Origin of the sequence: Desulfosporosinus sp. SYSU MS00001 (assembly GCF_049943955.1) — a bacterium.
Classification (GTDB): Bacteria; Bacillota; Desulfitobacteriia; order Desulfitobacteriales; family Desulfitobacteriaceae; genus Desulfosporosinus.
The window spans coordinates 57,672-115,342 of record NZ_JBNFTW010000013.1; the positions used below are offsets into that span (position 1 = coordinate 57,672).

Genomic DNA, 57,671 nt, shown 5'->3' on the forward strand with positions numbered 1-57,671 from the left:
AAGCCGGAAGAGAATTTGTGGGCAAAAAAGGTGTTGTCAAAGATATTATGGTCCATAGACAAGTTCTCATGGATGTTCTCAGTCAAGCAGAAGTTTCAGGTTTCCGCATCCTGGGCCTTGATTACTCACCGATCCGTGGTCCGGAAGGAAATATTGAATATCTTTCTTGGTTAAAACTTGGGGCTTCGCAAGGAATCGATTGGAAGAACGAGCTGGAATTTGTTGTTGAACATGCTCAGAAAGAGACGGAATAGCGAAATGGAAAGAGTCGTGGGTTTATGGCTCAATAAGAGTAAACCGGAAGCAACCGTATTGGCTCAGGAGATAAAAGACTGGTTTCGGAAACGTTGCTGGGCTGTTTTATCACAATGGGAAGATATAATTAAACAAAAAACGGACTTTTTGATCTCTTTAGGTGGAGATGGTACCCTGCTGGAGGCAGCTCGGGAAGGTGCACCTCATGGAATTCCGGTTATGGGAGTCAATTTCGGTCGCCTTGGCTTTCTGTGTGAAATCGAGAAAATCGATGTATTTCAGGCTTTAGAAAAGATACTTAACCAGGACTATCAAATTCAGGAACGACTGATGTTAAGGGCTGTGGTTAAACGAAACGACGTTGAGGTATATTCACAGCTTGCTTTGAACGACGTGGTTTTTTCCCGTGAGAGTCCTGAAGGAATTATCACACTTCAAGCTAATTTATCAGGTGAACCCTCGGTTAGTTACCCTGCAGATGGTCTGATTGTGTCAACACCAACAGGCTCTACTGCCTATTCCCTGTCGGCAGGCGGCCCAATTCTCAGTCCTAACGTTCAAGCCGTTCTTCTGACACCTTTGGCAGCTCATACCTTGTCCGCCCGACCGATGCTTGTCTCAGATCAGGAAGAAATCGAAATTTCTTTGTCCAATGGGGAACAATGCCTTGTTAGTTTTGATGGAAGAACTAGTATTAAACTTCATTCGAGCGAATCGGTCATTATCCAAAAGGCTCCTATTCGGGCAAAACTTATTCGCTTAGGGAATCGAAGTTTTCCCCAAGTAGTTCGAGAGAAGTTAAGGGACCGTTGGCACGAGAAGACCTGAGGCGAGAGGTACGGTAAGATAACTTGGCTCAATATTCTTGAATTGTGCAATGAAACAGGAGGCAAATCGATGAAAGCTCGTCGCCAGATGAAAATTCAAGAAATTATTACTAAGGAGATTATTCGAACGCAGGAAGACCTTGCCGAAAAATTACATCAAGCAGGTTTTGAAGTAACTCAGGCAACCGTCTCTCGGGATATAAAGGAAATGGGTTTGACCAAAATTCCTACTGCCGATGATGATTATCGTTATGCGATTCCCACCGAGGTTCATCCGACGAATCTCCAAGACCGTCTCAAACGTTTATTGCGTGAAACGGTGATCTCTATTAATGATACAGAGAGCCTGATTGTGATTCGAACGATACCAGGAAATGCACATGCCCTTGCCGCAGTTATGGATAATATGAATTGGGAAGAGGTTATAGGAACTGTTGCAGGTGATGATACAATACTTCTCGTGATCAAACCCAAAGAAGTTGTACCAGTAGTTTTGAAACGACTGACGGACTTGCTCGGTTAGGAGGGAGATTATGCTCGAAGAACTGCATGTCGAAAATTTCGGCTTGATGGAAGACGTTCGTTTATCCTTCGAACAAGGTTTAACGGTATTTACCGGGGAAACTGGGGCCGGAAAATCTATGTTGATTGATGCTTTAGGAGTACTCTTGGGCGGACGTGCGAGTTCGGATCTTTTGAGACATGGTGAGAAACAGGCAAAAATTGAAGGGGTGTTCCGCGACTTAGCCAAGGATTGTCTTTTAAGACTGGAGGATGCCGGTTATCCGGCGGAAGATGGTCAACTGTTTCTGTACCGCGAAATCAATTCTTCGGGAAAGAATAGTTGTCGCATTCAAGGCCGGACGATCCCCCTTACGCTTTACCGCTCCCTTTGTGAAGGACTTGTAGATATCCATGGGCAAATCGAAAATCTATCCCTCTTTAACTCTGATAATCACCGTACACTTTTAGATGCCTTAGGCGGCCTTCAGGATGACGTCCGTCTTGTGAAAAATGCTGCAAAATCGTATCTGGCTATCCTGCGTGAAGAAAGGGAATTGTCTGTTTCTGAAGCAGATCGGGCCAACAGGGAAGAAATTCTGCGGTATCAAATCGAAGAAATAAATACCATTAATCCCCAGCCTGGTGAGGAAGAAGAACTGGTTCAAGAGAAGAAACGTTTGAATAATGCCGAACGTATTACGAGTCTGATCTCTGAAGTATATTCCTCGTTGTACGAAGGTTCTGCGGGAAAACCGGCCGCGATTGATTTATTGGCAAGCTCTTTGAAAGCCCTTCAGGAATTAAAGCGTTGGGATGAGGAACTAAATCTTTCAGAAGTGATGGAGAGCATCTATTATGCGGCGGAAGATTTGGCCCATCAAGTCCGCAGCTATAAAGACAACTTGGAATTTGAACCCGACAGGCTCGATCAGATTGAGGAGCGGCTTATTCAACTATCCAAACTAAGAAAGTATGGTGCGACCATTGATGAAATAGTAGCCAAACGAGAGGAGTTGCTTGATGAACTAGAGAAGATAACTCACTCTCATGAAAAGCTGGCACTAATTCAGGAGGAAAAGGAAAAAGCACGTCAGGCTTATGAAACCTTCGCCGGGAAGCTCAGTTCCAAGAGACGGGACATGGCAAAACAGATTGAAAAGGGTTTGACCTTAGAACTTTCCGATTTGGGTTTAGAAAGAAGTGTCTTCGAGGTACGCTTTACACCAATTGAAGACCCTACCTTAGAGGGAGCGGAAATTCTTGAATTCTATTTTTCCGCTAATCCGGGAGAACCTCCTAAACCACTGAGCAAAGTTGCTTCAGGGGGAGAAATGTCTCGCTTGATGCTGGCTCTGAAAAGTATGTTAGCCAAAGTAGAATCAGTGGGTACCTTTATCTTTGATGAAGTGGACAGCGGGGTTGGGGGAAGAACTATTCATAAAGTTGGTGAAAAGCTGGCTAAAATAGCTCAGGATAAACAAGTCTTTTGTATAACTCATGCAGCGCAGGTTGCTGCTTTCGCCGAAGTTCATTATGGTATTGTGAAAGAGGTAGACGGCGAAAGAACTCGTACGAGAGTTAACGTTTTATCGGAAACAGAACGACTTAAAGAATTGGCCCGCATGCTTGGAGGGGACGAGGAAGATATTACACGCCAGCATGCACAGGAATTGTTTGAACGTTGCCGAAAACAGCCTTAATTTGCCATTCATTTCAAGTAAACTAAGAAAAAAGCTAAGAAAAATGTTTAATAAAAAATTTTTAGAAACAGGCTACATAAAGTAGTCTGTTTTTTATTTGTTGTCTGAGTTACCAATGTTTAAAAATATGGTACGAAATTTACAGGATGAAACATGAGCAATTTGGATAATTTAAGATTAGAATTCACTTCAAATCATTAAAACACTCTAAAATGAGGAAAAAGGAAGAAAATTGGGGAGACTAGAGTGGAGGGTGATAAGAGAGTGAGAAAAACGAGGATTTTTGTTTTATTCGGTCTCATGTTCTGCACCTTCCTATGTCTGAATCCTGAGTTTCAACAGTTGGTGGAGTTTCCTGAGCAAAATCTTACTCTGAATTTACAAACAGAGCCACAGTTCCGAGGAATTTGGTCCAAAATCGTCAAAGAAGAAAAAGAAGTTGTTTCAAATCAAACGGTTTCAGTTTCTTCGGGTGGGTTAGATTCTAAGATATCGGAAAAAATTGAAGTCGTTTATAAACTCTTTGGGATTTTTCCGATACGATCCGGAGAAATAGAAGTTATGCCCCCTATGAAATTGATTCCAGGTGGTCAATCAATTGGTGTTTCCTTACAGACAAAAGGAGTTTTGGTAGTAGGACAAGCAGCCATTGAAGACAAAGGCGGTCAAAAAGTTTATCCTGCAAAAGAGGCGGGAATTGAAGTTGGCGATACTCTTCTAAAGATTAACAATCAGGAGGTTCGTACAGATCAGGATGTATCTGATGCCGTTAATTTAGCAGGACAACAAAACGGTGTAGCTCAAGTTATGTTTAAGCACCAAGGCCAAATTTTAGAGAAACTTATAAAACCTATTTTTTGTGTGGAAACTGGGCGTTATAGAGTCGGCTTATTTGTTCGGGACGAAGCAGCAGGTGTTGGAACACTTTCTTTTATTGATCCAGCAACAAACCAGTATGGAGCATTAGGACATGTAATTACGGACGCTGATACTAATCAAAAAATTGAAGTTTATAATGGTAAAATCATGGCTTCAACGATTTATTCAATTCAAAAAGGTAAACGCGGTCATCCTGGCGAAAAGATTGGTTCCTTTGTCACGAATTCTCCTTTTTCCGGTACAATTGAAAAAAATTCGTTGACTGGAATATTTGGCAAATTGCGAGGCCAAATCACGAATCCATATTATAAAGAGCCAATTTCTGTTGGTTGGGAATCTGAAGTAAAAGTAGGGCCGGCTAAAATTTATACTGTAATCCAAGGAGAAAAAGTTGAAGAATTCAGTATCAATATAGATCGTGTTATGCATAATCGTACCGATAGTAAAAACATGATTGTTCGAGTAACAGACCCACGACTTCTGGAAGCAACAGGCGGCATTATTCAAGGCATGAGCGGCAGCCCAATAATTCAAAATGGGAAAATCATCGGAGCGGTTACTCATGTTTTTGTAAATGATGCTCAGCGTGGTTACGGAGTGTTTATTCAGAACATGATCAATGAGGGTATCGATAATAAGGCAGCTGCATAATTCACACCGCTAGTAAAGAAGTGACCAGGAGTCACTTCTTTTTTTCTGGATTTACATAAATAAAGAAGGAGTCTGGAAAACAATTGTCGAAATTATAGTTACATAATTTATCGAGAATGAGGAGGATCCTGGGATGCAAAGGCCTATACGAGTCTTACTAGCAGATGACAACCGGGAATTTGTTGAAATTGTTAAAGAATTCATTGAACGGCAAGAAGATATGACTCTTGTTGGAGTAGCTTATCATGGAAATGAGGCCCTCGAATTAATTGCCCGTGAAGAACCCCATGTCGTACTTTTAGATATTATAATGCCTCATTTGGATGGTTTAGGAGTTTTAGAAAAACTTCAAGTTTTAACTCCCAGACCAAAAATCATTATCCTAACTGCCTTTGGCCAGGAATCTATGACTCAAAGAGCAGTTAATTTAGGAGCTAATTATTACATACTGAAGCCTTTTGATTTAGAAACCTTAGGAAAGCGCATTCGTCAACTACAAGATGATTTCCCGGATACGCTTAGTTCTGCCCAACTTGTAAATCCGACTTTAAATAATAAAGTTGTTAGTTCTCCCCAAATTTCTCCAAGTATCCTTCCGCCAACCTCCAAGAATCTTGAAGTGGAAGTAACCCGCATGATACATCAAATGGGAGTGCCAGCTCATGTTAAGGGTTATCAATATCTGAGAGATGCGATTGTGAGCGTGGTTCAAGAAGTTTCTTTACTTGGAGCTGTTACCAAAGAACTTTATCCGATGATTGCCGAAAAATACCAAACGACTCCCAGCCGTGTGGAAAGGGCAATCCGTCATGCCATTGAATTAGCTTGGGATCGGGGCAATGTGGATTTCATGAATCGCTTTTTTGGCTATACCATCAACATTGACCGCGGCAAGCCAACGAACTCCGAATTCGTAGCGATGGTTGCCGATAAGCTGCGCATGTCGATGATGTATTAAGTTTTTTAGGCGTACCAAGGGATACAGGGTTTAAAATAGAGAATTTATTGCGACAAACTTTTTAAAATAGTTATAGAAATGGTTTGTAAACCTACCAAACTATCAGAGTTTATCGCCATAAAATTATTTTTGTCCGCAAACATCTCTAGTTAATAACTTGGAGGTGTTTTTTGCATTGAAATATCTTAATGGATTTATCAGAGGATATCGTATATCCACGTACAATTAATAAATGGAGTTAGATACAACTCGTACCACTATAGAATGATTTAGGTTCTGAATTATTTAGTTATAATTTTAGAAACCATGTATATTGTTGATTTGAGAGGAATATTAAGGGGATGCGTTGAATATTTAACGTATTAGTAGAGAATAGGAGCTGCATCTTAATGAGGTTTTTTGATTGCAAAATATAAAAGAACATTATGAGTATTTAATAGAAAAAGAAGTAACTTATAATAATTATAATCGTACAGGGAAGTTATCGTTAATCTTTTTTTTGGGAAGCTTTGTTCTTGTACTTATAGACCAAATCAATAGGCTCAAGGGTCTCTGGGTAATTACAAATGGTTATAGGTACCTTTTTTATTCTCATGTTGTTTTTGGTTTAGCCTCACTCATTTATCTGTTGGTTTTCTATAAAATTAGAGCCCGTTCCCCCAATGAGGTAACATATAAACATGAATTTTATGGAATATCGTTTGCCGTTTTTATGCTTAGCCTTACCGTCGTGATATCAGGCTTTATTGACCAACAAATTCATGGAGAAATCACAGTTTACATCCTGGGATGTTTCACAATAGCTGTAATGTTTTATTATAGCCTAAAGGTGACCTCGATTTTGTATGGATTGTCCGTGGTAATGTTAATGGTATTCCTAACTATTAGTCAGAAGGACCTGACTATTCGTCAAGGAAACTACATAAACGCGTTGTTTTTAGTTATAATTTCATACTTTTTATCAACAGTTCTTTATAAATTTAAACGTTGTGAGTTAATGCATAATTATTATTTAGAGAACTTGGTCGCTGAGCGAACTAAAGAATTGCAAATGGCAAATGAATTACTTTCACAAGAAATTGTCGAACGCAAACGAGCTGAGATAGAGATGGTACGGATGGATAGGTTAAATTTAATTGGCCAAATGGCAGCCAGTATTAGTCATGAAGTTCGAAATCCGATGACGACAGTAAAAGGATTTTTGCAATTACTTAAATCTAAACAAGAGCTAAAAAATCAGGAATACTTTGATCTCATGATAGAGGAATTGGACCGCGCAAATTCTATCCTTACAGAATTCCTATCTATTAGTAAAACTAAGTCGACGACGTTGGGAATTTGTAATATTAATGATATCGTTAATTCTACCTTGCCATTAATTCAAGCCGATGCACAATATAACGATACGTTATTAACTTTAGAGCTGAATAATGTGCCATATTTACAACTTAACGCTCAGGAAATACGGCAACTTCTATTAAACCTTGTACGTAATGGATTTGAAGCAATGGAATCTGGAGGGGGATTGAAAATAACTACTTATTCAACCAACGGTGAAGTAGTACTGGCTGTATCGGATGAAGGTAAAGGAATCGAGAAGTCCTTAATTGAAAAGTTGGGTACACCATTCTTTACAACGAAAGAACAAGGCACTGGTTTGGGATTAGCGGTGTGTTACGGTATAGTATCACGAAATAACGGAAGGATAAGTGTTGAAACCAGTCCTAAAGGTACCACATTTTACGTGTGTTTTAAACTGAGTTAATGTAAATGAAAGAACTTTTATCCGATGGTTGCTGATAAGCTTCTTATGGCGATGAAGTATTAAGCTTTCAAGGTCTTATGAACATATTCCTATATACAATCTTAAATATAGTAAAGAACGTAACATAATAAGTTTAAATAAATAGCTTTTTAGTTATTCAATTGATTGTAAAAACATCTCTATGTTAAAGAACTAGGAGGTGTTTTTTATTTGCCATGTTTGCAATAACCTGCAAAGCAGGATTTTGCAGACCATTGGCGAATATTTGGAATAGTTATTAAGATACTGTTTTTTCTGATAAATGGTACGAAATTGCTAGTAGAAAGGATTTTGAAGGAGGTCGGGAATCGGATATGTTCAGACGTCGTGAGCTTGAGAAAATGGCTGTCGAAACGAAACAAGCAATTATAGGAATAAACCTATTAAATGAAATTGTTATCTGTAATTTCCAAGCAGCAAACTTTTTAGGTTATACCCCTGAAGAGATTATAGGTAAAGATTTATGGCAGATAATACCCGATGATCCTTTGCCTTCGATCAGAGATACTCAGAGGATGGAGTTTAATAGATTTAGCCGAATAGGAAGCAAAATGTTTATAGCTAGCCGGGCTCCTTTTAAAGACGAGCAGGGAAGAGTTACCGGTGCTGTTGCTTTTTTGCAAGACATGACCGAACATGAAATCCTCAAGGCCAAGGTTCATTCTTTGCTGGAACTTAAGATTCTTTTGACTGCAATTATTGATTCTACGCAGGATGCCATTTCAGTCGTTGATGAAAACGGCTTGGGATTTTTAATAAATCAAGCATATACTCGATTAACTGGATTTACCTCCGAAGAGATCGTTGGCAAACCTCCGACTGTTGATATTGCCGAGGGAGAAAGTATGCATCTTAAGGTTGCTAAAACTCGCCAGCCTGTCAAAGGAGTAATCATGAAAGTAGGTCCCAAGCGAAAAGAGGTAATTGTTAATGTTGCCCCCATTATGATATCGGGACAATTTCGGGGTACTGTGGGAGTCCTTCATGATATTTCCGAAATTCATAAACTCTCTGAAGAACTAGAAAGAGCAAAACGGATTATTCGGCACTTAGAAGCCAAGTATACCTTCAGCGATATTATCGGTGACAGCGAAGCTATTAGGGCAACGATTGCTCAGGCTGAACGTGCTGCAGCGACACCGGCCACCGTGCTGCTGCGGGGAGAGAGCGGAACTGGAAAAGAATTGTTTGCTCATGCGATTCATCGTTCTAGCGACCGGCAAAAAGGTCAATTTATTCGCGTTAACTGCGCAGCTTTAGCGGACAACTTACTTGAGAGTGAGTTATTCGGTTACGTCGAAGGAGCCTTTACCGGTGCCAAGCGAGGCGGGAAAATAGGGCTCTTTGAAGAAGCTAATGGAGGAACTATTTTTCTTGATGAAATTGGGGAAATTAGTCTTAATCTCCAAGCCAAGTTGCTGAGAGTTCTCCAGGAGCGTGAAATTGTAAGAGTTGGAGACAATCGGGCCTTTCATGTTGATGTCCGTGTTATTGCAGCGACTAATGCTAATCTTGAAGCTGAGCTTCGAACTGGGAGATTTCGCGAAGATTTATACTATCGTTTAAATGTTGTTCCCGTTATTATTCCTCCTTTACGACAGCGTAAGGACGACATTCCTTTATTAGTTCATCATTTGATTGCCAGCTTTAATCAGGAATATGGGCGATGTGTTGAGGGAATCGGTGATGATGCCCTGCAAATTTTGTTAAATTATCATTGGCCAGGTAATATTCGCGAATTGGAAAATATTTTAGGACGTGCAATTATTAATATGAGGATTAATGAGACTGTTATTGAATTGCAGCATTTGCCGGTTTTGCCGCTTCCAAATAGTAATATCATGGAAACTAAGCTGCTTGAGATTCAGGATATTACTGTCGGGGAAGAAGATATAGGATTCGAGGCTTTGCAGAGACAATGGGAACGGAATATACTTCTGGCGACGTTGCAAAGAACTGGGGGAAATAAAACAAAAGCTGCTAAACTGCTGCAAATGTCAATTCGAAACTTCTATTATAAGCTAGAAAGGCATGCTTTGATTTAGGATACTGCAAAATATTGCAAAATATAGTTGAAAAAACATGCTTGCATTTAGTTGCAAGCATGAATTTTTTTGCAGTAATTGGTACTTGTGTCTCGGAAATTAATATTCCTTAATCGCAAGCATTTGGGCAGCGTATTCCGCATCAATACTGGGTTTCTAAGGCACGCAATATTTGTTTAAAGATTTACAATATTAAAACATTTTTGGCACCTTTATTGCAGATCATTTAGTCGAGTGTTTTAATGCGGAATGTTATAAAGGGGGAAGGAACATTGGATATTTTTAGATATTTAGAAACGTATGATTATGAACAATTAATCGTCTGTCAGGATCGAACTTCGGGACTTAAAGCAATTATTTGTATTCATGATACAACCTTAGGCCCCGCACTTGGGGGAACAAGAATGTGGAACTATGCCAGTGAAGAGGAGGCAATCCTTGATGCTTTGAGACTCGCCCGAGGGATGACATACAAAAACGCTGCCGCAGGACTTAATCTTGGCGGCGGTAAAACCGTTATTCTTGGCGATTCTCGCACTCAAAAAAGTGAGGAACTCTTTCGCGCTTTTGGACGATATGTGCAATCATTAAACGGCAGATATATCACGGCAGAAGATGTGGGTACAACTGTTCGAGATATGGATTGGGTGCATCTTGAAACAAATTTCGTAACAGGGGTATCCGCTTCGGGAGCATCGGGTGATCCGTCCCCGATGACGGCACGGGGAGTATGGAGAGGAATGAAAGCTGCGGCGAAAGAGAAGTTCGGTAAGGATTCACTCCAGGGAAAAAAGGTAGCTATCCAAGGGCTGGGGCATGTTGGGTATTATTTGGCCAAGCATTTACAGGAAGAAGGGGCTAAACTCATAGTGACGGATATTCATGAGGATGCAATTAAACGAGTACTCAATGAAATGGAAGCGACCGTTGTAGGGCCTGACGAAATTTTTGGTGTCGAGGCTGATATATTTGCCCCTTGCGCTATGGGCGCTGTTGTTAATGATGAAACAATACCTCGTTTTAAGTTCGCAATTATTGCCGGGGCAGCAAACAACGTGCTTTTTGAAGAACGCCATGGCGATAAGCTTCACGACTTAGGGATTCTCTATGCGCCGGATTATGTCATTAATTCTGGTGGAGTTATCAATGTGGCCGATGAGTTAGAAGGATATAATCGTGCAAGGGCATTGCAAAAGGTGGACATGGTTTACGACAATGTAGAAAAGGTTTTACAAATAGCTAAGGAAATGAATATTCCAACCTATAAAGCCGCAGATCGTTTGGCCGAAGAAAGGATACGGCGTTTGGGACAAATTCGTTCCACCTATTTAAGATAAATAAAGGTTTAGTTTAGGCAATTCCCTCTATGAGAGGAAAAAGCACACTCGATTGAACGTTTAATTATGGAGATTACCAAGTCCCTTGAGGTTTCGTAAAGGAGGGAAACTATGCTTAAAGTTGAGTTTGATGAGGATCGTTGTAAGGGGTGCGAACTTTGTTTGGAGGCCTGTCCGAAACATATTGTGAGTATGGCGGGGCATCTGAACGCTATGGGTTTTCATCCTGCCACTGTACTTGATCAGGAAAAATGTATTTCCTGTGGGTTCTGCGCCAGAATGTGTCCGGATGTTGTAATCACGGTACGAAAGGAGGAAAAGGGAAATGGCTAAAGTTCTTATGAAGGGGAATGAAGCCTTGGGCGAAGCGGCGGTTCGTGCCGGATGCCGGTACTTTTTTGGCTATCCCATTACTCCGCAGAATGAAATTCCTCATTATTTAGCTAAGCGACTTCCTGAGGTAGGCGGGGTTTTTGTGCAAGCCGAATCTGAAATTGCGGCCATTAATATGGTTTATGGTGCCGCCGGGAGCGGGGCACGGGTTATGACCTCTTCTTCAGGACCGGGGATAAGTCTTAAACAAGAAGGAATATCCTACATTGCCGGAGCGGAACTTCCTTGCGTTATCGTAAATATGCAGCGGGGTGGACCGGGGCTAGGCGGTATTCAACCAGCTCAATCGGACTATTTTCAAGCTGTCAAAGGCGGTGGACATGGAGATTATCGCTCTCTTGTCTTAGCTCCGGCGACAATTCAAGAAATGGTGGATTTGATGGGAAAGGCTTTTGACTTAGCGGATGAATATCGCAATCCGGTAATGATTTTAGGAGATGGGATTCTCGGTCAAATGATGGAAGCTGTTGAATTGCCGCCTGAAGATCTAAGCTTTAAAATCCCTTCCAAGCCTTGGGCAACTACTGGAGCAGAGGGGAGAACCCCCAATATTATTAATTCGCTTTATCTGGATCCGTTAGAATTAGAGAAACATAATCTGCATCTCAGCAACAAATATGAAGAGATGCGTAAAGAATCTATGGGAGAAACTTATAAAACAGAGGATGCAGAACTAGTCCTTGTTGGTTATGGATCTGCTGCACGCGTGGCAAAAGCAGTTGTGGATCAAGGCAGAGCGCGGGGGTTAAACGTCGGATTGTTCCGACCGATTACGTTATTTCCGTTTCCTAAAGATGATTTGCAAAAGGCCTGCCGCCAAGCCCGACATGTTATAACTGTCGAGATGAGTTTGGGTCAGCTTATTGAGGATGTTCGCTATAACTTGGAATTTAAAGTACCTGTTCATTATTGTGGACGTGTTGGAGGCATGATTCCGACAACCCGTGATATTTTAGCAAAAATTGAAGCCTTAACGAACCTTCAAGGGGAGGTTGAAGAGGTATGATTACCGTTTTTGAGCGACCGAAGTCACTAACCTCTGCTAAGACTCATTATTGCCCAGGATGCACTCATGGGATTATTCATCGCCTTGTTGCCGAAGTTATTGACGAGCTTGGAGTACGTGAAAAAACCATTGGAGTTTCTCCTGTCGGATGCTCGGTTTTGGCGTACAACTACTTTAATCTGGATATGCAGCAAGCGGCACATGGCAGGGCTCCTGCTGTTGCTACAGGAATTAAACGGGTCAATCGTGATAAGATAGTTTTTACCTATCAGGGCGATGGCGATCTGGCTTCTATCGGGACGGCTGAAATAATCCATGCCGCTGCCCGAGGGGAAAACTTCACGACAATTTTTGTTAATAATGCAATTTATGGGATGACCGGGGGACAGATGGCCCCGACGACGTTGTTAGAACAGGTGAGCCAGACCTCTCCCCAAGGGAGAGATCCTTCGCTTCAGGGATATCCTATACGTATGTCGGAAATGCTTGCGACCATTGAGGGTGCTGCCTTCATTGCCCGGGTTTCCGTGCATAACCCGCATGAGGTCAGTAAAGCCAAAAAAACTATAAAACAAGCCTTCGAACTTCAGCAGGCAGGGCGGGGTTTTACCTTGGTGGAAGTTCTGTCAACCTGTCCGACCAACTGGGGTTTGACTCCAAGAGAGGCATTAAAATGGTTAGCCGACAAAATGATTCCTGTTTATCCTCTCGGTGTCAAAAAAACACTTGAGGGGGGAGAAATCTAATGCTGCAAGAAATTATCCTGGCGGGTTTCGGCGGGCAAGGAGTTATGTCGATGGGACAACTGCTGGCCTATGCCGGGCTTGAAGAAAACAAATATGTCAGCTGGATTCCTTCCTATGGGCCGGAAATGAGAGGAGGAACTGCAAATTGCTCGGTTACTATATCTGATAAAGAAGTCAGCTCTCCGATCATTACGGAACCGAATACCCTCATTGTTCTCAATCGTCCATCACTAGAAAAGTTTGAGGGAGATATTCAGCCCGGTGGATGGTTGCTTCTCAATTCTTCGCTGATTGACTTGGAACCACGACGACAAGACATTAATGTTTTCAAGATCCCTTCCGTCGACCTCGCCAGTGAAAAACTTAACAACTCTCGGGTAGCGAATATGATAATACTTGGGGCATATATTCAGTTAATAGGTGCTGTGAGCTTGGAATCAGTCGTTAATGCCCTGAAAAAAGTTCTACCGGAGTATCGGCATGATCTTCTTCCCCTTAACCGACGTGCCTTAGAATTGGGAATCGAGCTGGCTCAGATAGCTTTATAGAGAAAAGGAGATGCCGCTGCACAACGAACTATCCGTTCATTTTGCAACGGCATTAGCATTTGCAAAACCTTAAGCCGGGCGAGCCATTAGTCACTGACTATTACATCAATTTTACGTTGTGAATTTTAAGAGAGGGGGATGTATTAGTGTGTTGTTTTGTATTCGTCGCTCAGATGGCATAAAATAGTGTCAGATGTGCTGAAAGAAGGGTTAATTATGAACGATAAGCAAAAATTATCTGAAACACGTATCGCGGGAGAAGTGATCTTTGAGGGACGCATGCTTCGCTTAGAACGAGATAAAGTCGCTTTACCCAATGGAAGTGAGACGTATCGAGAGGTTGTTAGGCATCCCGGAGCTGTTGCCGTTATCGCCTTACAGGATCAAGAAATTCTTATGGTTCGTCAATATCGATATCCTATTGCTCGTGAAACGTTAGAAATACCCGCCGGAAAAATTGATCCCCAAGAATCTCCATTGAACTGCGCGATTCGCGAACTGCGTGAAGAAACCGGCTATAGGGGAACTATGGAATTAATGGGTACTTTTTATACAACGCCGGGTTTTACGGATGAGGTTATGCATATTTTTTTAGCTCGAGATTTGGTTTGGGATCCTTTGACAACAGATGATGATGAGTTTTTAACGGTGGAGAAAATTCCCTGGAGTGAAGCATTAAGACGTGCTTGCCAAAATGAGTTTATTGATGCCAAAACAATACTGGGAATTTTGCTTGTCCAGGAGCATATATCATGATTTATGCGGATTTACATATTCATATTGGACAAAGTCTTGATAATAAGCTGGTTAAAGTCACAGCCTCAAAATCGTTAACCCTTCCCAATATTCTGGAGGTTGCCCGGGATATAAAAGGTCTGAATATGATCGGAATTGTAGATGCCCATTCAGAGGGTGTTCGTAAAGATTTCAGAACCTTGCTCACTTTGGGGGAGATCCATGCTCTGGCCGAAGGTGGATATGCTGCCAAGGGCTTAACAATTATTCCTGGACATGAAATCGAATTGCAAATTGGGGAGGGGAATGCACATTTTTTGGCCTATTTTCCTTCTCTCAACCATATAGAAGACTATGTCCGGCAAATAAGGGCTGCGACAAAGAATTGGCAGTTGAGTACCCAGAAAGGTCATCTTCAAATTGAACAGTGGCTGGAGGCTGTCGAAAAAGCTGAGGGCATATGGTTTCCGGCTCATGCTTTTACTCCCCATAAAGGAATCTATGGAAACTGTTGCCGACGCTTGGCTGATGTTTTGCCCATTCTCCCTCGAGGACTGGAAATTGGTTTAAGTGCTGATAGAGCTATGGCTAAAAGTATCAGTGAACTGGAGAATGTGGTATTGTTCAGCAATTCAGATGCTCACTCCTTAACCAACATCGCACGGGAATATAATCTGCTGGAGGACGTTGAATCTTCTTTTCAAGGGTTTAGTGATTTATTGTTAATAAATCCAAAAGGAAGTGTTCGGAATTTCGGTCTGCCGCCGAAAGTGGGCAAGTATCATCGGACATACTGTTTGCATTGCGAACAGGTTGTGTTAACGTCCCCGCCCCAACTAGCATGTCCCGTCTGCGGAAGTCATCACGTAGTGACAGGAGTTTTGGATCGTGTAGTAAGTATTGCTGACAATACCTTAACTGATAATGATCCTTCACGTTATGTATATCAGGTGCCCCTTCAAAGGCTCCCGGGAATCGGACCTAAAATGTATCAGCGGCTGCTAAATCATTTCAAAACTGAAATGGCTGTTTTGCATGAAGTTTCAGAAGAGGAATTATTCCCGATAGCCGGTGAAAAAATAACAGCCTGGATTTTAAAAGCTCGGCGCAATGACTTGAAATTTATCTCTGGCGGAGGGGGCGTATTTGGTAAGGTTTTGGACATACTTTCCCTTAAACAGGAATAAAATTCCATATAGAAAAGGGAAAGGGGGATTTTCTATGTGGAAAAAGCTAGGCGATCATATTTGTAAATACTGGGTTATCTATCTCACACTTTCGAGCGTTTATTTGGCTGGTGTCGTGTTCGGCGCTTTGGGAGTCAAAGCTTTAGGAGCTTCGGCTGCCTCTCAATTGGGGGATTTTCTCAATACGCTTCTGAAAAATCAACCAGTTGATTTAAACCCAGTATTTCTCGGACAATTGGCGAGAGATGTTTTTATTATCATGGCAGGAATATGGATCCTAGGACTTACCATCATTGGGGCCCCGTTAATTTATCTCATTGTTTTTACGCGAGGTTTTATTCTGGGTTTTACGGTAAGTTTTATTATTAGCTTTAAAGGAATGTTGGGCCTTGGCTTAATCCTTGTAACTGTCTTAGTGCCTGCGCTTTTGGGAATCCCCTTATTGTTATTAGGGGCAGGCTTGGCAACTATCTTTTCCTTTTTATTATTAAGGGGTAAAGCCAGAGGAGAATCACTGCGCCGAGAGTTTTTGTATTATACTGTGGCTGCGGCGTTTGTATCTCTTGGCGCAGTATTTGTTGGAGTTTCTCAAGGGTATTTTTCAGTATTGGGTACTCGAGTTCTGGGGTTGTAAGTTTAAAAACAAGGAAAGTAGCCTGCAAAAGCTTGCATTGCAATAATAAGCATGCAAAATAATGCAGGTTATTTAAAATGTGCGATTGTCTTAAGTCTCTTAAAATTCAGATATTGCTGTCACTGAACTCGTTTAGCTAAAGCTGAACCTCGGGTCTTCGGCGGGACTTTACCCCCACCGAAACAAGCTAGGGAAACCGCTCCCACCTGTAAAGGCGGGAGCCTTACGCTTGGATAAAGACAGCAAAAAAGCCATTGAGAGAGTTAAATCTTTTGCTGCTTGGATCTTGCTTGCTTCTGGCATAATAATTGCATTATAATTAGCAAAGTTAGGAATATTGATTAAAATGGAGGTTTGCATTATGCTGATTGGAGTACCAAAAGAGATTAAAAACAATGAGAACCGTGTTGCTATTACTCCTGCGGGTGTCCATGCTTTTACTCTGACCGGACATCAGGTCGTTGTGGAAAAATCTGCTGGAGAAGGTAGTGGAATTACCGACGAAGAGTATGTCAAGGCTGGTGCCCAAATCTTAGATTCTGCAGCCGACGTTTGGAATGCTGACATGATTATCAAGGTCAAGGAACCGATAGCACCCGAATACGACTTTTTTAAACCAGGACAAATTTTATTCACTTATTTGCATCTTGCTAACGAACCGGAATTGACCAGGGTACTTATGGAAAAACAAGTTGTTGGGATAGCCTATGAAACGATTCAGCTCGACAATGGCTCTCTGCCTTTGCTGGTTCCTATGAGCGAAGTGGCTGGGCGAATGTCAATTCAAATCGGTGCCCAATTTTTAGAAAAACATTGCGGCGGAAAAGGAATGCTATTAGGTGGGGTTCCTGGAGTGTCGCCGGCTAAAGTTACAATTATCGGCGGGGGAATTGTAGGTACAAATGCGGCTAAAATGGCTGTTGGAATGGGTGCCAATGTCATCCTGATTGAAAAAAGCGCTCAACGGCTTCGCGAAATCGATGATCTTTTTAACGGACGAGTTAAAACTCTTATGTCAAACCCTTATAATATTGCTGCCAGTGTTGCTCGGGCGGATCTGCTTGTCGGAGCTGTGCTTATTCCTGGTGCCCGTGCTCCCCACTTGGTAACAGAGGAAATGGTAAAAACCATGACCCCCGGAAGTGTTATCGTTGACGTGGCTGTTGACCAAGGGGGCAGCATAGAAACCATCGATCGAGTCACTACTCATAGTGATCCAGTCTATATTAAACATGGTGTGGTACACTATTCGGTTGCTAATATGCCGGGAGCAGTCGCCAGAACCTCGACCTTTGCGCTGACCAATGTTACCTTAGGTTATGCTTTGGATATTGCTAATAAAGGATATTTTAAGGCACTCCAGGAAAATCGCTCGCTGCGCAAAGGGATAAACGTTATTAACGGTAAGTTAACTTACAAAGCTGTTGCTGAATCATTAAATATTATGTATACGCCTTTAGAAGAAGCTTTGCTCTAAGACTGGTGTCATGACCGTTATTGTTAAAGCAGACTATTCTGAAGAGTGACGTCGAGTGAAATCGTGATATGGTTTCACTCTTTTTCAGGACCGAGTAAAACTCGGTCCTGAATTTTTGGGGGGATAAGGACAATCGTGAGTTGCATAAGCTTTAGGGATAGGAGGTAGAGTCATGCCAAAAAAACATTGGAGAGACTTTTTCTTGTATTTGGGACGGGTATTTCTCCTCCTGATTTTACTTGCTGTGCTGCTCCCGAAACTTGCAGTCGTCTGTAATATTTGGGTTTCATCGTTGCTTCATAATGATGATAAACCTATGGGAAATCCGATGAAAGTTGAAGCACCTGGTTGGACAAAATCTGTTTTGCAATTATTCCCTATTTCTCAGAAAGAGTGATAATTTTCCTCAAAATTCCGAGTAAACAAGGAAAAGTGCTTATCTGCGTAGAATTTAATAGTGTGATTTTGATTTAAATAGGGGGGATTTTATGACCTCCACAGAACAGCTTTTGCAGCAGTATATTATGTTTCTGCATGTTGAACGAGGGCTTTCCTTGAATACTCGCCAGGCTTATGAACTTGATTTGCGCCAGCTTGTTGTGTTCCTCGAGCAGAGGGAAACGGATGTTTTCAAATGCGAGCACAATGATCTCTTCTTATTTCTGCTTCACTGGAAAGAACAGGGTAAATCGCCCCGAAGTATTGCCAGGTGCAATGCTACGCTGCGGGGTTTTTTTGCCTTTATAATGGAGGAAGGGAAACGAAGTGACAATCCCAGTACATATCTTGTCACTCCCAAGCTCAATCAATCTCTTCCCAAAGTGTTGTCTGAAGGAACAATGGACAAACTATTAGAAACAAATGATACAACGGATGCTGCTTCACGAGATTTGGCTATCTTGGAAATTCTCTATGGAGGCGGTTTACGGGTCTCGGAGTTAATTAATCTCCGCGTAGGGGATGTATCATTGGATGTTGGGTATATACGCTGTCTGGGAAAGGGAAATAAGGAACGGATCGTGCCATTGGGAGAGCCAGCGATACGGGCCGTTAAACGTTACATAACGGGTGCAAGAAAGCGTATGTGCGGAAAGTCCGCAAATAATTTCTTATTCGTAAATGCGCATGGACATGCGCTAACTCGTCAAGGAGTAACATTCATTTTAAAAAAATGGGGAACGTCTCATAATCTTGAGAAAAGGATTTCGCCTCATATGTTCAGGCATAGTTTTGCAACTCACTTGTTGGATCATGGGGCAGATTTGCGTTCCGTGCAGGAGTTACTAGGTCACGCAGATATTTCTACGACCCAGATCTACACGCATTTAACAAGAAAACGCTTGTTAGATGTTTTTAATAAGTCTCATCCCCGGGCTGATGGGAAAATTGACGAATAACACTAGTTTGAAATTATTTATAGATGGAGGCCAAATTATGAAGCGTAGTATTATTATTGTCTTAGACAGTGTCGGTATCGGAGAAATGTCTGATGCCAGTAAATATGGAGACGCAGGAAGCAATACGTTGCATAATATTGCCGAAGCTGTGGGGGGGCTGGAGCTTCCAAATCTGGAAACGCTGGGGCTGGGGAACATTTTCCAGATTAAAGGTGTGCATGCCCAGTCAAATCCTAAAGGAAGTTTTGGCAAAATGGCAGAGGCCTCTCGAGGCAAGGATACTACCAGCGGGCATTGGGAAATAGCGGGAGTTACTTTAGAGAGCGCGCTCCCAACTTTTCCTCAGGGGTTTCCACGGGAGTTCATTGATCGTTACGAGAAGGCAATCGGCCGAGGTGTACTTGGCAACGAAGTCGCTTCAGGAACAGAAATCATCCAGCGCTTGGGTGAAGAACATATGAGAACGGGAAAACCTATTGTTTATACTTCTGCTGATTCGGTATTTCAGGTTGCGGCCCATGAAGAGGTTATTCCCCTGCCGGAATTAATGCATTTTTGTCAGCTAGCTCGTGAAATGTTAACTGGTGATTTGCAAGTAGGAAGGGTTATTGCTCGTCCATTTCTTGGACAAGTCGGTGAGTTTTATCGAACTTCGAATCGGCACGATTTTGCCTTGGAACCTCCTCGCAAAACGTTATTAGAATATATTTCTGAACATGGCCTCGCAGTCAATGCTGTTGGAAAAATTCACGACATTTATGCAGGGAAGGGGATTACTGACTTTTGCTCAACAAAGAACAACATGGATGGTGTTGATAAAACGTTGGCGTATATGACTAAGACGAACGCCGGTTTGATCATGACAAATCTCGTAGACTTTGATATGGTGTATGGCCACAGGAATAATGTGGAAGGTTATGCTCAAGCTTTGAAGGATTTCGATCAACGTTTGCCGGAACTAATGGAGCTTCTGCGCCCGGAGGACTTACTGGTCATAACTGCTGATCATGGCTGCGATCCCACATTCCCGGGAACCGATCATACACGAGAATATGTTCCGCTGCTGGTTTATGGGCAAAGCGTGAAACATGGAGTGAATCTGGGAGTAAGATCAACGTTTGCTGATCTGGGGGCCACTGTTGCAGCCTATTTGGGCCTTGATCCTCTTCCAGTAGGAAAAAGTTTCTTAGCCGAGATTGGAAATGATTGAGAATAGGCAGGACATGGGGTGATTTATATGAGAACGGTTGATTTGATACAAAAGAAAAAACGTGGCGAAACTTTAAATACCGATGAAATTAACTATATAGTTCAGGGATACGTTAACGGCGAAATTCCTGATTATCAAATGTCAGCATTTCTCATGGCTGTTTACTTTAAAGGAATGAATAAAAGAGAAATCGCTGACCTGACGTTATCTTTTGTGGATTCTGGAGATAGAAACGACTTATCAGCAATACATGGGATTAAGGTTGATAAACATTCATCGGGTGGCGTAGGCGATAAGCTTAGTTTGGTTATCATCCCGCTTGTTGCATCTGCGGGAGTACCCGTTGCTAAAATGTCTGGAAGAGGATTGGGACATACAGGCGGTACCATCGATAAATTAGAGTCTATACAAGGCTTTAAGACAGAGCTGGATAGAGAAACGTTTATTAATAATGTAAATAACTATAAAATGGCCATTGTCGGTCAGAGTTCTAATTTGACACCCGCGGATAAGAAGATCTATGCCCTTCGAGATGTGACGGCAACCGTTGACAGCATACCATTGATTGCCAGCAGCATTATGAGCAAAAAAATAGCCTCTGGTGCTGATTGCATAGTGCTGGATGTTAAAGTTGGTTCTGGAGCCTTTATGAAATCCATCCCCGAGGCTATTGAATTAGCTAAGACGATGGTAGAAATCGGGAAATCGCTGAATAAAAAAACAATTGCCGTTGTTACAGATATGAGTCAGCCTCTTGGCCATGAAGTGGGAAATGCTAATGAGGTAAAAGAAGCCATTGAGATCTTGAAGGGACAAGGAGCGGACGATGAAACGACTATTGCTTTGACTCTGGCGTCTTATATGACTGTCCTTGGAGGGGCCTTCAAGAATTTTGATACTGCTTATTCGGAACTTAGGCATGTTATTAATTCCGGCAGAGCGGTTGAAACGTTAAAAGAGTTGATAGAAATTCAAGGCGGAAATTCAAAGGTCGTTGACGTGCCTGCGTTACTTCCCCAAAGTGGCCGCCATATTGAAGTTAAAGCCACAGGTGAGGGATATGTTTCAGCCATTGATGCTGAAAAGATAGGTATAACTGCTATGCTGCTCGGCGCAGGAAGAAAGAAAAAAGAAGATGCCATAGATTTTTCGGCGGGAGTTACAATGTTGAAGAAAGTTGGAGATAAGGTTCGTTTGGGGGATACGCTTTGCATTTTGCATACAAATCTGAAGGATTATAATGAAGCACTGGAAACGGCGAATCAGGCATATTCCTTCAGTAGTATAAAATCGAAGCCCGGAAAGTATATTTATGAAGTAATTCAATAAGAAATAAGTTTGTTATTCCATAAGAGAAGAAATAGGTCTGTTGCAAAGGCATAAGACCCCTATTAAACGAAACCTTGCATAAATAGTGGCTTAAATCATCCACTGATATGCAGGGTTTTATTTATAAAAACGTATAAATACTTATTATGCAACTGCTCAGTCAATTAGTGTTGATTGAATAGGTTGAGGCACAATAATCATAAATTTCTCTTCCCAACGTATATGATAGAGAGGGTATTGGAAGGGGGGATATTATGGCTCGAGAGAAAACGATTTTTTCGTTTCTTGAAGGTCTAACCACGAAGGATACATTTGCAGTTCTGGGGAATGCCCAGAAATTTAAAACTCACAAACATGCCTGGAAGGCTTGGCGGGCGCTAAAAGAATTTGGCTGTTTAGCTTATCCCGTTGCTGAAGATTTACAGCGAATTGATGGAAGCAAAGTATATTCAGGTGTCCAGGAACTAAAGGATAAAATAACAGTCATCGTACCTTGTCTGTTACCGGAGGAAATGCCGTCACTTGTCACAGAGGCTTCGTTTGCCGGAGTAAAAAAGATTTGGTTTCAAGAGCGGACATGGAGTCAAGATGTCCAAGAGGAATGCGAGAAAATGGGAATTCAAGTCTTCCGGGGATGTGTCCTTCGCCATAAAAAATATCCTGCACTGAGTCTTTGTTACTTAAATCCTTGTTACTGGCATGGGTTAAGGGATTCGAAAGTTCCATCGAAACGTTACTAAAAGTTACTAAAATAACAAGAGAACATCAGTAAAACAAGAAGAAATAAAGTTTTTAAAGCCTTTGGGATAGTTCCTAAAGGCTTTGCTATATTATACATATTTTAATACTGCTTTTAATTCTCATTACTATATAATTTCTCTTTTCGGGAATAATAACATCAAATTTAATGAGGAGGAGTCAAGATGAGAAAAGGATTAGCAGTTGTTCTTGCTTTCATGCTTGTACTAGGCAATATTGCCTTTGCTAATGTTCCTTCTGTAATGGGAGCGGAGATTGTAACGGATGCCGCGAGTGCTGTATTGATGGATGCTGCATCGGGACGAGTTCTCTATGAAAAGGATATGAATAAGGAATTGCCTCCGGCAAGTGTGACTAAACTAATGACCTTGTTAGTGGCTGCAGAGGCTGTCGAATCTGGGAAGGTTAAACTAACGGATAAAGTTACGGCGAGTGAGAATGCCTGTAAGTTAGGCGGGTCACAAATTTATCTCGAACCTGGAGAGACCTTTACTTTGGAGCAAATGTTAATTGCCATTGCTGTTGGTTCAGCAAATGATGGTTGTGTCGCTGTGGCAGAACATATTGACGGAACTCATGAAGCCTTCGTCGAGGAAATGAATCGCAAAGCTCAGGCATTAGGCCTGAAAAACACTCATTTTGCCAATGCCTACGGATTACCTGCTGAAGGACATTATACCAGTGCCTATGATTTGGCAGTAATTGCTAGAGAAACTCTTAAATATCCTTTGATTCGAAAATTAACAAGTATCAAAGAATATGATTTGCGCGATGGAAAATTTAAATTATGGAATACGAATAAACTTCTCTGGTGGTATCCGGGAACGGATGGCTTTAAAACCGGTTGGACCAATGAAGCCAAATATTGTCTTGCCTCCACGGTTGAGAGAGATGGATTGCGCTTAATTTGTGTCGTGATGGGAGTGCCTCAGGTTAGGGGGCATTTTGCGGAATCAATGAAAATCTATAATTATGGTTTCGCCAAATATCAATTTAAAACATTTGCTCCAACGGGTCAAAAAGAGGGAGTCGTTAAAGTTGCCAAAGGGAAGGAAAACACAGTAAATGCAGTCACAGAGAAAGCCTTTGGCGCTACCATTGAAAAAGGAAATGATAAAAATTTCTGGGTCGAAACTAAGCTCAACCCAGAAGTAAGTGCTCCTATTAAAAAAGGACAAAAACTTGGGGAAATTCACCTCTATCGTAATGACATTTTACAAAGCAGTGTAAATCTGATTGCTGATCATTCTGTGGAAAAAGCTGGCTTAGCGGAACAGATAACCCGCACTCTTAAAGGTGTTATCGGATATTAGCCGGGGTCTCTTCTGTGCACCTTTTTCGAGGTTGTTTCTGAGTCTGAATCAGGGGCAGAGGTTCGGTCAGAGTGTTCCTCAATTTTGGATAATTCGCGGATTCGCATGAGGGCTGCTCTCTCAATTCTGGAGATTTGAACTTGTGAGAGGTTAAGGATCGCTGCGATTTGACTTTGAGTTTTATCTTCAAAAAATCGCATTAAAAGAACATTTTTTTCGCGTTCAGGCAGTTTATCCAAAACCTCATTCAGGGCGATTTTATCAAACCAACCAGGATCCGCCCCTTTTTCAGTTGAAAGTTGATCAAGCACATAGATGGGATCGGAGTCATCTTGATAGAGCGTATCGTAGATGGATGTGGGGCTTTGTATAGCCTCCAAAGCCGCAACAATCTCCTCTCGATCAACTCCGATATTGGCGGCAATTTCTCCGATTGTCGCCTCTCGGCCTAATCTGGAAGAAAGTTCATCCCGCGCACGGTTTACTTTATAGACTAATTCTTTATAAGACCGAGGAACTTTTAAAGGATGATCATCACGAAGGAAACGTCTGATTTCTCCAATAATCATGGGCACGGCGTAGGTAGAGAATTTGACTCCATAGGAGAAGTCGAATTTATCAATTGCTTTAATCAGGCCAATAGTTCCAATTTGAAAAAGGTCTTCAAGTTCGTAGCCTCTATGAGTAAAACGCTGAACAAGGTTAAATATAAGTTTCAAGTTGCAATTGATTAAACGTTCCCTTGCTTCCGTGTCGCCTTCCTTAGCAGCATGGAGATTCTTCATCATCTCTTCATCAGAGAGAAGGGGAAAATGAGGAAGATTCATATCCGTAAGTCGTTGAATCATGTCCGGCCCCCCTAATGAGAAGCATTGGAGGATTGTTTCAGCTGCTTCTTCATGGTTACAGTTGTTCCGATGTCAATAGTTGAGTCAACCTGCAGGTCATCCATAAATGACTGCATAAAGACGAAGCCCAGACCCATGCGTTCCGGATCAGTACTAAAGGCAGGCTGCATGGCTTGCTCAACATTGGAAATTCCACATCCTTCATCTTTAACAACAATCTTAAGGGCATCATCCATGACCTCTAATTCGAGATAGACAACATGATTAGCGTCGTTGCGGTAACCATGGATGATGGCATTGGAAACCGCTTCGGAAACTGCAACTTTAAGTTCCTCAATGTCATTAAGAGGCAGATCTAATTGAGCTCCGATGGAAGCTATGAGCAACCTCGCAATTCCTACATTTTCAGCGATACTGGAAAAAGTAAGGGCTAATTGATTTGATTTCATCTATGCTCTCCTTCCTTCCTCATAGGCATGGGTCTCATCATCATAAAAGTTAATGATTTTCGGTAGGCCTGACAGTTCCATGATTTTGTAAACATTCGGAGGTACATTGGTAATTTTTAGTTTTCCACCTAAGGAGAGTAACTTTTTATATCTGCCTAAAATAACACCTAATCCGGAACTATCAATAAATTGAACGTTTTGAAGATTGAGAATTACTGTTCGAATCCCCCTTTTCTCAATTTCTATGTCTATAGCTTGCCTTACAAGATCCGATGTGTGCATATCCAGTTCTCCGTCTAAACGTAAGAACAGGGTAAGGCGCTCTATCTTTTTTTCAAGGTTCAAGTCCATCCCCCCTAAAATGTGTTTGAAAAATAAAGGTAAAGAATGTTTTCGCTCAATAACCATAATTTTCCTGCATGCTTTTTATAGTATTCTTGGCAAGCTCTGTCGAAATATCTGCATAAAAATGGAAATAATAAGTATAATTTACTCCGTTTTCATTAATAATACAAATTAGTCTATAAAGGGAGGGAGCTGAATGCCTAATCAAACGCTGCGCAAACCCGCCATTTCAATCTCACCTGAAGAATATAAAGCACTAGCGCAAAAATACACTCCTAAACCAACGCTTACTAAAAATATTTTGCGGGCTTTTTTTGTTGGCGGTCTGATTTGTGCTTTGGGACAAGTGATAATAAATATTTTTTCCGGTATTGGGTTAACTCCAAAAGAGGCCTCAAATGCTGCCACTGCCGCAATGATTTTCTTAGGCTCCCTGCTCACGGGGCTTGGAGTTTATGATGAGATTGGAAAATTTGGGGGAGCCGGCTCTATTATTCCTGTCACAGGTTTTGCCAATTCTATTGTTTCACCGGCGATGGAATTTAAACGCGAAGGCTACGTTCAGGGAGTAGGGGCGAAGTTGTTTACCGTTGCAGGTCCTGTCCTCGTATATGGTATTGCGGCCTCCATCATTATTGGCGTTTTAGCTTATTTTTTGCATTAAGACAAGAGAAGTAATTGCTTTAAGAAGCTTTGAAATCTGGGTATGAATGGGGATGAACACATGACATGGGTTTGAAAAGAGCGGGTAATCAGACGGTGCTGTTTGACAATCCGCCGGTTATTTTATCGTCTTATGCCGTCGTTGGGCCTAAAGAAGGAAAAGGCCCCCTTGGCAAAACCTTTAACTCTATCTGGCAGGATCAGCTGAACGGCGAAAAAACCTGGGAATTAGCAGAGAGCAAGATGCTTCAAGAAGCTTTGCAAGGGAGCATCAAACAAGCAGGGATCGGAAAAGAACAAATTGACTTTATGTTAGCCGGTGACTTACTGAATCAGATTGTTTCTTCGAATTTTGCGGCTCGGCTAATGGCCTTACCCTTCATTGGAGTTTATGGAGCATGTTCTACCATGGCCTTAAGTTTGGCCCTAGGCAGTATGCTGATTGATGGCGGATTTGCCGAATATGTGCTGGTGGGAGTTTCAAGTCATCATGAGACGGCAGAGCGCCAATTTCGTGCCCCAACGGAACAGGGGACACAAAGGGCTATGAGTGCTCAATGGACTGTTACCGGAGCAGGAAGTGTTCTCCTGGGCAAAAAGGGAGCCGGACCAAGAATTACTTCAGCAACGATTGGAAGAGTTATTGATTATGGAGAGACCGATGCCGGCAATATGGGTTCCGCAATGGCTCCGGCAGTCGCCGATACGATTCTTAATCATTTTCATGATTTACAGTGTACAGGGCAGGACTATGATCACATAGCTTCTGGGGATTTAGGAACTGTTGGTTTAGCTCTGGCCTGTGAGGTTCTTAAACAAAGCGGTGTTGATACGGGGACGGAATTTACAGATTGTGGCGTCAGGATTTTCGATTCAACTCAGGATGTCCATGCCGGCGGCAGCGGATGTGCTTGTTCTGCCGTTGTTTTTGCCGGGGATTTGATGCAGAAGTTAAAGGCTAGAGCCTTAAAACGAGTTTTACTTATAGGCAGCGGGGCCTTACACAGTCCCACTTCTGCGCTGCAGGGTGAATCGATCCCCGGGATAGGTCATGCCGTTGCTATTGAAGCATGAAAGGAGTCTTCAGATGTTTCATTTGATATTCCCGGCCTTTATCGTTGGTGGACTGATCTGTGTTATCGGGCAGTTAATGATGGATTTAACGAAACCATCCTTTACACCTGCTCATGTCTTGGTATCGTTTGTCACAGGGGGAGCTGTCTTGGGAGCTTTAGGTGTATATGAACCTCTCGTTAAGTTTGCCGGAGCCGGAGCGACGATCCCTTTATCTGGATTTGGTTATAGTTTAGCTAAAGGCTCTATTGAGGCTGTTGGAAAACGGGGTCTAATAGGCGCCTTGTCAGGCGGCGTCGAGGCAACGGCGGTTGGAATTGCCGCTGCTGTATTTTTTGGCTATTTGATGTCTATAACCTTTAACCCCAAGGGATAAGTCCTTTTCCCTTCGCCCATAAAAAATATCAAGATAAAGGGAGGTTAGTATGAGCAATATTTCAAGTGAAAAAAACGTTCCTGTAAGTAAAAATTACCAGGAAAATGTTAATTACTTAAATCAGGAATTAGGAGTCCCGGATAGTTTTGACGTTGTTGTTCGGGAGATGTCGATTGGCGGTAAAAAGGTAGCAATTTACTCCATTAATGGCATGGTTGACACCCACGTTGCCAGTTATATTCTCGATGCCTTGATTGACTTGGAACGCTCTGATCTTATCGTCAATGCCCTGGACAAATTAGTGAAAGGCCGAATTGTTAATTTACAAGTTACAGAAGTCGAAACAATGGACAAGGTATTCTATTTTGTTTTGTCGGGTCCCATGGCAATTTTTGTTGAAGGGCAAGAAAAGGCAATTATAGTAGATTTGAGGACTTATCCTGCCCGTCAGCCCCAGGAACCGGATATCGAACGTGTTACCCGAGGATCACGTGATGGATTTGTTGAGACACTGGTGATGAACACTGCCTTAATTCGCAGGCGTTTGCGTGACCCAAAACTGCGCATGAAATTGGTGCAGGTTGGAGGAAGATCAAAAACCGATGTCTGCATCGCCTATATCGAGGATATTACAAATCCGGAGATGGTTCGAAAAATTCAAGAAGATTTGCAAGCGATTAAAATTGATGGGATTCCTATGGCTGAAAAAAGCGTTGAAGAATTTATTCTTGGGAGTAAATTTTGGAATCCTTATCCCCGGGTCAGGTATACAGAACGCCCGGATGTGGCAGCTATTCATTTGCTGGAAGGTCACGTTGTTATTCTTGTTGATACGTCTCCATCGGTTATTATGGCACCAACGACCTTTTGGAGCCATCTCCAGCATGCAGAAGAATATCGGCAAGAACCTATTGTTGGCGCTTATCTGCGCTGGATACGATTCGCCGGGGTATTCGCTGCCTTATTTCTCCTTCCGCTTTGGCTGGGAGCAGCTCTAAACCCTCAATTACTTCCGAAAGGACTTCAGTTTATCGGAGTTTCCAAGGTGGCAAAAGTTGGTCTTTTTCCCCAAGTGGTATTTGCCGAATTTGGTGTAGATCTTTTACGAATGGCCGCCGTTCACACTCCGGCCCCTTTAGCGACAGCCTTAGGCTTGATTGCTGCCTTTATGCTCGGAGATATCGCAGTTAAAGTGGGGATGTTTTCTCCGGAGGTAATTCTCTACGTTGCCATAGCTACAGTAGCCACTTTTGCAACTCCGAGTTTCGAGCTTGGTTTGGCCAATCGGCTGGCGCGTTTGTTCATTATCGTTCTGACAGGTCTCTTTAATTTTTGGGGATTTTTGGCCGGAACAGTACTCGTGCTCTTTCTTCTCTGGAGAACCAAGTCCTTCGGTGTCCCTTATCTCTGGCCGCTGCTGCCCCTAAATTTAAAAGCTATGGGCACCGTTTTGGTACGGTCACCGGTTCCAATTAAGAACACACGTCCAAGTGTCTTAAAACCTCAGGATCCTATCAGGCAGCCGGAGGGTAAAACAAAAAAATGATTAGAGAAAGGATGCCAAGAGAGTGAAAATAGGGTTTCCACGTGCTCTTTTTTATTATGATTATTTCCCTTTTTGGGCTGGCTTTTTTTATCATCTTGGCATAGAGGTGGAAACATCTCCTCCGACGCAGCGTCAGATTATGGAGGACGGCCTTAAGAAAACCAGCGATGAAACGTGTTTGCCGCTTAAGCTTTTAGCGGGACATATTCAGGCCCTAAAGGATGTTGATGCCATTTTTCTGCCTCGAATGGTAAGTATGGAGGAAAATACATATAACTGTCCCAAGTTTCTTGGGATTCCTGAAAGTCTTCTTTCTGCAGTTCCCCCCGAGATTCCTGTTCTAAGTGCAGTGATTAATTGGCGCAAGGGTCAGCGTCAAGTTCTTAAAGATCTGCAGATTTTGGGAATGCAGCTTGGCAAAAGCGGGGCAGAGATCCATAAAGCGTTTCTGGAGGGGCAGGAATGGCAGCAGCATTACCAGGACTCTCGAGGGGGAGAATGGGATTTCGAAGAAAAAATGCGGGAAATAGAGTATGTTACGAGACAGACAACAAAAACACGATCCCAAAATTTCTCGGTGCAGCTCAGCGAGAACCATCAGAATTGCCAAAAGGGCTTAAAAATCACCTTAATTGGCCATTCCTATCTTGTCCAGGAATGCTATGCCAATCTAAATCTTCTCCAACGCCTGAGAGAACATGCGGAGGTGAATCTCATCCAACATGTTGAACGGGAAGACGTTGAAGCGCATCTTTCGGGATTACGCAAGAAACTTTTTTGGAGCCATGCTAAACAAATTTATGGTGCCGGGAATAAATTTGTTGAAGATCCAACAGTAGACGGGATTATTTATTTAACTTGCTTCGGCTGTGGTACCGATTCAATGGTGCAAGAATTATTAGCTCAAAACGTTAGGAAGCATCATAAGCCTTATATGGTAATAACCCTCGACGAACATACCGGCGAAGCGGGATTAGTAACTCGCCTAGAAGCCTTTCTGGATATGGTTGAAAGGAGGAAGGTTCGTGAAGGTTACGTTTCCGCATATGGGGAATGCGTGGATAGTCATTCAAACACTCTTTGAATCTTTAAACATTGATGTCGTTGTACCTCCTATGAACAGCAAACAAACATTAACCTTAGGTGCAAAGTTAGCCCCCGAAGCTGCTTGCTTGCCTTTGAAATTAAATTTGGGCAATTATATTGAAGCAGTTCGAGATGGTGCTGATACAATTGTTATTACCGGGGGAATTGGTCCTTGCCGCTTTGGCTATTATGGAGAGATTGAACGGCAAATCCTCAGAGAAGCAGGGTATCATTTCGATGTCGTGACCCTAGAGCCGCCGGATGGCAGTCTAAGGGGACTGGCGCAGCGAATTCGGTATTTAGCCGGAAAGAAAAATTCTTGGGCTTCAATTCTCAAAGCTCTGCGCTTTGCTTACCTTAAATGTGTTGCTCTGGATCAAGTTGAAGATATGATTCATGCCGCTAGACCAAGACTGGCCGATTCTCAAGAAACGGAAAGGCTTTATGAGGAAGGTAAAAAACGCTTGGCTCAGGCTATGACCGTCAAAGGGGTCCAAGATTCGGTCCGTTCGATACGCCAAAGCTTGTGCGATCACCAAATGGCTGGAAATAATAATGCTGATAAGCTTCATAAGCCTTTGCGTATTGGAATTATCGGTGAAATATACACGATTTTAGATCCCTTTACCTCCGTGGGAATAGAGGAAGAATTAGGACGTCTGGGAGTAGAAGTAGATCGATCGATTTATCTTTCAGGGTGGGTAGGAAATCATATTTTTCAAGGACTTGCTCCTGGTTACCGTTCAATTCGTTCCTATCCGAGTCATGCCAAACCTTTTTTGTCTCATTTTGTTGGAGGGCATGGTCAAGAGACTGTTGGAGCTGCAGTTAAATTCGCGAGGGAAGGTTTTGATGGGATTATTCAACTTTTTCCCCTTTCTTGTATGCCTGAGATAGTGGCAGCCAGCGTATTGCCAAGAGTCCAAGAAACCTATCAAGTTCCCATTATGACGCTTATCGTCGACGAGCATACTGGGCACGCTGGAATACAAACACGTTTGGAGGCCTTTGTGGATTTATTGGAAAGGCCCAGCCTCAGAGGCATTTCAGAAACTTCTAGAGAGGGTGTGTCGGTTGTTGGGGAACGATAACTATTACTTAGGCGCTGATGTAGGATCTGTTAGCACGAATTTAGTATTGCTCAGTGAAAAAAATGAAGTGGCTTTAACGCTCTATCTGCGAACTCAAGGACGGCCTATGCAAACGATCCAGGAAGGAATTAAGGTTTTGAGGTCAAAGATTGGGAAATCTGCCAAAATAATCGGTGTAGGTACAACTGGCAGCGCTCGTCAGTTAGCGGCAACGTTATTAGGTGCGGATGTCATTAAAAATGAAATTACTGCTCACGCTGTAGCTGCCTCCAGAGTTAATCCTTCAGTTCAGACCATTCTGGAAATCGGAGGTCAGGATTCTAAAATTATTATCCTTCGTGATGGGGTTGTTTCTGATTTTGCCATGAATACCGTTTGTGCCGCAGGAACCGGATCATTTCTTGATCAGCAAGCGGCCAGACTTGGTATACCCATTGAGGAGTTTGGTCATCTAGCCCTTGAAGCTGCAAGTCCCGTTAAAATAGCCGGGAGGTGTTCAGTCTTTGCCGAATCAGATATGATTCACAAACAGCAGCTGGGGCATGCACTGCCGGATATTTTGGCCGGACTCTGCCAAGCGATGGTTCGCAATTATTTAAATAATGTCGGCAAGAACAAGGATATACGAGGGCCAATTTTCTTCCAAGGGGGTGTGGCTGCCAATCCTGGTATTCGCAAAGCCTTTGAAGAGGAGCTTGGCCAACCCATTATAGTCCCGGAACATTTTGGCGTGATGGGTGCTCTAGGAGCTGCTTATTTGGCACAGGAGAAGGTAGGAAGGCAATCAGAATTACGGACAAGGTTCCGAGGGCTACAATTGGGTGAAACCCAGTTTAATGCTCGAAGTTTTGAATGTTCCGGTTGTGCCAATCGCTGTGAAGTTGTTGAGATTCTGCAGGAAGGATCAATTTTGGCGCGATGGGGAGATCGCTGCGGAAAATGGGCCAACGCTGTTGGCAAGGGTACCTTTAAGGGCAAATCCCAAGAAGACGAGCAACAAGGAGCATAAAAGAATAGTCAGAGCCCCGAAAAATTTCCAGGGAAATTTCCGGAAAAATATTTTGACCTTCCATTAGAAGTTTGGTATACTGAAAAAAATTTCATATGCCTCATCTCTTTGGAGGTGTGGTAGAGGCGCGAATGACATAAGTACTATGGAAAAGGTTGCGGCAACTGATGAGACCATAGAAAAGGGGATTTCGCCGAAGCGCAAAAAGCAGCGTGATTTTTGTGGCTGGTTCTACAGTCAACAACTGTGGGACTGTCATACGATAGGTTTATGAAGACTATCGTATGGAGAACTACTCCCAACAGGAGAAGAGGGTCAATGTTAACGTGCAGTTGTACGGCAACAGAGGACCTCCTTCTGTTGCCGTTTGTATTTTATTAACTAGAGAAGGAAAAGTAATAGGAGGAGAGAATATGAGGCTGCACGGTACTCAACGAGTTAATGAACAGGGACATTTGGAAATAGGCGGGTGTGACACCATATCATTGGCGCAGGAATTTGGCACACCTCTTTACATTATGGATGAGGCCCATATTCGGGAAATATGCAGACGATATTATCTATCCTTTATTCAAGGAATGAAAAATGCCGAGGTGATTTATGCTTCTAAAGCGTTTTCCACCTTGGCTATGTGTCGGATCGTAAACCAAGAGGGATTAGGGCTGGATGTTGTCTCGGGCGGAGAACTGCATACTGCTCTGCAGGCAGAATTTCCTGCTGAGCGTATCTATTTTCATGGTAATAACAAATCTGCAGTAGAATTGGCAATGGCCATTAAGGCCGGCGTTGGACGTATTGTTGTTGATAATTTTTATGAAATGAGTCTTCTCAACGAATTGGCCGAAGAATTGCATGAATCGGTCAACATACTTCTGCGAGTGACCCCTGGCATTGAAGCCCATACTCATGAATACATTCAGACAGGACAAATCGACTCCAAGTTTGGATTCACCCTTACGAACGGAACTGCTGACCGGGCTTTGGATTTGGCATTATCCTCTTCCAACCTTGTTGTCAAAGGAATTCATGCCCATATCGGGTCGCAAATATTCGAATTGGAATCCTTTAGTCACGAAGTCCAGATTATGATTCAGTACATGGCAGATATTCACAAACGGACCGGGTACCTTTTGGAGGAATTGAACTTAGGCGGAGGATTTGGAATTTACTACGCTTCAGGTGATGAACCTGCACAGATTGAGGACTATGCCAAAACTGTGCAAAATGCTCTTGAAAATGCCTGTCAAAGTTATCAATTTCCAATTCCTAAAATTATCATTGAACCCGGACGTTCTATTGTCGGAACGGCGGGTACTACCCTCTATACGATTGGGTCAATTAAAGAAATTCCCGGGATACGTAAATATGTTGCTGTTGACGGGGGCATGGCGGATAACCCGCGTCCAGCTCTCTATCAAGCACGCTATGAAGCTGTTTTGGCAAATCGTGCCGGTGAAGAAACTGCTGAGGAGGTTTCGATTACAGGGAAGTGTTGCGAGTCCGGCGATATGTTAATTTGGGATATTAATCTGCCCAAAGTTGAATCAGGTGACCTGTTAGCCGTATCTTGTACCGGCGCATATAATTACTCGATGTCTTCCAATTATAATCGTCTTGCCCGGCCTGCTGTTGTCTTGGTTGAGGGTGGCAAGGGTGATGTGATTGTGAAACGTGAAACATATCATGATTTATTGAGAAATGATGTTCTCCCCGAACGTTTAACCCACTTGCCTATAGCTAGTCGCTAGGACTGAAGAAAGGATCCGTGTACGTTAATTCGTATCCGGGTCCTTATCACTAATATCCTTTTTGAGGTCGGACTAAGGTTAAATCAAGGGCAACTAAAATAAGAATGGCAATCAAAATTAGGGTCAGACCATTGGGGGAAACGGGCCTTGAGTAAGCGTTATGAGGAACTAGAACTTGGGGATAACCTAAAGGCAGCGGCGGTATGCTTCCTAGGATAGAAGGCCCGTAAGGATAAGATTGATAGTAAGAGGGTAAAGGTGTTGACAGAGGGAAAGAGGGTTGGGAGTTATTAGAATAGGGTAAATAATTTTGTTGAGTCAAATAGTGATTAGGATATGAGATGAGATTGTTTTGATGAAAGAGTAAGGGGGCTCTCATTATAGGTCCATAGATACGGGCGTTACCAGGGTTCAATTCTGTTCCCCCTTTCCGATAAATTCACCCGTTGTATTACTTTTAATCAGGTATGCTGGGGTGTGACATGAAGTGTCACACCCCTCTTCTTTTACTCTTGGGACTGCGAAGGGTTTAGATTCTGGCCTTCAAAATGATGGCTGCCTTTGTGGAAAAGTCGAACCGATTCATGCTCTGGAGACCAGGCTTCATTTTCGTAGAGGAACTCCGGAGGCGCTGACTGAACGTGTAACAATTTACTTCTAATACTACCTGATGCTTTAGGCTGATAATCATTGGCCAGTGGTTCTTCTTCAAATGTTGTATTTTCGGGTATCTCCAGTGAAGCATTCTCGTCTGAAGTTGAAGCAGAAGAAAGGGATCTTAAGAATAGTCGTCTTAGAATTACCATAACTATACACCTCTTAATGGCATTATATGTATTTCTTTGGTTAATGTACCAAGTGGATTGGATTAAAATCTATAAATTGCTAAATATTACATTTTGCATAAAGAATATTTCTAAGGAGTTTGTTTGATCCTAGGAAGTAGAATACATAAAGTTTTTGTGAGGTGGACTCGGGTGCAGAGAAACAAATTCGGATTATTATTCCGAGTCTGCAAAGGATATTGCCTGCTTTTTTTGTTTGGAATAGTTCTCGGAGCAAGTTTTGTGTTAGGTCCGTTAATTTTTAGTCACATTTCTAGTGAACAACGGCCTCTGCAGGCAGCAGAACCTAAAGAAAACAATTCCTCGTTAGAAAAAAACAATCAAGATTTCACATCACAAGACGCTCAAGGTCAGCCGGATTCAGAGCTTAAGTCAGATTTAGGCCCTAATCTTAACCCCGGATTAAACTCTTCACCTCAGGGATCGTCCTCTCTAACCGATAATCGGATGACGATCCTTTTAGTGGGAGTGGATCGCCGCCCTAATGAAAAATCGTTAAGTAATACGGATACTCTTATTGTAGCCAGCATCGATATCCAGAGCGGGAAAGTTGCTCTCGTTTCAATACCTCGCGATACCCAAGTCGTTATCCCGGGGTACGGTATGAATAAGATCAACGCTGCAGCTCGAATCGGCAATGGACTTAAGACAACGTCGGAAATCATTGAGCAGTTAATTGGCCAAAGAATTGATGGTTATGTGCTGACGAATTTCACGGGATTTAAGGAAATAATAAATACTTTGGGTGGCATCACGGTAAATGTTGAAAAGGATATGTATTATGTAACTGGAGACAAAACAGATGGACTTATTAATCTCAAGAAGGGGATTCAGCGTTTAAATGGAAACCAGGCTTTACAATACGCCAGGTTTCGTCAGGATGCTTTAGCCGATATTTCCAGGACCTCGCGTCAACAGGCTGTCTTGAAAGCGTTAGGGCAGGAATTCTTTCAAGTTCAGACGATTCCCAAGTTACCTCAGTTAATCCCTCAACTTATGAAATCAGTGGAGACCAATCTCTCCATCAGCAAAATATGGGCCTTATCCAATGTTCTACTCCGTACCGGAACCCCTAAAATATCTTCGCAGACATTACCGGGGGACTTCTTGACAGAAGATGGAATTAGCTATTGGAAAGTTGATCCCCTGAGATCCCAGGCTGTTGTCCGCCGATTATTGACAGAAGGAAAGACATCCTCCGTATTTTTTAAGTAAGAAGAGATGTTGCAAAGAAGTATTTGCAACATCTTTTTTAATGCTTTAGGGAATTACATAAATCTTTGGACAAAGGTTAGAATCATTAATGATGACTCTCTGCTTGAATTATGATGTTTTTAGACCTTCTTGAAGAGCCGACTAAGGAAAATCTTGTGATTTTCGCTAAATAGAGATATACTATTTAAGTTATTAGAAGGCAATTATTTGGAGGGTGAATATTGGAGAAGCTATTTGATAAGTTGAAAGAATACTTACACATGGATACAGAAATACCTTTTGAAGAATTTACGGAGTATTATCGAAATTTGATCGCCGAACTCAACCAAACTTTTAGTGACATGGACAAGGATAATCGCCTTAAAGCACTTTATATTTGTTCTATTGTTCAGTCTAATGCTGATGCAAGGACTAAAACAAATAAATCAAATGCGAAGGCTTATAAAAAAATTAGTGCTAAATGTGCTTTCTGGGCTGATGCGATAAAATTCCATTTAGGTAAAGACGGTCTTTCTGCTGAAGAAATTGAGAAAGCCACTGAAGAAATTAATAACAGCATTTAAGGGAATTTATAATACCATGCATTTATAAAAAACTCCGCATTCCTTACGTCTGCGGAGTTTTTATATTCTATTGCTGCCCTTGCTGCTTAAGCTTATGAATTAAGCAACAAGTTGCTGTCCCTGGTCCATAGATGATATAATTTAACAATGAAACTCAAAAATAAAGAATTTAGGGTGTCGATATGGATATCATTTTGGCTCATCGTCAAATCGATTTTGATGCTTTAGCATCAATGGTAGCCGCTCAAAAGCTATATCCAAGCAGTGTTTTGGTTCTGGACGGAAAGCCAAACGTTTATGTTCAGGACTTTTTAGCGTTATCCAAGGATCAGCTGAGGTTTCTTAAATCATCGGAGGTCGACATAAACGACGTTTCTAAGGTTGTTCTGGTGGATACCCATGAATTAAAGAGAGCCGGTATGCTTGGTGAGAAAATATCTCAAACTCCAGGTATCGAAGTGGAAATTTATGATCATCATCCTTACAATGGCCCCATAAAGCCCGGGATGTTTATAGATCATGTCGGATCATGTGCAACATTGCTGGTTGAAAAACTGGCAGGATTTGGCTTACCATTAAGTGCCTTTGAAGCGACATTAATTGCTATTGGGATTTACGATGATACTGGGAGCTTATTATTTGATAGTACGACGGTACGTGACGTTCGTGCTGTAGCTTATCTGCTTGAACAAGGCGCAAATCTAGGGGTTATCGCCGAATATCTGCGTAAACCTCTTACTGAAGAACAAAAAGAGCTTCTTCAGCAATTGCTTGATCACGGACAGACGGAATTTTTTGAAGGCTTACCTGTTTATCTTGCCTATGCTGAAACTGAAGAATATGTTGGAGGACTTGCCTTGTTGGCTCATCGGGTGGGAGAACTTGAAGGCGCAGATACTTGGTTTTTGTTGGTTAGAATGGATGAGAGGGTCTATATTGTTGGCCGTTCCAGAGGAAGAGGACTGCCGGTCAACCGTTTGGTAAAGGTATTTGGGGGAGCAGGACATGAAAGAGCTGCTTCGGCAACTATTAAGGACGGCAATCTTGAGTCAATTCTAAAAAAACTGCGCTTAACCATAAAAAGCCGCGCAACTCGTCCTCATTTAGTACGAGACATGATGAGTTATCCGGTTAAAACGGTTTCTCAGGAGACTCGTTTAGGTGAGGTTGAAAAGATTCTTCTGCGTTATGGTCATACAGGGGTTCCTGTGACTGAGGATAAGAGTTTGGTAGGAATCATTTCGCGGCGTGACGTAGAAAAAGCGGTCAGGCATGGACTTCAACATGCGCCTGTTAAAGGATTTATGACGAGAAATGTTGTGACTGTGGATTCAAATGCAACGTTAGATGAAGTTCAAAGAGTGATGGTGCAGCACGATATTGGGCGGCTGCCGGTTGTTGAAGACGGTGAATTGGTCGGTATCGTTTCCAGATCCGACGTACTGCGTTTAGTTCATGGCGGGGCGGTTCCCTTCGAAACACAACTTGTTCGCGAACGCAGCATTGCTATGCGTCAGGACATCTTAGATTTGATAGGACGATTGCCCGTTAATGTGCAAGGAATCCTTGAAGCTGTACGGGATACAGCTCAAGAGGAGGAATGTTCTGTTTATCTTGTGGGAGGGTTTGTCAGAGATTTACTGTTATCAGTCCCTACCCAGGATTTAGACTTTGTCGTTGAGGGAAACGGAGGTCAATTTGCTCAAGCTTTAATAAAACGTTTGCCGGAAGGAAAACTAACTCAGCACGTGCAATTTGGTACAGCTCAAATTTCCTTTCCTAACGGGAGCCATTTAGATGTGGCAAGTACGCGAGTAGAGTACTACTCTTTTCCAGGTGCTCTTCCTCAAGTGGAAGAGTCCTGCTTGCGTGATGATTTATTTCGGCGTGATTTTACAATCAACTCCATGGCGATTTGCTTAAATTCTGAACGTTTTGGAGAACTCGTTGACTATTATGGTGGTAAGCGGGACTTACAACAAGGAAAGATTCGTTTTTTACACAATTTGAGTTTTATTGAGGATCCTACTCGAATGCTGCGAGCCATTCGTTTTGCTCGACGTTATAACTTTAAATTAGCCAAAGAAACTTTGGAAGCTTTATTTACGGCCATTGAGACGGGAGTTCTTTTAAAGCTCAGTGTAGAGCGGTTTACGGAGGAACTGTTTATTATCTTTCACGAAGATAACTATCTGTCAATGTGTCAGACTCTCATACGAAGCGGTTTGTTTCAAGCATGGTTTGGAGAGGACTATAGTTGGAATTTTAATAACGATGATGATCAGGAGAGTCTTAACTGGTCCATAAACATAAGATGGTTGAGCGGCATTTCTAAAATGGGGCCTGAGGATATTGAAAAAATAATAAGCCGCTTGAGCCTGAGCAAAACGCTGCGTGAAGAAACACAGATTCTTGTTCATTTGCAAAGAAAACTGCAGGAGACACTAACCTTAAGGGAATTAGATCAAGTATTGAGCAAAGTTCCTAACGGGGTTATTACTGTTTTAGAACGTGATGAGCGCTTTCAGCAATCGATTAAGGATTATCAGGAAGCTGAACATCGGATTCGCATGACCCTTGACGGAAAGGCTCTCTTACAGATGGGGTTCAAAGAAGGACCGAAAATTGGGGAAATTTTAGAACAGGTGCGAACAGCTTGGCTGGAAGGTCAAATTCATTCGCCTGAAGAAGAACAGGAAATCGTTCAACGGTGGATTGAATCCCAACGTTAGAGGAGGTAATTCTTTGTTTGGATTTGATATAACTACAATCATAGCCAATATTCCAGCCCTAATGATTGGGTTTGCTTTTCATGAGTATGCTCATGCCTGGGTAGCAGACCGTCTTGGCGATCCCACACCTCAGAGCCAAGGGCGCTTAACTATGAATCCGCTGGTACATCTTGATCTGTTCGGAACCTTGATGGCCCTTTTATACCAATTTGGCTGGGCCAAACCGGTTATGATCAATCCTCATTATTTTAAAGGCAATAAACGTCGGGGAAGAATGTTAGTTGCCTTAGCGGGTCCGGCTGCGAACTTAATTATTGCCTTTCTTGCCTTGTTTGCCTGGTATATCAGCATGCACTGGCTTCATGGCACAGACTGGAGCTTTGTTATTCAAATGGTGTTTAAATCCATTGTCTTTATGAACTTGGGCCTGGGCATCTTCAATCTCTTGCCAATACCTCCGCTTGACGGGTTTTCAATTCTTACCGGTATCTTACCGGAACGGCTGGCTCGATACCTCTATTTACTTGAACAATACGGTTTAATTATTTTGGTAATACTCTTATTTACGGATGCTTTGAATATTGCCTTATACCCGGCAATGAATGGAATTGTTTTAATATACCAAACGGTTATCACCATGATCTTAACCCCTATTTTTGGCCAGTTATGGTTGGTTTAATCGATTCATAAGCTAACGGAGATTACTAAAGGAGTGTAATGTATGAAAGGAAGAATATTGAGTGGAATGCGTCCGACAGGGGCGTTGCATATTGGTCACTTAAGTGTCATCCAAAACTGGGTTTCTCTGCAGGAAGATTATGATTGCTATTTTTCTGTTGTTGATCTGCATGCTTTGACTTCGGGGTATGAAGATAAATTAGACTTCACTCGCCTTCGCCGCGACATTGCTCTGGATTGGCTCAGCGTAGGTATTAATCCTGAGAAAAGTGCCGTTTTTATTCAGTCTGAGGTTAAAGAACACTCAGAGCTTCATTTGCTTTTATCGATGTTCACTCCTCTATCATGGTTGGAGCGCGTCCCCACTTACAAAGATCAAATTCAACAATTAAGTATGCAAGGAAAAGATTTAGGGACCTATGGATTCTTAGGCTATCCTCTTTTAATGGCAGCAGACATCTTAGTTTACAAAGCAAGTGTTGTGCCCGTTGGGGAAGATCAGCTCCCTCATGTTGAGCTTTGCCGGGAAATTGCCCGCCGGTTTAATTACCTTTATGGTTCAGTATTTCCGGAGCCGAAAGCTCTTGTGGGCAAAGTTCCCTTATTGCCAGGTGTGGACGGCCGTAAGATGAGTAAGAGCTACAATAACGCTATTTCCCTCACAGCTTCTCCTGAAGAGATTAAGACGCGAGTTCAGCAAATGATTACAGACCCGGCACGCCTTCGTAAAGATGACCCTGGTCATCCGGATGTATGTATCGTGGATAAATTTCATCAGATTTACACGCAGGAAGTGGCGGAAGTTGAAGAAAATTGCCGGGCAGGAAAAATCGGATGTGTAGCCTGCAAACGTCTTCTAGCTGAGAATTTGGAGAAGTTACTAAGCCCCTTTAGAGAGCGTCGTGTCTATTGGGAGGAACCGGGCCGGGTGGAAAAGGTCTTGGAAGAAGGTGCATTGCGTGCACATGAAGCGGCCGCGGTGACGATGAAAGAAGTTCGAAGTGCCATGGGGTTGTAAATGGAAAGTGGTAAGAACAGTCCCCAAATAGAATTGCCCGTTTATCACGGCCCCTTGGATCTGCTCCTGACCTTAATTCAGCAGGAAAAAGTAGATATCTATGATATACCTATTGCTCGCATTGCCGATCAGTTTGTCGAAGCAGTCCGAGAAATGGAGTCTTTAGATATGGAAGTAACAACTGAGTTTCTTGTTCTGGCAGCTCAGTTGCTCTTTATGAAATCAAGGGAACTTTTGCCAAAACCTGCAAAGAATGGGCAAGATCAAGCTGAAGAGGAAGACCTGCGCCAAGAATTGGCTGAACGTCTTGTGGCATACAGAACGTATAAACAGGCAGCCCAGATGTTGGAAAAAATCGAAATCGCTTCAGGACGTTCCTTTGATCGAGAAATTGATGTGGAGGAATTATTAGTAGACGTCCAGCCGGAGGACCCGCTCAAGGGGATTTGCTTCGAGGATCTTTGGCGGGCCTTTTGTAAAGTTATTGAGCGAGCCGAAAAAGGGGAGGAAATTCGGGAAGTTGAGCCGGATGAAATTGCTATCGGTGTTATGCTTGCTGATGTAATGCGGCGAGTGCTTCTCCACCCCAAGGGCCTTCGTTTCACTCACTTATTGCGCAGCGGATCGCGCATGGAAATTGTTGTTTCTTTTCTTGCATTACTGGAGCTGTTGAAAGCGGGTAAAGTTCGTGCTGAACAATCCGCGGTCCTCAGTGATATTATGTTATTCCCGACAGAAAAGGCATGGGAATTCATAGAAGAGGAGTAGATAAAATGCTGTTTCGGGAACCGGAAACGGCTGCCTTAGAAGCCTTATTATTTGTTGCTAAAAATCCGCTGACCTTTGATCTGCTGGAGGAAATTCTTGAATTAGATCATTCCAAGATTGAGGAACTGCTGAATGAACTGCGAAACCGTTATTCTGCTGAGGCGTGCGGTTTAATGCTCTTAGAAATTGATGGAGGATTTAAATTGGCAACGAAACCGGAAGTTGCTCGCTATATAGAAGCCCTATATAAACAGCCGGCTCAAACTTTATCGAATGCGGCCTTGGAAGTCCTCTCTATTATTGCCTACAAACAACCTGTTACTCGCGGGGAAGTTGATTTCATTCGAGGGGTTCAGTCCGATCGGGCCTTGAATACGTTAGTTGAGAAAGGTCTAGTCAAAGAAGTCGGACGTAAAGATGGGCCAGGACGCCCTATCCTTTATGGAACTACGGAACAGTTCCTCCTGCATTTTGGTTTGCATTCAATCGATGATTTGCCCAATCTTGAAGTTTTTACTCTAAGTGAACGTGAAGCAGCAAGTACCCTTGAAATAGAAACTGAAACCTAAAATCACCAGGTTTTTTACTGACTGGGCATGGCGATAAGGAGAACTGTAATGAGATTATTTATTGGTATTGATATCCCAGCCGAACTAAAACGCTCCCTCCTCTCGTTTCAATCAGAACTTAGAGGACTGGGAGTCGACGGTTCCTGGAAATCTGCAGATAATTTTCACATTACCTTGGAATTTTTAGGGGAACTTGATCCTGAAGTAGTACCGATCATTATCGAAAGTATGTCTTTAGCTGCTAAGAACCGTAGGTCATTTAAAATAGATATTGGAGGTTTGGGCGTCTTTCCCTCATATAAACGGCCACACACTTTGTGGACCGGTGTGGGCGGAAACTTGACGGAATTGAACCAATTGTGGGAGGCGATACGTGCTTTACTCGTAAACAAGAGCTTTACGTTGGAAAGTAAAAAATTCAAACCGCATATCACCTTAGCATCTCGCCCAAACCTTAAGCCAATCGACTTGAGCAGCCTGATGACCAAAAAACTGGTTGAATTTACAGTTAAAGAGGTTACTCTTTTTGAAAGCATAGTCCTACAAGGAAAGAGGACTTACAAAAGTTTGTATCTTGCAAGGCTGCAGTGAGTGAATAAAGGGGCCAATTTAAGAAATGAGTATTTTGTTTTGCCGGGATTGCGGTGTTGATGTTTCTGGAGATCCGTTGTTTAGACAGGTGAGTTTTGCGCTGGAAAATGGAGAAAAGGCGGCTTTAGTGGGTCCTAATGGTGCAGGAAAAACGACGTTGATTAGAGCGTGTTTAGGGGAAGTTCGTCTCGAAAGCGGCGAGACTCAAATTTTTGGCACATATGGCTACCTTCCGCAAATGCCCATTATCGAGGAAAAAGGGAATGTATTTCAGTGTATGCTCCAAGAAAGAGCTGATTTGCTCGCAATGCAGAAGCAACTCCGGGATTTAGAACAGAAAATGGCGCATACCCCTAGTGATAAAATCATGGAACAATACGCCATGTTGACGGAACGTTTTGAACGTCAGGGCGGATATGCTTTAGAAGCTTTAATTCGGAGGATTTTGGCTGGACTGGGTCTCGAAGGTGAAGCTAATACCCTCGTTCAGTCCTTGAGCGGGGGGCAGAAAACGAGATTAGCTTTGTCCAAACTCTTACTTCGCTCTCCGGAACTCTTGATTTTAGATGAACCTACAAATCATCTTGATGTTGCGGCTTTAGAATGGTTGGAAGGGTACTTGCGGGATTATCCAGGGGCCCTTCTTATCGTTTCCCATGATCGGTATTTTTTGGATCGTACAGTCTCCAAGGTCTTTTGCCTGGAAAATGGTAAATTAAAAAGTTACACTGGGAATTATTCTGAATTTGAACTACAGCGTGCCATAGAAAGCAAAACGATTGGCCGCGAAGCGGAACGGTTGGAAAAAAAGATTGCCAAACTTGAAGAATATGTCCGCAGAAATAAAGCAGGAGTTAATTCCAAGCAAGCCCGCGGACGGGAAAGTCAGCTGAATAAGCTAAAGCCTATCCCTGTAGAGCACTCTGACCATAAACTTTCAATTTCCCTGGGAAATGCTGGCCGCAGCGGGGATCGAGTGTTGCTTTTGGAAGATGTTACGATTAACTTTGAGAATAGAACGTTGTTTCAGCATGTTCAATTGGATCTTCGGCGTGGGGACAAAGTCGCTTTATTGGGTAAAAATGGGGTGGGAAAAACTTCACTTTTAAAAGGAATTCTGCGCCAAATTCCCTACCAAGGAACTATTCGGTTAGGGGCTAATGTTAAAGTAGCCTACTATTCTCAAGAACATGAGAACCTAGGCAACGCTGGGACTGTAATGGACGAAATCCGTACTGTCTCAAATTTAAAGGACCCGGAAATCAGAAATCTTCTGGCTCGGTATGGCTTTAGAAACGACGATGTTTTTAAGCATGCAGCTGTACTAAGCGGAGGTGAAAAAAGCCGCTTGGCCTTATGTAAATTGTTCCTGGAACAAGGAAATTTGTTGTTGCTGGATGAACCAACGAATCACTTGGATATGGACACTCGAGGTTTGTTGGAAGAAGCGTTGCAGGAGTACGAAGGTACGGTCCTTGTCGTCTCCCATGACCGTTACTTTTTAGATAAGGTGGTTCAAAAGATTGCGGAATTAACCCCTCAGAGTCTGACAATATTCGAGGGTGATTATACAAACTATCGGGAATCAAAACAAGAAGAAGACTCCTTCGTTGCTCCAAAGGAAAAAAATGTTAGGCCCGGTTCTCAAGAGCAGCAAGAAAGCCGTAATCTCGCGCGTGAGAAAAGGCGGCTTAAACAATTAGAGAAAGAAATAGAAGAGTTAGAAGAAACACTTGGAAGGTTAGAAGGTGAACTTGCTTCTGCCGGCAACAATTATGAATTGGCAATGAGCCTTCATGAGGAATATGAAAGGGTGAAAAAACACAGGGATAGTGTACTGGAGGAATGGATCGCGGGGAGCGATTGATTTCACCAATTAACCCATCTGCCCATATATTATCCTGAAGTCGCAAGGTGGAGGGATACATATATGGGAGTAGCTTTACTTATGGCTGTAGCATTAAGCTTAGATGGCTTTGGTGTTGGTTTGGCATATGGACTGCGCCGTATTCGCATACCGTTTGGTTCATTAATCGTTATAGCTATGTGCACTGTTTTGGCAATGGGTATATCGATGCTCTTTGGAAGTATCGTTAAACTTTGGCTCACCTTTTTTCCGGCAAGGTTGTTGGGGGCTCTGATATTATTGGCTCTGGGGGTTTTTCAGCTGGGCAGAGCAATAATCAATCGTAATCATGAGCAATTGCCTGAGGCAGTTCCAGCGCTAGCTGTTATTGAGAAAAAACCTGCCGCAGAACCGGAGTTTCGCTTCCAATTGGAATTTTTAGGATTTGTGATCCAAGTACTTAAGACACCGCAAATTGCTGATGTGGATGGGTCAGGCGGGATTAGTCTCAAAGAGAGTTTTTTGTTGGGAAGTGCTTTGGCTATGGATGCTTTTGCCAGTGGTATTGGAGCCGCAATGGCAGGAATGACAGTGTCTGTGATTGGCGTTGTTGCTTTGACCCAGATTTTTATGTTATGTTTAGGCCAGCAAATGGCCGGCAAAGTTCCTGAGAATTGGATCAGCAAAGCAGAATTTTTGCCGGGGACTGTTTTAATCCTAGTCGGATTGGGCAAATTGATTTGAGGTGAGCTTTTTTGTTAACAATCGGCTTGACTGGTGGTATTGGCAGCGGAAAGTCAACGGTTTCCCAGTGGTTTGAGACCCAGGGTGTTTCGATTGTTGACGCAGATAAAATCGTACACCGTTTGTTAGAATCAGATGTTAACTTAATTTCGCAGCTAGTAGAAACCTTTGGCCCTGGAATCACGGGGAACCAAGGGGAAATTGAGCGCAGGAAACTGGGAAAATTGGTATTTGCTGATCAACAAGCTCGAAACACTCTTGAAGAGCTTGTTCATCCTCGAGTACTTGCAACTATGAAGAATGAACGAGAGAATCTGGAAAATTCAGGTGCAAAGGTTTGTGTGTGGGACGTTCCTTTGCTTTTTGAAACAGGATTTGAACAATATGTTGATCAAATTTGGGTTGTCTGGATACCTCGAGATATACAGCTTCAACGTGTACTTAAGCGAGACAATTTAAGCCTTGGTGAAGCAGAAGCTCGAATTTCTGCCCAGGGATCGTTAGATGAAAAACGCCGGCGGGCTCATGTTGTCATTGATAATTCTGGAACTATCCAGGCAACGGTAGAACAACTCAGAGAAGCTTGGAAAGAAATAAAAGAAACATATTTAAGAGGAAACTAGGATATATTCATGTAACAGTCCTAATCGAGATGAGGAGATGCGATGCTTAAAATGAAGGAAAGGATCAGAGCAAGCAAAAGGCTTCTTCTGGTCTTAATAGTCGTAATCCTTATAGGCTTTGGCCTATTGAACATACCGTCGTTCGAAAGAATTCTTTATCCCTACCCTAATCAAAAAATTGTGGAAAAATATGCAGCTGAATATGGTGTTGATCCTTTGCTCGTCGTTGCTATTATTAGGGAGGAGAGTAAATTTCTCCCTCAATCCCAATCTCATAAAGGCGCTGTAGGCTTAATGCAGCTAATGCCCAGCACTGCCCAATCAATTGCTGAAAGCTTGGGAGATAAAAGTTATTCCAATGAAGATCTTATTAAGCCTGAGAAAAATATTCAATATGGAACTTGGTATTTAGCCAGCTTGGAGAAGGTTTTTGACAATAATCTTGTTCTTGTGATTGCTGCCTATAACGGTGGCAGAGGACATGTTCAGGAATGGATGGAATCCGGGCAGATCGATCCTAATAATGTCCGGCAAGAAGACATTCCCTTTAAAGAGACCAGAGATTACGTGGGACGTGTCTTGAAAAGTTATCAAAAATATATTAAACTTTACCGTACATAATTTTCTGCAGCTGATAGGAGATTTCATGACGAGAAGGAAATGAGGAGAAACTACCGTGAAAGATGTGGACCAAACGGATACCAAAAAAATTATTACTCGACTTAAAACGGTGCGGGGTCATATTTCAGGGGTTGAACGGATGATTGAAGAAGATAAACCCTGTGAGGATATACTATTGCAGCTCGTTGCTATCCGTTCGGCTGTCCAGAAAGTATCAGTGATTGTTGCTCAGCATTATGCTAATTCCTGTCTGGTTGATGCCCTCGATAAAGGAGAAAATCGTCAAGAGGTTTTAAGTAAAGCCATTGAAACCCTAATGAAATTAAATCAGTAATTACACCAGAAAATCTTGCAGCCACCGGAAACTTGGGACTTCCGGCGGCTTATTTTTTGGGGATAAACTCTAATACTTGATTATTCCAACGATTGTGGCTATACTGTAATTGAGCATATGCCCAAAAGGAGCTGATACAATGTCAAGACGGCGTTGTTGCGGCCGCATTGATGAGACAATAGCTTGCCAAACGTTTATTCCTCAGGGATATTCACGTTGGCCGGAAGTATCAATCCAGCTTGAAGAACTTGAAGCCGTTCGTCTCAAAGACAAATTAGGCCTGGATCAAATTGAATGTGCAGCATCTATGGGAGTTTCCAGAGCTACGTTTCAGCGAATCCTTGGAGCAGCTAGAGAGAAAATTGCCACTGCCTTGTTAGAAGGCAGACCCATCATTATTCAAGGGGGTAATTATACTGTAAAAAATAGGGTTTTCGAGTGTCTTCATTGTCAACATATCTGGGAGGAAGAACCTTGTTCTGCGGGTGGTAAGCATGGCTATGAAATAGTCTGCCCAAAGTGTGGCAACCTGGAGAAAATGCGTTTAGACAATGGGATCAAACGTCCTTGCGGAAGTCACTTAAGAAAGAAAAGCAGCAGTGATTGTTGTGAAGAAACTTAAAAAGGGAATAATTAAAGGAGGTTATTTTTATGGCGAAAAAGATTGCGATTCCGACTGATGGTGAGGTTTTAGATCCCCATTTTGGACGGGCTGCAGGGTTTACAGTCTTTGAAATTGAGGGGCAAACCGCTCGCTTGGTTGAAGAACTCAGTGCAACAGGTCTTCAGCACCAGCATGAGGGACTTGCCAATATGTTTAAGAACAAAGGAGTAGAAGCTCTCGTTTGTGGCGGAATCGGCGGGGGAATGATCAACGGCCTTAATGCTGTAGGACTAGAAGTCGTCTCAGGAGCTTCAGGGAGAGTTGTTGATGTTGCCCAAGCCTATGCGGAGGGTAAAATTGTCAGCACCGGATCCGTATGCCAACATGACCACGGACATGAACACAATCATACCTGCCACTAAGTTAAGGTTCTGCCATTATTGGACAAACTTGACAAAGCAAGAATCAGGGTAGTAAGATGAACTCGGATTACCCATTTGGAGGGTAATTTATGATAGGAAAGGGAGGCTGTACCGTGAGTGAAGCATGTAATAGCTGTTCTGCAGCAGGAACTTGTACGGGAGATAGTTGTTCCAATGAACCAAAATTGACAGATGCTCAAAAAGCCAGCCATATTGACAAGATTATTGCTGTTATGAGCGGCAAAGGCGGCGTTGGTAAATCCTCTGTGACGAGCATGTTAGCTGTGAGCCTAATGCGTCAAGGCTACAAAGTCGGGATCTTAGATGCTGATATTACAGGACCAAGTGTCCCGAGAATTTTTGGGGTTACAGGAAGAGCAGGCGTAAGTAAGACAGGAATTCTTGCTCCTCAGAGCCGTGACGGGATTAAACTCATGTCGCTGAATCTTATGATAGAAACAGAAGATGATCCTGTTATTTTAAGAGGACCACTGATCACACAAATTGTAAATCAGTTTTATACTGAAGTTGTTTGGGGCGACTTGGATTACCTCTTAATTGATTTGCCTCCGGGTACCGGAGATGTTCCTATCACAGTCTTCCAATCATTACCTGTCGATGGGGTTGTTATGGTAACAAGTCCTCAATCATTAGCAAATATGGTCGTTCGCAAAGCCATTAAAATGGTGCGAAACTATAAACCTCCCATTTACGGCTTGATCGAAAATATGGCCTATGTACAATGTTCAGATTGTAATCATCGCATGGAGGTTTTTGGGAAGCCTCAAGGCAAGGATGAAGCTGAACGTACGAATATTCCATTTTTAGGTGAGCTTCCTCTGGATCCCGCTTTAGCGCAATTATCGGATGCCGGTAAGGTTGAAGATTATCAATCACCTGTGTTTGACCAAATAGCAAAACGCTTAGCTGAAGAAATCAAAAACCATAGTGGTGAAAAGTTAGCCTAATATGAAAACAAAGGCCAAGATTGCCCTCTAGGGACAAGCCTTGGCCTTTGTTTTATTTCACTAGAGGTCAATATGTGAGAAGACTGTCTCTTCGTGCGTTAGCTAAGTGTTCTTTATAAGCTGGAAAAAATTATTGTCTGAGAGTAGCTTTCAGGCGTTGAGGTTTTAAGAGCAACCCAAAGGCGTCTTCAATATCCTTGACAATAATGTCGGAGGCCAATAAAGCACATGTACAAGCCCCTTCAAAGCCAATTACGCCAATCCCCAAATGAGCTCTTTCAAGCATTAACTGATCATTTGCACCGTTTCCGACGGCAACAACATGATCTGGATTGAAATTCAATAAGTAGTCTGCCTTTTCTCTGGTATGGTTCGAGCTTGTTAAGACGTTTACTTGGACGGGTAAGTCTTGGCACTGACGTTCCACGGTTCCAAAGGTATCTGACGTTAGAATATGAATGTCCATTAAGTGAGCTAGATGCCGCAGATGTTCTCTGGCCGATTCTAACATGTTGCCATCTAAGGCCAAAGTACCGTTATAATCCAAGACCAATACTTCCAAGACGACGATCCCTTTGCCAGGGATTATTAATTCAATCATTTGTTTCACACTCTTTTACTAAGTTTTCTGTAAAGTATCTTTGAGGAATATAATATATAAACATATATTAAATTTCAATAAAATTATTGAAAAGAACTCAATAATACCATATAATGTGATCATATTCATAAATGGTGGTGAGACGATGTATTCACAGAAGGTTACCGAACTAATAAGGAATCCTATTAATCAAGGAAAAATGCCGAATTCGGATGGTGAAGGAACATTAAAAGATCCACAAAGCGGGGATGTATGTACAATTTATATTAAGGTTGAATTTGGTATTATAAAAAGTATCAGTTTTTGGGTCGAGGGAGATGAAGAGACTTTAGCCAGTTGTAGTATGACCACCATTTTGGCTAAAGAAAAACATTTGGCGGAGGCGTTAAGGTTAAGTAAACAAGATTTGATGGATGCCTTAGAATGGTCCGATGAGGTGAAACATTCTTGTTTGGACCTTGTCATAAATACTCTGGGAAAAACGATTCAAGACTATCTTCTTAAACGAGGAATTTACTATATTCAATATGAAAAACTGGATACCTAAGATCTGGATACTAAGAGTACATAGCGAAGTTTTTATGCAATTTGGAAGTGACAAAAATGCTTGATGAGGATCAAGGATTGTATACGATTGGCACGGTTGCGGAGTTAATTGAAGAACATCCGGAGACTCTAAGAGTTTGGGAACGAAATAACCTTATCCATCCGGAAAGAAAAGGAAGACAACGAAGATATTCAAACAATGACATTAAGAGACTGCAATTTATTAAATATTTAACAGATCAAAAAGGACTGAACATCGCTGGCGTCAGACACATAATTTCAATGTATTCATGCTGGTATAATCGCAATTGTAAAGGGGGCGCTTATCAGAACAGTCCTGTTCCGGTCAATGAAGCAAAAGCTTGTTGGAAAATAAAAAACACCTATTGCCTTGTTGCAAGTGACAAAGCCGAAATGTGTAATTCTTGTGCTCTTCTGAAGAGTTGCCGAGTTGGTGAGGAGTGTAATATAAAGGATAATGGTTAAAAAACGACTTAATGTCGTTTTTTTACTTTATAACAGCATGACAGTGAACTCGCTCAGCTAAAGTTGAACATCGGGGTTTCGGTGACGAAAGTGTCCAGTGGACACTTTCGTGGAAAGCGTCTAGCCCATGACAAATTTTATCGCGCTAAAGGATGGACTCTACCCCACCGAAGCAAGGTATGGGAATCACTCCCGATTGTAGAAGTGGAAGTCCGAGCTATTTTGATTCGCGTCTTGTTAATTCCTCCATGGTTACCTCTCCTTTTTAGGCAGAATATTACAGTAAACGACATAGGGGTATTGTTTTTCTATATTGACCCTGCGAGATTTTCATTGTATGCTATAAGTAATCACCCACCCCCTCCCTAGGGGGTAGGACGAAGTGAGCATGTGATTATATTACCATAGCCAGCAATTAATCGCTAGACAATTTATCTAAAATAGTATTACATAGTTCAATTCGATGATCAAAAGAGTTAATTGTGTTGGCAAACTAAAATGAATCTGTAACCTTGGAGGTGATCAAAAAGAGGATATGCGGATAGTAAACTATTTGATAATTTGAAATGAGGTGAGGAGTAAACGTGAAGCGGTTAAAAATGTCTATTATTGCCTTAATCTTCGGGATTGTTGGAATAGTTTTCGTTGGCTATTCCGGACTGTCAACTCCCAAAGACGCTCAAGCAGCCTGCGGGGCATCAACGTCTTCCTGTAAAACGTGTCACGAGGTTCAAGGAGCCGATCCTGTTTCCAAAAAGGGAGATTGGCATACACAGCACTCCTTTGGAGATTTCTGTCAGGCTTGTCACTTAGGTGTGGCAACGGAAACAGATAAGACAAAAGCTCATACAGGGATCATTGCTAAACCTCTAGCTCAGCCGGACCAAACTTGTGTCTCGTGTCATCCAACGGATACTGCGGCACGAGTTGCTAAATACGGAGGATCAGCAACAACGTCCAATGTTTCAGGTAATAACTCAAAAGGAAGCCCCTCTGCTGCAGGGACAGCTCCTTCTGCAGAGACGGGATCAGTCGCTCCTTCGCCGGCAGCAACTCAAGTTCCGCCGACTTCTAACCCGAACTATGATGTTCTTGACTTTAGTAATAATGGCAAACTATCCTGGCTTACTTGGTCTATCATCGCTGCCGATATTTTGATTCTTTTAGTTTTGGCGATTTTGCTTTGGAAATGGAAAAAAGGTCTCTGGCCTTGGGCCTACCTTAAAGGAAGGCAGAGATATGTTCCCTTTAATACCCTGCCGTCGGAAGTTCAAGACGTATTTAGACAATTGCTTGCCGGGGATATGGAGACAGTTTTGCTGCTAAAAACCATTTTAGAACGTCCCAATGGGCGGCAAACCTTGCAATTCTTATCTCAAGTGCCGGAGAATATCCTGGCTCAGCTGCAAAGGATGGATGAAAAAGATCTGAAACAATTGATTTCCTTAGTTGAGGCTGAGAAAGAGAAGGATAGGGGAAAGGGGGAAGTATAAATGTCTTTTACCGAAACAATGAAAGAAAAAACATGGTCTCCATGGGCCGCGGGCTTTCTTTTGGGAGTAACTGCCATAGCCTCCTATGTTCTGGTTGACAAGACGATCGGATCTTCGGGAGGCCTCGAAAGCATCGACAGCATGCTTTTAAAGACGTTTCATTCTAACTTAGCAAACTCGATGTATTTTAAATTTCAGATGCCTCCTGTACTAAGCTTTCAAATTATCCTGTTTATTGGCATGCTGCTTGGCGCGCTTGTCTCGAGTTTATGGTCTCATGATTTTAAAGTACGCTTGATGCCTGATCAGTTGTGGACCCAAAATTACGGGCCCAGCAAGTTGAAACGGTGGGCATTGATTTTTATCGGCGGCATGATTATTGAATATGCTGCCGGGATTGCCGGCGGATGTACGAGTGGCTTGGCCATATCTGGTACAATGCAGCTTTCACCGGCAGGCTTATTATTTATAGTTGGCTTGTTCGTGTCCGGGATTATCACTACCAAACTTTTGTATGGGAGGGATTATTAACATGACCACCTATGTTATCCCGTTAATTATTGGTTTTTTCTTCGCCTTTGCGCTGCAAAAAGCCGGCTTAGGTCATTATCATCGGATTGTCAACCAATTTCGTTTTAAGGATAACACCATTATGAAATTTATGATGACAGGGATTTCAGTGGGGCTTGTTGGCCTTTATGCTTTGAAAGATCTGGGCTTTATTCAATTGGATCAAATGTCCTCGACATATATTATCGGCAATCTCCTGGGCGGACTTCTGTTCGGAGTTGGTATGGCGTTAGCCGGGACATGACCGGGTACTTTGATCACAGGTTGTGGTCAGGGAAATTTGGACTATTTAATTCCCGGCGTTTTAGGTTTTCTTGCCGGCGGCGTTCTCTTTGGGGCTACCTACCAGTCAATCTTCTTAAAAATATCGACCATTGGCGTTTATGGGCAGCAATCCCTTGAGGAATTGCTCCATGTAAACCATTGGCTGTTTATCTCTCTCTTTGTTCTCTGTACTCTCGTGTTCTATGTGGGGTCAAAAATTGCCGAGAAAGCAAAAGATGTCTCCGAAAAACAAGCCAAAGACTTGAGGATGAACTAAATCTTCTCGGTAATTAAGAAAGGAGGTCTGAATATGGCCAAGATTTTCACATGGGACCAGTTGTTCAGCCGCCGGCAATTTATTAAAGGTGCAGCAGGTACGGTGCTGGGTGCCTCTGCCGGTCTGGGGCTGCTAGCACCGGATAAAACCTTTGCAGGGTCTTCTTCCTCAATACCGTCAGATTCTGCAGAGAGTAAAGAAATAAAGAAAGTAACTACAATTTGCGAGCAGTGTGTTTGGCGCTGTGGCGTAATTGCCCGGGTTGAAAATGGTCTTGTCAAGAAATTGGAGGGAAATCCTGATCATCCCAATAATATGGGAAAGCTTTGCCCACGGGGAAATGCAGGAATCGAAACGTTATACAGCCCTGACCGTATAAAATTTCCTCTTATCCGTGCAGGGGCGCGGGGAAGCGGATTGTGGCGCAGAGCTTCCTGGGATGAGGCTTTGACGTATACGGCGGAGCAGATAAAAAAGATTAAGGATAAGTATGGGGCCAAAGCCATGATGTTCAACTCCACCGACAACTTGTCCCAGCCTTTTTTTGAGATCTTGCTCAAAGCTTACGGTACCCCAAACTATGGCACCCAGAGGAGTCTATGCTTCAATGCTATGACCACCGGTTTTTATTATACGTACGGTGTTCCTCAACCAGGAACGGATTATAAAAACTGCAAGTATATGATCTTTGCGGGCAGAAATCTGGCCGAAGGAATTTCCAACAATGAAACCCAGGAAATGATTGAGATGATTGCCAGGGGAACTAAGGTTGTGGTTCTTGATCCGCGTTTCAGCAAAACAGCATCGAAAGCCACAGAATGGCTGCCGGTGCGCCCGGGAACGGATTCCGCTTTCTTTTTGGCCATCCTGAATGTCATTATTCAAGAAAAACTGTACAATCAGGATTTTATCACTACCTATACTCAAGGTTTTGACGACTTAGTCCAGGAAGTCAAGGAATACACGCCGGAATGGGCGGAGAAAAAGTGCGAGATTCCTGCAGCAACAATAGAGAGGATTGCTCGGGAGTTTGTAGCTGCAGCTCCTGCAGCTATTGCCCATCCGAACTGGCGCACCTCAAATTTTAAGAATTCTTTCCAGACTGAGCGGGCAATTGCGGTCCTTAATGCCTTAATCGGAAATTGGGCTAAACCGGGGGGACTTATTCCAGATCAGGAAATCAATACGGCCAAGCTTGGCGTTTTATCTCATCCACCCTTTCCACCGGCCCAGGGAATGCGGCTTGATGGTGTACCCTGGCAGTATCCTCTGGTACCTCTATCCTATGGCGTAATTCAAACTATGCGGGATAATATCTTGACCGGCAAACCTTATGAGGCTAAAGGATGGCTGATTTCCCGCCAAAACCCCATTCTCTCTATTCCGGAACGGCAGAAAACCATCAATGCTTTTATGAAGTTGGATTTTGTTGCGGTTATTGATATCCAAGCCAGTGATACGGCCTATTATGCCGATGTAATTTTGCCTGAATCCAGCTATCTGGAACGTTATGACGGGTTAATCCCTATCGGCGACAAAATCTTTATCAGGCAGCCGGTGATTGAGCCCTTATATGACACGAAAAGCAGCTTAATGATTTATAAGGAACTGGCCGACAAATTAGGCCTCGGTGATTTTCTTCCCTACAAAGATGAGCGTGATCTTTTGGCCAAACAACTTAAACCCTACCCAATCAGCTTAGAGGAGTTAGAGAAGGCAGGCCATTATGTGGTACCGAATTTCCAAAAGGATTATTCCAAGGACTTTGAATTTCAAACCAGCAGTGGGAAAATTGAATTATCGTCGAGTATTATGGCGCAAATGGGCAAAAAGGCGGTGCCCACCTGGGATGAGCCGCCCCGCCCTTCACAAGGCCACTATTATCTATTGACGGGAAAAACTGCACAGCATTCCCAAATGTTTACGCAGAACAATCGTTGGTTATTGGAAGTTTTTCCAGAAAATCGAGCCTGGCTGCATACTTCGGTGGCTGCAAGGCTTGGGGTTAAGACAGATGACAAGGTTATTTTGGAAAGTGACGTTGGTAAAGTGACGATTAAAGCCCAGGTTACCGAAGGAATCCGGCCGGACTGCATTTTCATGGTCGGAGGATTCGGTCATGTCAGCAAAGGGCTTAAATCAGCCTATAAACTAGGAGCAAGCGATTCAGCACTCCATAAGACCGTGACAGATCCACTCTCGGGAGGTTCGGCTTTGAGTGAGACGTTTGTAACTGTAAGTAAGGCGTAGGAGGGAAAACTATGACAGTTCGTATGGGATTTGTCATTATCACTTCGCGCTGTATCGACTGTGATGCCTGTATGGTCGCGTGCCGCGCCGAAAATGACGTACCCCTTGGAAAAACACGCAATTGGGTCAAAAGTAGTGGTGTTCAAGGTGAATTTCCCAAGGTTAAAGAAGTTTTTCAACCCGGAAATTGCATGCATTGTGAGCACCCTCCCTGCGTTTCGGTATGTCCCACAGGTGCGTCCCAAAAACGCGCCGATGGTATTGTCATTGTTGAAAACAGTAAATGTATCGGGTGCAAATATTGTATTACTGCTTGTCCCTATGATGCTCGTTTTGCCAATCCGGAGACAGGCAAAGCTGATAAATGTACGTTTTGTTTGCAGCGCTTGGAGAAAGGCTTAAAACCGGCCTGCGTCCAAACTTGTTTGGGAAAATCACGGCACGCCGGTGATCTCAATGACCCGGAGAGTGTTGCAGCCAAATTAATTGCTAAATACCCAAGTCGTCAGTTGCTGACGTATGTGGGAACCGGCCCAAATATTTATTATATTGATGATGTCGTTCCGGAAATACCTGAGGGCAAATAAGGGCGAAGGAGGGATTGCATGTGGAAATAACCTGGGGCTTATTAATTGTTATTTACCTCTTTACGGCAGGGGTGAGTGCAGGAGCTATGATTACCTCGAACCTGACCTTGCTTTTGGGCGGTAAAGATTTTGAAAGGGTTGGCCGTTGGGGGGCATTTATTTCACCCTTTCCAATTTCTTTAGGGCTGGGTGTCTTGTTACTCGATTTAGGAAGTCCTTTTAACTTCTATCGTTTATTTATGACGTTGCAGGTTCGCTCTCCCATGTCTTATGGGAGTTGGGCGATTCTTTTCTTCACTTTGCTGAGTGTTGCCTATCTTTACCTTTGGCTGCCTCAGAAGCTGCAAATTGTCGGGGAAACTAAAGCTCTGGAACAATGGAAAAAAAGATTGGCTAAAATAATTCCTTTCTTGGCGGTAGGTGTGGCCTCCTATACAGGTCTTCTTCTCAATGCTGCCGCACGTCCCTTGTGGGCTGCTCCCCTGCTGCCGGTGCTTTTTTTAGTATCTGCTTTGTCTACCGGGGTGGCTGCTGTAATTTTTATCTCAGCGATTACTCCCTGGCAGCGGGCCAGGCAGGGGGAACTGCACTTATTGACTAAAGTGGATGCTTTGCTCATCGTTTTAGAATGTTTTATACTATTAGCGATGATAGTGATGGGCAGGTTAAGTTCTCTCAGTGTTGCAGAGGCCTTCGGGAGTATGATCTACGGACAATTTGCCTTTGTTTTTTGGATTTTGATCGTAGGCTTGGGGCTGTTAGTTCCTTTTTCCCTGGAGTACTTGGAATTGAAAGAGAAATTTTCAGTTCGCTGGACACTGCCTGTGACCATCGGCAGCAGTTTCCTCGTTCTTTTTGGCGGATTTTTTGTCCGCTATATCATAACTTATGCCGGGCAGTTGAGCCGTTGGTTTTAGACGATTCCGGGATTTTGATCTGAGCGAAGAAGGAAGGGCTGAAAAAGGATGGCTGGGCAAATAGAGTGCTCGCGACGGACAGTATTGCGCTTTGCTTGGGCTGGAATGGTTGCGGTGGGTGCCTTGAGTGTCAAACCTCTTGTTGACTATCTGACAAGTAAAGAAGATCAGCCGCGCACGCCCTTGGTAGCCTATGAAAAGAGCCTCACAGCAAAAACGGATTGGCAGCATGTACCCAATTCACGTGTTTGGGTTAAGAGGGATGATCAAGGCATTGCTGCTTTAGTTGCGACCTGTACCCACCTGGGCTGCGAAGTAACGTATCATCCGGAAAGAAAACAATGGTTGTGCCCCTGCCATGGCAGTATTTACGACACAGAAGGCAGGCCTGTAGCAGGGCCTGCCCCTAAAGCCTTGCCAAGAGCAGCTGTGGAACGAAAGGCGGATGGATCCTTGATCATTAATACGGAGAAGCAAGTTGGATTGGATGCGCGCCTATGAAGGATAATTTTGTTAATCACCTGCGGCCGAGATTTATCTCAGAGCGGGCACTTTCGGTCTACTACACCTTTTGCCTCGGTGGGCTGTCGTTTTTGGCCTTTCTAATGCT

63 protein-coding genes and 1 riboswitch (2 of these 64 cut by a window edge) are annotated in these 57,671 nt (G+C 42.8%); of the genes, 57 read left to right on the plus strand and 6 right to left on the minus strand.

Features of this window, described 5'->3' with window-relative positions; all coding sequences use genetic code 11:
* The 23 genes from ACPUYX_RS18820 to ACPUYX_RS18930 form a co-directional block, all read left to right on the plus strand.
* Nucleotides 1-254 carry the 3' end of a TlyA family RNA methyltransferase gene (locus tag ACPUYX_RS18820; RefSeq protein WP_426381150.1) on the plus strand. Its footprint begins 556 nt before the window's first position, so only the last 254 of its 810 coding nucleotides appear in the window; its start codon lies beyond the left edge, outside the window; it ends in the stop codon at nt 252-254.
* Nucleotides 255-258: 4 nt separating this feature from the next.
* Entirely contained in the window at nt 259-1,083 is an 825-nt protein-coding gene (locus tag ACPUYX_RS18825; RefSeq protein ID WP_426381151.1) for an NAD(+)/NADH kinase, read from the plus strand.
* Between the two features lie 69 nt (nt 1,084-1,152).
* Entirely contained in the window at nt 1,153-1,605 is a 453-nt protein-coding gene (argR, locus tag ACPUYX_RS18830) for an arginine repressor (RefSeq protein ID WP_088226409.1), read from the plus strand.
* 10 nt (nt 1,606-1,615) lie between these two features.
* The gene (gene recN, locus ACPUYX_RS18835; RefSeq protein ID WP_426381152.1) at nt 1,616-3,286 is read left to right on the plus strand and encodes a DNA repair protein RecN; all 1,671 of its coding nucleotides are present in this window, start codon (nt 1,616-1,618) and stop codon (nt 3,284-3,286) included.
* Nucleotides 3,287-3,532: 246 nt separating this feature from the next.
* Nucleotides 3,533-4,816 carry a SpoIVB peptidase gene (gene spoIVB / locus ACPUYX_RS18840; protein WP_426381153.1) on the plus strand — a complete coding sequence of 428 codons (1,284 nt, stop codon included), beginning with the start codon at nt 3,533-3,535 and terminating at the stop codon, nt 4,814-4,816.
* 133 nt (nt 4,817-4,949) lie between these two features.
* Nucleotides 4,950-5,774, plus strand: a complete 825-nt coding sequence (gene spo0A, locus ACPUYX_RS18845; RefSeq protein WP_426381154.1) for a sporulation transcription factor Spo0A — start codon at nt 4,950-4,952, stop codon at nt 5,772-5,774.
* A 403-nt stretch (nt 5,775-6,177) separates the two neighbouring features.
* The gene (locus ACPUYX_RS18850) at nt 6,178-7,539 is read left to right on the plus strand and encodes an ATP-binding protein (protein WP_426381155.1); all 1,362 of its coding nucleotides are present in this window, start codon (nt 6,178-6,180) and stop codon (nt 7,537-7,539) included.
* A gap of 353 nt (nt 7,540-7,892) precedes the next feature.
* The gene (locus ACPUYX_RS18855; protein WP_426381156.1) at nt 7,893-9,623 is read left to right on the plus strand and encodes a sigma 54-interacting transcriptional regulator; all 1,731 of its coding nucleotides are present in this window, start codon (nt 7,893-7,895) and stop codon (nt 9,621-9,623) included.
* 272 nt (nt 9,624-9,895) lie between these two features.
* Complete coding sequence (locus ACPUYX_RS18860; RefSeq protein WP_426381157.1) at nt 9,896-10,960, plus strand: Leu/Phe/Val dehydrogenase; 1,065 nt, start codon at nt 9,896-9,898, stop codon at nt 10,958-10,960.
* Nucleotides 10,961-11,071: 111 nt separating this feature from the next.
* The gene (locus ACPUYX_RS18865) at nt 11,072-11,293 is read left to right on the plus strand and encodes a 4Fe-4S dicluster domain-containing protein (RefSeq protein WP_426381158.1); all 222 of its coding nucleotides are present in this window, start codon (nt 11,072-11,074) and stop codon (nt 11,291-11,293) included.
* Nucleotides 11,286-12,359, plus strand: a complete 1,074-nt coding sequence (locus ACPUYX_RS18870) for a 3-methyl-2-oxobutanoate dehydrogenase subunit VorB (protein WP_426381159.1) — start codon at nt 11,286-11,288, stop codon at nt 12,357-12,359. The genes ACPUYX_RS18865 and ACPUYX_RS18870 overlap by 8 nt, the downstream gene beginning before the upstream one ends.
* Nucleotides 12,356-13,105, plus strand: a complete 750-nt coding sequence (locus tag ACPUYX_RS18875; protein ID WP_426381160.1) for a thiamine pyrophosphate-dependent enzyme — start codon at nt 12,356-12,358, stop codon at nt 13,103-13,105. Before ACPUYX_RS18870 ends, ACPUYX_RS18875 begins: the two co-directional genes overlap by 4 nt.
* Complete coding sequence (locus ACPUYX_RS18880; protein WP_426381161.1) at nt 13,105-13,653, plus strand: 2-oxoacid:acceptor oxidoreductase family protein; 549 nt, start codon at nt 13,105-13,107, stop codon at nt 13,651-13,653. The genes ACPUYX_RS18875 and ACPUYX_RS18880 overlap by 1 nt, the downstream gene beginning before the upstream one ends.
* Nucleotides 13,654-13,869: 216 nt before the next feature.
* Nucleotides 13,870-14,409, plus strand: a complete 540-nt coding sequence (locus ACPUYX_RS18885; protein ID WP_426381162.1) for an NUDIX domain-containing protein — start codon at nt 13,870-13,872, stop codon at nt 14,407-14,409.
* Nucleotides 14,406-15,575, plus strand: coding sequence for an endonuclease Q family protein (locus ACPUYX_RS18890; RefSeq protein WP_426381163.1), 1,170 nt, complete (start codon nt 14,406-14,408; stop codon nt 15,573-15,575). Before ACPUYX_RS18885 ends, ACPUYX_RS18890 begins: the two co-directional genes overlap by 4 nt.
* Nucleotides 15,576-15,609: 34 nt before the next feature.
* Nucleotides 15,610-16,209 carry a stage II sporulation protein M gene (locus tag ACPUYX_RS18895; RefSeq protein ID WP_426381164.1) on the plus strand — a complete coding sequence of 200 codons (600 nt, stop codon included), beginning with the start codon at nt 15,610-15,612 and terminating at the stop codon, nt 16,207-16,209.
* 361 nt (nt 16,210-16,570) lie between these two features.
* Nucleotides 16,571-17,686: an alanine dehydrogenase gene (gene ald, locus ACPUYX_RS18900; RefSeq protein WP_088226422.1), complete on the plus strand. Its 1,116-nt coding sequence runs from the start codon at nt 16,571-16,573 to the stop codon at nt 17,684-17,686.
* A gap of 172 nt (nt 17,687-17,858) precedes the next feature.
* The gene (locus ACPUYX_RS18905) at nt 17,859-18,083 is read left to right on the plus strand and encodes a hypothetical protein (protein ID WP_088226423.1); all 225 of its coding nucleotides are present in this window, start codon (nt 17,859-17,861) and stop codon (nt 18,081-18,083) included.
* A gap of 91 nt (nt 18,084-18,174) precedes the next feature.
* On the plus strand, nt 18,175-19,083 hold the full coding sequence (gene xerD / locus ACPUYX_RS18910; protein ID WP_426381165.1) for a site-specific tyrosine recombinase XerD: 909 nt from the start codon (nt 18,175-18,177) through the stop codon (nt 19,081-19,083).
* A 37-nt stretch (nt 19,084-19,120) separates the two neighbouring features.
* Complete coding sequence (locus tag ACPUYX_RS18915; protein WP_426381166.1) at nt 19,121-20,293, plus strand: phosphopentomutase; 1,173 nt, start codon at nt 19,121-19,123, stop codon at nt 20,291-20,293.
* Nucleotides 20,294-20,320: 27 nt separating this feature from the next.
* Nucleotides 20,321-21,622, plus strand: coding sequence for a pyrimidine-nucleoside phosphorylase (locus ACPUYX_RS18920; RefSeq protein WP_426381167.1), 1,302 nt, complete (start codon nt 20,321-20,323; stop codon nt 21,620-21,622).
* A 254-nt stretch (nt 21,623-21,876) separates the two neighbouring features.
* The gene (locus tag ACPUYX_RS18925) at nt 21,877-22,362 is read left to right on the plus strand and encodes a CoA-binding protein (protein WP_426381168.1); all 486 of its coding nucleotides are present in this window, start codon (nt 21,877-21,879) and stop codon (nt 22,360-22,362) included.
* 183 nt (nt 22,363-22,545) lie between these two features.
* Nucleotides 22,546-23,694, plus strand: coding sequence for a D-alanyl-D-alanine carboxypeptidase family protein (locus ACPUYX_RS18930; protein ID WP_426381169.1), 1,149 nt, complete (start codon nt 22,546-22,548; stop codon nt 23,692-23,694).
* Here ACPUYX_RS18930 and sigF read toward each other — a convergent pair.
* The 3 genes from sigF to spoIIAA are packed head-to-tail and all read right to left on the minus strand — an operon-like array spanning nt 23,691 to nt 25,336.
* Nucleotides 23,691-24,542 carry an RNA polymerase sporulation sigma factor SigF gene (gene sigF, locus ACPUYX_RS18935; RefSeq protein WP_088226429.1) on the minus strand — a complete coding sequence of 284 codons (852 nt, stop codon included), beginning with the start codon at nt 24,540-24,542 and terminating at the stop codon, nt 23,691-23,693. The genes ACPUYX_RS18930 and sigF overlap by 4 nt on opposite strands.
* Nucleotides 24,543-24,553: 11 nt before the next feature.
* A complete protein-coding gene (gene spoIIAB, locus ACPUYX_RS18940; RefSeq protein ID WP_426381170.1) occupies nt 24,554-24,991 on the minus strand; it encodes an anti-sigma F factor in 438 nt (145 codons plus the stop codon).
* Complete coding sequence (gene spoIIAA / locus ACPUYX_RS18945; protein ID WP_047809516.1) at nt 24,992-25,336, minus strand: anti-sigma F factor antagonist; 345 nt, start codon at nt 25,334-25,336, stop codon at nt 24,992-24,994.
* Nucleotides 25,337-25,532: 196 nt separating this feature from the next.
* Here spoIIAA and spoVAC point away from each other — a divergent pair, with 196 nt between their 5' ends.
* From spoVAC to lysA, 8 genes are all read left to right on the plus strand, one after another.
* Complete coding sequence (gene spoVAC / locus ACPUYX_RS18950; RefSeq protein ID WP_426381171.1) at nt 25,533-26,000, plus strand: stage V sporulation protein AC; 468 nt, start codon at nt 25,533-25,535, stop codon at nt 25,998-26,000.
* Nucleotides 26,001-26,065: 65 nt separating this feature from the next.
* Complete coding sequence (spoVAD, locus tag ACPUYX_RS18955; RefSeq protein WP_426381172.1) at nt 26,066-27,073, plus strand: stage V sporulation protein AD; 1,008 nt, start codon at nt 26,066-26,068, stop codon at nt 27,071-27,073.
* Between the two features lie 13 nt (nt 27,074-27,086).
* On the plus strand, nt 27,087-27,449 hold the full coding sequence (gene spoVAE / locus ACPUYX_RS18960) for a stage V sporulation protein AE (RefSeq protein WP_426381173.1): 363 nt from the start codon (nt 27,087-27,089) through the stop codon (nt 27,447-27,449).
* A gap of 49 nt (nt 27,450-27,498) precedes the next feature.
* Entirely contained in the window at nt 27,499-28,995 is a 1,497-nt protein-coding gene (locus tag ACPUYX_RS18965; RefSeq protein WP_426381174.1) for a spore germination protein, read from the plus strand.
* Between the two features lie 22 nt (nt 28,996-29,017).
* Nucleotides 29,018-30,079, plus strand: coding sequence for an acyl-CoA dehydratase activase-related protein (locus tag ACPUYX_RS18970; protein WP_426381175.1), 1,062 nt, complete (start codon nt 29,018-29,020; stop codon nt 30,077-30,079).
* Nucleotides 30,021-31,172, plus strand: a complete 1,152-nt coding sequence (locus tag ACPUYX_RS18975; protein WP_426381176.1) for a CoA protein activase — start codon at nt 30,021-30,023, stop codon at nt 31,170-31,172. Before ACPUYX_RS18970 ends, ACPUYX_RS18975 begins: the two co-directional genes overlap by 59 nt.
* Complete coding sequence (locus ACPUYX_RS18980; protein WP_426381177.1) at nt 31,156-32,181, plus strand: acyl-CoA dehydratase activase; 1,026 nt, start codon at nt 31,156-31,158, stop codon at nt 32,179-32,181. The genes ACPUYX_RS18975 and ACPUYX_RS18980 overlap by 17 nt, the downstream gene beginning before the upstream one ends.
* A gap of 112 nt (nt 32,182-32,293) precedes the next feature.
* Nucleotides 32,294-32,484, plus strand: a riboswitch (Lysine riboswitch).
* Nucleotides 32,485-32,594: 110 nt separating this feature from the next.
* Nucleotides 32,595-33,929 (plus strand): diaminopimelate decarboxylase, encoded by a 1,335-nt coding sequence (lysA, locus tag ACPUYX_RS18985; RefSeq protein WP_426381178.1) that lies wholly within the window; start codon nt 32,595-32,597, stop codon nt 33,927-33,929.
* 49 nt (nt 33,930-33,978) lie between these two features.
* On the opposite strand, the gene ACPUYX_RS18990 is transcribed toward lysA, so the two are convergent.
* Together ACPUYX_RS18990 and ACPUYX_RS18995 are read right to left on the minus strand one after the other, a co-directional pair.
* Nucleotides 33,979-34,344 (minus strand): hypothetical protein, encoded by a 366-nt coding sequence (locus ACPUYX_RS18990; RefSeq protein WP_426381179.1) that lies wholly within the window; start codon nt 34,342-34,344, stop codon nt 33,979-33,981.
* A 91-nt stretch (nt 34,345-34,435) separates the two neighbouring features.
* Complete coding sequence (locus ACPUYX_RS18995) at nt 34,436-34,735, minus strand: hypothetical protein (protein ID WP_426381180.1); 300 nt, start codon at nt 34,733-34,735, stop codon at nt 34,436-34,438.
* Between the two features lie 171 nt (nt 34,736-34,906).
* Between ACPUYX_RS18995 and ACPUYX_RS19000 the strand changes: the two genes are divergently transcribed.
* From ACPUYX_RS19000 to ACPUYX_RS19075, 16 genes are all read left to right on the plus strand, one after another.
* Nucleotides 34,907-35,989 (plus strand): LCP family protein, encoded by a 1,083-nt coding sequence (locus ACPUYX_RS19000; RefSeq protein ID WP_426381181.1) that lies wholly within the window; start codon nt 34,907-34,909, stop codon nt 35,987-35,989.
* A gap of 221 nt (nt 35,990-36,210) precedes the next feature.
* Nucleotides 36,211-36,552 (plus strand): hypothetical protein, encoded by a 342-nt coding sequence (locus ACPUYX_RS19005; protein WP_426381182.1) that lies wholly within the window; start codon nt 36,211-36,213, stop codon nt 36,550-36,552.
* Nucleotides 36,553-36,734: 182 nt separating this feature from the next.
* On the plus strand, nt 36,735-39,284 hold the full coding sequence (locus ACPUYX_RS19010; RefSeq protein ID WP_426381183.1) for a CBS domain-containing protein: 2,550 nt from the start codon (nt 36,735-36,737) through the stop codon (nt 39,282-39,284).
* A gap of 61 nt (nt 39,285-39,345) precedes the next feature.
* Nucleotides 39,346-39,963, plus strand: a complete 618-nt coding sequence (locus tag ACPUYX_RS19015; RefSeq protein ID WP_426381224.1) for a site-2 protease family protein — start codon at nt 39,346-39,348, stop codon at nt 39,961-39,963.
* Nucleotides 39,964-40,005: 42 nt separating this feature from the next.
* A complete protein-coding gene (gene trpS, locus ACPUYX_RS19020) occupies nt 40,006-40,980 on the plus strand; it encodes a tryptophan--tRNA ligase (RefSeq protein ID WP_426381184.1) in 975 nt (324 codons plus the stop codon).
* Complete coding sequence (locus tag ACPUYX_RS19025) at nt 40,981-41,748, plus strand: segregation and condensation protein A (RefSeq protein WP_426381185.1); 768 nt, start codon at nt 40,981-40,983, stop codon at nt 41,746-41,748.
* Between the two features lie 5 nt (nt 41,749-41,753).
* Nucleotides 41,754-42,317: an SMC-Scp complex subunit ScpB gene (scpB, locus tag ACPUYX_RS19030; RefSeq protein WP_426381186.1), complete on the plus strand. Its 564-nt coding sequence runs from the start codon at nt 41,754-41,756 to the stop codon at nt 42,315-42,317.
* 48 nt (nt 42,318-42,365) lie between these two features.
* Nucleotides 42,366-42,908 carry an RNA 2',3'-cyclic phosphodiesterase gene (gene thpR, locus ACPUYX_RS19035; RefSeq protein ID WP_426381187.1) on the plus strand — a complete coding sequence of 181 codons (543 nt, stop codon included), beginning with the start codon at nt 42,366-42,368 and terminating at the stop codon, nt 42,906-42,908.
* A gap of 25 nt (nt 42,909-42,933) precedes the next feature.
* A complete protein-coding gene (locus ACPUYX_RS19040; RefSeq protein WP_426381188.1) occupies nt 42,934-44,775 on the plus strand; it encodes an ABC-F family ATP-binding cassette domain-containing protein in 1,842 nt (613 codons plus the stop codon).
* Nucleotides 44,776-44,838: 63 nt separating this feature from the next.
* A complete protein-coding gene (gene ytaF / locus ACPUYX_RS19045; RefSeq protein WP_426381189.1) occupies nt 44,839-45,498 on the plus strand; it encodes a sporulation membrane protein YtaF in 660 nt (219 codons plus the stop codon).
* A gap of 11 nt (nt 45,499-45,509) precedes the next feature.
* Nucleotides 45,510-46,121 (plus strand): dephospho-CoA kinase, encoded by a 612-nt coding sequence (coaE, locus tag ACPUYX_RS19050; RefSeq protein WP_426381190.1) that lies wholly within the window; start codon nt 45,510-45,512, stop codon nt 46,119-46,121.
* A 42-nt stretch (nt 46,122-46,163) separates the two neighbouring features.
* Entirely contained in the window at nt 46,164-46,742 is a 579-nt protein-coding gene (locus ACPUYX_RS19055) for a lytic transglycosylase domain-containing protein (RefSeq protein ID WP_088226449.1), read from the plus strand.
* A 55-nt stretch (nt 46,743-46,797) separates the two neighbouring features.
* Nucleotides 46,798-47,076, plus strand: a complete 279-nt coding sequence (locus ACPUYX_RS19060) for a metal-sensitive transcriptional regulator (protein ID WP_088226450.1) — start codon at nt 46,798-46,800, stop codon at nt 47,074-47,076.
* Nucleotides 47,077-47,215: 139 nt separating this feature from the next.
* On the plus strand, nt 47,216-47,698 hold the full coding sequence (locus ACPUYX_RS19065) for a DUF134 domain-containing protein (protein ID WP_426381191.1): 483 nt from the start codon (nt 47,216-47,218) through the stop codon (nt 47,696-47,698).
* A 29-nt stretch (nt 47,699-47,727) separates the two neighbouring features.
* Nucleotides 47,728-48,102, plus strand: a complete 375-nt coding sequence (locus tag ACPUYX_RS19070) for a NifB/NifX family molybdenum-iron cluster-binding protein (protein WP_426381192.1) — start codon at nt 47,728-47,730, stop codon at nt 48,100-48,102.
* A 113-nt stretch (nt 48,103-48,215) separates the two neighbouring features.
* Nucleotides 48,216-49,070, plus strand: coding sequence for an Mrp/NBP35 family ATP-binding protein (locus tag ACPUYX_RS19075; protein ID WP_426381225.1), 855 nt, complete (start codon nt 48,216-48,218; stop codon nt 49,068-49,070).
* A gap of 130 nt (nt 49,071-49,200) precedes the next feature.
* Here the strand turns inward: ACPUYX_RS19075 and ACPUYX_RS19080 are convergent, their stop codons facing one another.
* Nucleotides 49,201-49,671, minus strand: a complete 471-nt coding sequence (locus ACPUYX_RS19080) for an HAD family hydrolase (protein ID WP_426381193.1) — start codon at nt 49,669-49,671, stop codon at nt 49,201-49,203.
* Nucleotides 49,672-49,816: 145 nt separating this feature from the next.
* On the opposite strand from ACPUYX_RS19080, the gene ACPUYX_RS19085 reads away from it, so the two are divergent.
* The 10 genes from ACPUYX_RS19085 to ACPUYX_RS19130 form a co-directional block, all read left to right on the plus strand.
* Nucleotides 49,817-50,218, plus strand: a complete 402-nt coding sequence (locus ACPUYX_RS19085) for an iron-sulfur cluster assembly scaffold protein (protein ID WP_426381194.1) — start codon at nt 49,817-49,819, stop codon at nt 50,216-50,218.
* A 56-nt stretch (nt 50,219-50,274) separates the two neighbouring features.
* Nucleotides 50,275-50,703, plus strand: coding sequence for a MerR family transcriptional regulator (locus tag ACPUYX_RS19090; protein ID WP_426381195.1), 429 nt, complete (start codon nt 50,275-50,277; stop codon nt 50,701-50,703).
* Nucleotides 50,704-51,287: 584 nt separating this feature from the next.
* Nucleotides 51,288-52,196, plus strand: coding sequence for a hypothetical protein (locus ACPUYX_RS19095; protein WP_426381196.1), 909 nt, complete (start codon nt 51,288-51,290; stop codon nt 52,194-52,196).
* Nucleotides 52,197-52,727 carry a YeeE/YedE thiosulfate transporter family protein gene (locus ACPUYX_RS19100; RefSeq protein WP_426381197.1) on the plus strand — a complete coding sequence of 177 codons (531 nt, stop codon included), beginning with the start codon at nt 52,197-52,199 and terminating at the stop codon, nt 52,725-52,727.
* Nucleotide 52,728: 1 nt separating this feature from the next.
* Nucleotides 52,729-53,307: a YeeE/YedE thiosulfate transporter family protein gene (locus ACPUYX_RS19105; protein ID WP_426381198.1), complete on the plus strand. Its 579-nt coding sequence runs from the start codon at nt 52,729-52,731 to the stop codon at nt 53,305-53,307.
* 33 nt (nt 53,308-53,340) lie between these two features.
* Nucleotides 53,341-55,557 carry a molybdopterin-dependent oxidoreductase gene (locus tag ACPUYX_RS19110; protein WP_426381199.1) on the plus strand — a complete coding sequence of 739 codons (2,217 nt, stop codon included), beginning with the start codon at nt 53,341-53,343 and terminating at the stop codon, nt 55,555-55,557.
* An 11-nt stretch (nt 55,558-55,568) separates the two neighbouring features.
* Nucleotides 55,569-56,144, plus strand: coding sequence for a 4Fe-4S dicluster domain-containing protein (locus tag ACPUYX_RS19115; protein ID WP_426381200.1), 576 nt, complete (start codon nt 55,569-55,571; stop codon nt 56,142-56,144).
* Nucleotides 56,145-56,164: 20 nt separating this feature from the next.
* Nucleotides 56,165-57,061, plus strand: a complete 897-nt coding sequence (gene nrfD / locus ACPUYX_RS19120; RefSeq protein WP_426381201.1) for an NrfD/PsrC family molybdoenzyme membrane anchor subunit — start codon at nt 56,165-56,167, stop codon at nt 57,059-57,061.
* Nucleotides 57,062-57,109: 48 nt separating this feature from the next.
* Entirely contained in the window at nt 57,110-57,562 is a 453-nt protein-coding gene (locus ACPUYX_RS19125; protein ID WP_426381202.1) for a ubiquinol-cytochrome c reductase iron-sulfur subunit, read from the plus strand.
* Nucleotides 57,559-57,671: the beginning of a cytochrome b N-terminal domain-containing protein gene (locus ACPUYX_RS19130; RefSeq protein ID WP_426381203.1), read on the plus strand. Its footprint extends 508 nt past the window's final position; the window shows 113 of its 621 coding nt (coding positions 1-113); the start codon lies at nt 57,559-57,561; its stop codon lies off the right edge, out of view. The genes ACPUYX_RS19125 and ACPUYX_RS19130 overlap by 4 nt, the downstream gene beginning before the upstream one ends.

Bases quoted from the DNA above. Each gene is read 5' to 3' on its own strand.
- ACPUYX_RS19115 (WP_426381200.1), top strand. From the start codon at position 55,569: ATGACAGTTCGTATGGGATTTGTCATTATCACTTCGCGCTGTATCGAC.
- ACPUYX_RS19070 (WP_426381192.1), top strand. From the start codon at position 47,728: ATGGCGAAAAAGATTGCGATTCCGACTGATGGTGAGGTTTTAGATCCC.
- ACPUYX_RS19085 (WP_426381194.1), top strand. From the start codon at position 49,817: ATGTATTCACAGAAGGTTACCGAACTAATAAGGAATCCTATTAATCAA.
- sigF (WP_088226429.1), bottom strand. From the start codon at position 24,542: ATGATTCAACGACTTACGGATATGAATCTTCCTCATTTTCCCCTTCTC.
- ACPUYX_RS18965 (WP_426381174.1), top strand. From the start codon at position 27,499: ATGAGCAATATTTCAAGTGAAAAAAACGTTCCTGTAAGTAAAAATTAC.
- ACPUYX_RS19090 (WP_426381195.1), top strand. From the start codon at position 50,275: ATGCTTGATGAGGATCAAGGATTGTATACGATTGGCACGGTTGCGGAG.
- ytaF (WP_426381189.1), top strand. From the start codon at position 44,839: ATGGGAGTAGCTTTACTTATGGCTGTAGCATTAAGCTTAGATGGCTTT.
- ACPUYX_RS18855 (WP_426381156.1), top strand. From the start codon at position 7,893: ATGTTCAGACGTCGTGAGCTTGAGAAAATGGCTGTCGAAACGAAACAA.
- spoVAD (WP_426381172.1), top strand. From the start codon at position 26,066: ATGGGTTTGAAAAGAGCGGGTAATCAGACGGTGCTGTTTGACAATCCG.
- spoIIAB (WP_426381170.1), bottom strand. From the start codon at position 24,991: ATGAAATCAAATCAATTAGCCCTTACTTTTTCCAGTATCGCTGAAAAT.
- spoVAE (WP_426381173.1), top strand. From the start codon at position 27,087: ATGTTTCATTTGATATTCCCGGCCTTTATCGTTGGTGGACTGATCTGT.
- ACPUYX_RS18825 (WP_426381151.1), top strand. From the start codon at position 259: ATGGAAAGAGTCGTGGGTTTATGGCTCAATAAGAGTAAACCGGAAGCA.
- ACPUYX_RS19125 (WP_426381202.1), top strand. From the start codon at position 57,110: ATGGCTGGGCAAATAGAGTGCTCGCGACGGACAGTATTGCGCTTTGCT.
- ACPUYX_RS18875 (WP_426381160.1), top strand. From the start codon at position 12,356: ATGATTACCGTTTTTGAGCGACCGAAGTCACTAACCTCTGCTAAGACT.
- argR (WP_088226409.1), top strand. From the start codon at position 1,153: ATGAAAGCTCGTCGCCAGATGAAAATTCAAGAAATTATTACTAAGGAG.
- ACPUYX_RS19080 (WP_426381193.1), bottom strand. From the start codon at position 49,671: ATGATTGAATTAATAATCCCTGGCAAAGGGATCGTCGTCTTGGAAGTA.
- ACPUYX_RS18905 (WP_088226423.1), top strand. From the start codon at position 17,859: ATGCCAAAAAAACATTGGAGAGACTTTTTCTTGTATTTGGGACGGGTA.
- spoVAC (WP_426381171.1), top strand. From the start codon at position 25,533: ATGCCTAATCAAACGCTGCGCAAACCCGCCATTTCAATCTCACCTGAA.
- ACPUYX_RS19065 (WP_426381191.1), top strand. From the start codon at position 47,216: ATGTCAAGACGGCGTTGTTGCGGCCGCATTGATGAGACAATAGCTTGC.
- ACPUYX_RS18880 (WP_426381161.1), top strand. From the start codon at position 13,105: ATGCTGCAAGAAATTATCCTGGCGGGTTTCGGCGGGCAAGGAGTTATG.
- ACPUYX_RS19015 (WP_426381224.1), top strand. From the start codon at position 39,346: ATGATTGGGTTTGCTTTTCATGAGTATGCTCATGCCTGGGTAGCAGAC.
- ACPUYX_RS19025 (WP_426381185.1), top strand. From the start codon at position 40,981: ATGGAAAGTGGTAAGAACAGTCCCCAAATAGAATTGCCCGTTTATCAC.
- ACPUYX_RS18930 (WP_426381169.1), top strand. From the start codon at position 22,546: ATGAGAAAAGGATTAGCAGTTGTTCTTGCTTTCATGCTTGTACTAGGC.
- spo0A (WP_426381154.1), top strand. From the start codon at position 4,950: ATGCAAAGGCCTATACGAGTCTTACTAGCAGATGACAACCGGGAATTT.
- scpB (WP_426381186.1), top strand. From the start codon at position 41,754: ATGCTGTTTCGGGAACCGGAAACGGCTGCCTTAGAAGCCTTATTATTT.
- recN (WP_426381152.1), top strand. From the start codon at position 1,616: ATGCTCGAAGAACTGCATGTCGAAAATTTCGGCTTGATGGAAGACGTT.
- ACPUYX_RS18895 (WP_426381164.1), top strand. From the start codon at position 15,610: ATGTGGAAAAAGCTAGGCGATCATATTTGTAAATACTGGGTTATCTAT.
- ACPUYX_RS19110 (WP_426381199.1), top strand. From the start codon at position 53,341: ATGGCCAAGATTTTCACATGGGACCAGTTGTTCAGCCGCCGGCAATTT.
- xerD (WP_426381165.1), top strand. From the start codon at position 18,175: ATGACCTCCACAGAACAGCTTTTGCAGCAGTATATTATGTTTCTGCAT.
- ACPUYX_RS18870 (WP_426381159.1), top strand. From the start codon at position 11,286: ATGGCTAAAGTTCTTATGAAGGGGAATGAAGCCTTGGGCGAAGCGGCG.
- lysA (WP_426381178.1), top strand. From the start codon at position 32,595: ATGAGGCTGCACGGTACTCAACGAGTTAATGAACAGGGACATTTGGAA.
- ACPUYX_RS18915 (WP_426381166.1), top strand. From the start codon at position 19,121: ATGAAGCGTAGTATTATTATTGTCTTAGACAGTGTCGGTATCGGAGAA.
- thpR (WP_426381187.1), top strand. From the start codon at position 42,366: ATGAGATTATTTATTGGTATTGATATCCCAGCCGAACTAAAACGCTCC.
- ACPUYX_RS19100 (WP_426381197.1), top strand. From the start codon at position 52,197: ATGTCTTTTACCGAAACAATGAAAGAAAAAACATGGTCTCCATGGGCC.
- ACPUYX_RS18995 (WP_426381180.1), bottom strand. From the start codon at position 34,735: ATGGTAATTCTAAGACGACTATTCTTAAGATCCCTTTCTTCTGCTTCA.
- ACPUYX_RS18890 (WP_426381163.1), top strand. From the start codon at position 14,406: ATGATTTATGCGGATTTACATATTCATATTGGACAAAGTCTTGATAAT.
- ACPUYX_RS18920 (WP_426381167.1), top strand. From the start codon at position 20,321: ATGAGAACGGTTGATTTGATACAAAAGAAAAAACGTGGCGAAACTTTA.
- ACPUYX_RS18925 (WP_426381168.1), top strand. From the start codon at position 21,877: ATGGCTCGAGAGAAAACGATTTTTTCGTTTCTTGAAGGTCTAACCACG.
- ACPUYX_RS19010 (WP_426381183.1), top strand. From the start codon at position 36,735: ATGGATATCATTTTGGCTCATCGTCAAATCGATTTTGATGCTTTAGCA.
- ACPUYX_RS19055 (WP_088226449.1), top strand. From the start codon at position 46,164: ATGCTTAAAATGAAGGAAAGGATCAGAGCAAGCAAAAGGCTTCTTCTG.
- ald (WP_088226422.1), top strand. From the start codon at position 16,571: ATGCTGATTGGAGTACCAAAAGAGATTAAAAACAATGAGAACCGTGTT.
- ACPUYX_RS18885 (WP_426381162.1), top strand. From the start codon at position 13,870: ATGAACGATAAGCAAAAATTATCTGAAACACGTATCGCGGGAGAAGTG.
- trpS (WP_426381184.1), top strand. From the start codon at position 40,006: ATGAAAGGAAGAATATTGAGTGGAATGCGTCCGACAGGGGCGTTGCAT.
- ACPUYX_RS18865 (WP_426381158.1), top strand. From the start codon at position 11,072: ATGCTTAAAGTTGAGTTTGATGAGGATCGTTGTAAGGGGTGCGAACTT.
- ACPUYX_RS19040 (WP_426381188.1), top strand. From the start codon at position 42,934: ATGAGTATTTTGTTTTGCCGGGATTGCGGTGTTGATGTTTCTGGAGAT.